Raw genomic sequence first — 57,671 nt, forward strand, 5'->3', positions numbered from 1 at the left:
TACAGGTGATCTTCTCCTATGGATATCTCTGGGAGAATATCCGTGTAAAGGGTGGGGCATATGGAGCTATGTGTTCATTTGCCAGATCAGGAATGGGATATTTTACATCCTACAGAGATCCGAACCTGATGGAGACATATGATATCTATAAGAAGGCAGCAGACTATGTAGCAGGCTTTGATGCAAGCGACAGAGATATGACCAAATATTTGATTGGTGCGATCGCGAAGTTAGATTCTCCAATGACACCATCAGCAGAAGGAGCATTTAGCCAGACCTGTTACTTTGCAGGTATTACAGATGAGCAGCTTCAGAAAGAACGTGATCAGGTGCTTACTGCAAATGTAGAAACGATTCGTTCACTGGCACCTGTGATCCGGGCGATCACAGATGGCGGGGTTATCTGTGCGATCGGTGGGGAAGATAAGATCGAACAGAATCGGGCAAAGTTTAAAGAAGTAAAAGATCTATAGTTTTTACAGAAGTAACGAAAGAAGATATAAGTATATAGATTTGTAAATAGTTCTCCGGCAGGTTACAGGATTCTGTGCCGAATGGAGAACATGAATACATACAGAGTATGGAAGGAGAAGTATGAACGATACATACAAATCAGGATTTGTTGCGATCATAGGAAGACCAAATGTAGGTAAATCCACACTGATGAATCAGTTGATCGGACAGAAGATCGCGATAACGAGCAGTAAGGCGCAGACAACAAGAAACCGTATTCAGACCGTGTATACCTCGGATGAAGGACAGATTGTTTTCCTCGATACACCTGGAATCAACAGGGCCAAGAACAAGCTTGGTGAATATATGTTAAAGGTGGCAGAGGGAACATTAAATGAAGTAGATGTCGTTATGTGGATTGTTGAAGCAACGACATTTATCGGAGCAGGAGAACGGTATATCATTGAACAGTTAGAACGTGTTAAGACTCCGATCATCATTGTGGTAAATAAGATCGATGCGGTAAGTGAAGAAGAAGTATTCAAGGCGATCTCGACCTATAAGGATGCCTGCAGTCATGCGGAGATCGTTCCGGTATCGGCATTAAAGGGAAAGAACAAAGATGAACTGATAAAGACGCTGTTCAAATACCTTCCATACGGACCACAGTTCTATGATGAAGACACGATCACCGATCAGCCGGAGCGACAGATCGTATCCGAACTGATCCGGGAGCAGGCTTTAAGACTTCTGGATAAAGAGATTCCACACGGAATCGCGGTTGTTATTGATTCGATGAAGGAACGTCCGAATGGACGGCTTATGGATATAGATGCAACAATCATCTGTGAGCGGGATTCCCATAAGGGTATTATTATCGGAAAACAGGGCGCAATGCTGAAAAAGATCGGCAGCAATGCAAGGTATGGCATTGAACAGCTATTAGATACACATGTGAATCTGAAGCTTTGGGTAAAGGTGAAGAAGGATTGGCGGGATACCGATACCCTTCTTCGAAATTATGGTTATAAGATGGATGAATCATGAAGGATGAGATAGTATTAAACGGAATCGTGCTTTCCTCCGGTCTTCAGGGAGAATATGACAGACGGCTTGTTATACTGACCAGAGAGCAGGGGAAGATCACAGCATTTGCAAAGGGAGTCCGACGACCAAGCAGCCAGTTGATCTCAAAGACGCAGCTGTTTGTCATGGGAGCATTTACTGTATATCCGGGAAGAAATGCATATACACTTATCAACGTAGATGCAAAGGAATATTTTCATGAACTGACCTTTGATATGAACAAATACTGTTACGGATCTTACTTTTGTGAGATGATGTCATATTTTACAAGAGAAGGTGACCGGTCGGCAGATTATCTGAATCTGCTGTTTGTCAGCCTGAATGCATTAAAAAAAGGACTGCTGCCGGTGAAACTGATCCGTTGTGTATATGAACTGAAGATCATGGATATCTTTGGACAGGGCCTGCAGAGCTTTCACTGCCCAATCTGTGGAAGCGACAGGCTGACACGGATATTTGATCCCTTATCCGGTGGAATCCTGTGTGAGAACTGCCGGAGCAAGGCTAAGAAAAGTATCCATATATCAGAGGACGCCAGATATGTGCTTCAGTATATTAATGGAGCAACGCTTGGAAATCTGTATAATTTCACGGTTTCAGACAGCGTGCTGGAAGAACTTATGATGATCACAAAGGAATTTCTGGCGGTATATGTAGACCGGAAATTCAATTCTGTAGAAATAATTGAATCCCTGTCTTGAAAAAAACAGGGAGAGAAGGTACAATAACGTACAAATATAAAGATGAAATATAAATGGAGGACATTATGGAAAAGACATTAGACAAGATCGTTGCTTTAGCAAAGAACAGAGGTTTTGTATATCCGGGTTCAGAGATTTATGGTGGACTTGCAAATACATGGGATTACGGTAACCTTGGTGTTGAGTTAAAGAACAATGTAAAAAAGGCTTGGTGGAAAAAGTTCATACAGGAGAATCCATATAATGTAGGTGTTGACTGTGCGATCCTGATGAACCCACAGACATGGGTAGCATCCGGACATCTTGGCGGTTTTGCAGATCCTTTGATGGACTGTAAAGAGTGCCATGAAAGATTCCGTGCAGACAAACTGATCGAAGACTACATGGCAGAGAATAACATGGAGATCGAAGGTTCCGTTGATGGCTGGTCAAATGAAGAAATGGAGAGCTTTATTGAAGAAAAGAATATCTGCTGTCCTTCATGCGGAAAACATAATTTTACAGGTATCAGACAGTTTAACCTGATGTTCAAGACATTCCAGGGTGTAACAGAGGATGCAAAGAACACAGTATATTTAAGACCTGAGACAGCACAGGGTATCTTTGTAAACTTCAAGAATGTACAGAGAACATCCAGAAAGAAGATCCCGTTTGGTATCGGACAGATCGGTAAGTCATTCCGTAACGAGATCACACCGGGTAACTTTACGTTCCGTACCAGAGAGTTTGAGCAGATGGAGCTGGAATTCTTCTGTGAACCGGGAACAGACCTTGAATGGTTTGATTACTGGAGAAGCTTCTGTATCAACTGGCTAAAAGACCTTGGTATCAAGGATGAAGAGATGCGTGCTCGTGATCATTCACCGGAAGAGCTTTGCTTCTACAGCAAGGGAACAACAGATATAGAGTTCTTATTCCCATTTGGATGGGGCGAGCTTTGGGGTATCGCAGACAGAACGGATTATGATCTGACCCAACATCAGACTGTATCCGGCGAACCAATGGATTATTTTGATGATGAGAAGAAAGAGAAATACATTCCATATGTTATCGAACCATCACTTGGTGCTGATCGTGTAACACTTGCATTCCTTTGTGCTGCATATGATGAAGAAAATATCGGAACAGAGGAGAAGCCGGATGTAAGAACTGTATTACATTTCCATCCTGCACTTGCACCTGTTAAGATCGGTGTCCTTCCACTGAGCAAGAAACTTGGCGAGGAAGCAGAAAAGGTATATGCTGAATTATGCAAATACTACAACTGTGAATACGACGACAGAGGAAATATCGGTAAGCGTTACAGAAGACAGGATGAGATCGGAACTCCGTTCTGTGTAACTTATGATTTTGATTCAGAAGAAGATGGTGCTGTAACTGTCCGTGACAGAGATACCATGGAGCAGGAAAGAGTAAAGATCGAAGATCTGAAGGCATATTTTGAGAAGAAATTCGAATATTAATCAGACGAAATGAATCAATATCTCAGATAGAGTATCTGGTTGATCGAATCTGTAAAATAAAAGGGACATTTGTCGGAAAAGAACATTATCCGGCGGATGTCTCTTTCTTTTTGAAAAAGATTCCGGAATATGCGGTTAAAAAGAGAAAAAAATTGAAAAAAGTGGTTTAATATTATTAGGTCATATGATATAATCACGTCAGAGTGGTGGGAAAATTCTGCCCTAAAGCAGGCTTTTTTCAGCATATATTTAATTAGATACGTAGGAGGTAATAAACAAATGGCAAACAAGTGGGTTTATATGTTTAGCGAAGGCGACATGACCATGCGTAATCTTCTCGGTGGTAAGGGTGCAAACCTTGCAGAGATGACAACAATTGGTCTTCCAGTTCCACAGGGTTTCACAATCACAACAGAGGCTTGTACTCAGTACTATGAAGATGGTCGTAAGATCAACGACGAGATCATGGCACAGGCTATGGAAGGTGTTAAGAAGATGGAGGAGATCAACGGCAAGAAGTTCGGAGATCTTGAGAATCCATTATTAGTATCAGTTCGTTCAGGTGCTAGAGCATCTATGCCGGGTATGATGGATACAATCCTTAACCTTGGTTTAAATGACGAAGTTGTTGCTGCAATGATCGCACACAACCCAGATCCAGCATTCGAGCGTTTCGTATATGATTCTTACAGACGTTTCATTCAGATGTTCTCAGACGTTGTTATGGAAGTTGGTAAGAAGTACTTTGAGCAGCTCATCGATAAGATGAAAGAAGAGAAGGGTGTTAAGTTCGACGTAGAACTTACAGCAGCTGATCTTAAGACTCTTGCAGAGCAGTTCAAGGCTGAATACAAGAACCAGTTAGGAACAGATTTCCCTTCAGACCCAGTTGAGCAGTTAAAGTTAGCTATCGAAGCTGTATTCCGTTCATGGGACAACCCACGTGCAAACGTATACAGAAGAGATAACGATATCCCTTATTCATGGGGTACAGCAGTTAACGTAATGCCTATGGTATTCGGTAACTTAAATAATGAATCTGGTACAGGTGTTGCATTTACTCGTGACCCTGCAACAGGTGAGAAGAAGCTTATGGGTGAGTTCCTTATCAATGCACAGGGCGAAGACGTAGTTGCCGGTGTTCGTACACCAATGCCAATCGCTCAGATGGAGCAGGAATTCCCAGAAGCATATGCAGAATTCCTTAAGGTATGTGAGACTCTTGAGAATCACTACCATGATATGCAGGATATGGAGTTCACAGTTGAGAACAAGAAGCTTTACATGCTTCAGTGTAGAAATGGTAAGAGAACAGCTCAGGCAGCTCTTCAGATCGCTTGTGACCTTGTTGATGAAGGACATAAGACAGAGGAAGAAGCAGTTGCAATGATCGATCCTCGTAACCTTGATACACTTCTTCACCCACAGTTTGATGCAGCAGCTCTTAAAGCAGCTACACCAATGGGCAAGGGCCTTGGTGCTTCACCGGGTGCTGCTTGTGGTAAGATCGTATTTACAGCTGACGATGCAGAAGCATGGGCAGCTAAGGGCGAGAAGGTTGTTCTTGTACGTCTTGAGACATCACCAGAAGATATCACAGGTATGAAGTCAGCACAGGGTATCTTAACAGTTCGTGGTGGTATGACATCACATGCTGCTGTAGTTGCTCGTGGTATGGGTACTTGTTGTGTATCAGGTTGTGGCGATATCATTATGGATGAAGAGAACAAGAAGTTCACACTTGCAGGCAAAGAGTTCCATGAGGGAGATTTCATCTCAATCGATGGTACAACAGGTAACATTTACGATGGAGTTATTAAGACAGTTGATGCTTCAATCGCAGGTACATTCGGTCGTGTTATGGCATGGGCTGATAAGTACAGAACACTTAAGGTTAGAACAAATGCTGATACACCAGCAGATGCTAAGAAGGCTCGTGAGCTTGGTGCAGAAGGTATCGGTCTTTGCCGTACAGAGCATATGTTCTTTGATCCAGAAAGAATCGCAGCATTCCGTGAGATGATCTGCTCAGATACAGTAGAAGAAAGAGAAGAAGCTCTTAATAAGATCCTTCCATATCAGCAGGGAGATTTCAAGGCTCTTTACGAAGCACTTGAAGGTAACCCAGTTACTATCAGATTCCTGGATCCACCTCTTCATGAGTTCGTTCCTACAGAGGAAGCAGATATTGAGAAGCTTGCAAAGGCTAAGAATAAGTCAGTAGAAGAGATCAAGGCACTCTGCAACTCACTTCATGAGTTCAACCCTATGATGGGTCACAGAGGATGTCGTCTTGCTGTAACATATCCAGAAATCGCTAAGATGCAGACAAAGGCTGTTATCCGTGCAGCTATCGAAGTTCAGAAAGAGCATCCAGATTGGAATGTTGAGCCAGAAATCATGATTCCACTTGTATGTGAAGTTAAAGAGCTTAAGTATGTTAAGAAGACAGTTGTTGAGACTGCTGATGCAGAGATCGCTGCTGCAGGCGTAGATCTGAAGTACGAAGTTGGTACAATGATCGAGATCCCTAGAGCGGCTCTTACAGCTGATGAGATCGCTAAGGAAGCTGACTTCTTCTGCTTCGGTACTAACGACCTTACACAGATGACATTTGGTTTCTCAAGAGATGATGCAGGTAAGTTCTTAAATGCTTACTATGATGCTAAGATCTTTGAGAATGATCCATTTGCTAAGCTTGACCAGACTGGTGTTGGTAAGCTCATGGATATGGCTGTTAAACTTGGCAAGCCGGTTAATCCAAAGCTTCATATCGGTATCTGTGGTGAGCACGGTGGAGATCCTTCATCCGTTGAATTCTGCCACAAGATCGGTCTTGATTATGTATCATGTTCACCATTCCGTGTACCTATCGCTAGACTTGCTGCTGCTCAGGCTGCAATCGCTAACAATGCAGGAAAGTAGATTACAACTATATGTACTTCACGGAATTTCTGATTACCAGAGCTGATGTTAATGATTTCATGACACATCGTCCGGAGTACACGAAAGCGAACCGTTTTAAGGATTTCGTTTGTAAAATCTATCTTTGATAATTAGGGGAAAATTCCAAATATTGGGTTTTCCCCTTTTTTATTGGGTTTTCTAAGGATTCTATCTCTTACTAAGAGGTAGAGTCCTTTTATTTTATACAAAATTCCTAAAGGAGGTTCGAGGTTATGAACAACACATGGTATTTGAATCAGTAGATCACAGGACATTTTACAGAGAAAAATTAGCGAGAGCGAGATACAGAGACAGTTATCACAAGTCACTCATTTATATCCTTGGCATATCTGAGGACACGAGACGGCATTGCGATGAAATCTACGTGAAGAAAGTACTGAATTTATGGTATGTTAGATTGTCATTTAACTTTTTATTATGGCTTATAAGGAAACAAAGAGCAATACCTTCTACTGCAAAGCATTTGATTTAGGATGGTATGGGTGATATAATCTGAAATGTAAATATTTTGTTTAGTTATAGGGGATTGATGGGAGTGCTTAGAGTAGGAATTTGTGATGATGGGTCGGCAATCTGTTCGGAAATTGAAAGGATCGTTAAAGAATATGGGAAGAAGCATGACTTGAGACTTGATACAGAGATATGGAGTACGGGAGAGGCACTGGTGGATTATCTTGAGGATGGAAATGCGATTGATTTATTATTCTTGGATATTGATTTGATTACGACCAGCGGTGTAGATATAGGACAGTATATTCGGCATAGACTGAATAATTATAGCATGAAGATTGTGTTTATATCTGCAAATACAACATATGCAATGAGCCTGTTTGATATAATGCCGATGAATTTTCTTGTGAAGCCGCTTGTAAAATCTAAGGTAGAGGAATGTCTTGATTTGGCTGTTATGTTTCTCGTAAAAGAAGAGAAGGTGTTTCAATGTAAAGTGGCTGGTAAAACTCATTATATACCATTTAGATCTATCCTTTATTTTGAAAGTGATGGCAGAAAAATCAGACTTGTCACGGAGAAAAAACAAAAAAATGGTGGCTTAGATACAAAAGTGGATGTGTATGAATATTACAGAAAGATAAAAGAGGTTGCTCAGGAAATTCTGTCGGACGAATCTTTCTTGCAAGTTCATAGGTCTTATATCGTCCAGATTGCTTACATACAAAAATATGAATATACACAGATACTAATGATGGACGGTACACAGATCCCTGTTAGTCAAAATTTTCGGAAAGAAGTACGGAGCAAGATGCTGGAGAGGGGATGAAGAAAAATGTACACGGCAGTATATTTAATGTGCAACATGTTCAGAATATATCTGATTAAGCATCTTACAGACATGTTTTTTCAGGGAGAGAATCCGGATAAGAAACATGTTGTAGGAGTATGTATTGTTTTTTATGCGGTAAACAGCGCGTTGTTTATCTGTCTTAATATATCATTGATTAATCTTATATGTAATGTTCTCGGCATAGGTGCGCTCGTGTGCGTGTATTCCAGAAACAGAAAATATGTGATTTTTATTATTGTAATACTTACTATTGTGTGCATGGGCTGTGATATGCTTGCTACAAGTCTGCTGACTCCGGCATACAAATCAGGAGATGCACTGGATATGCTGACATTCGTCATGGTCGATATGATTATGTTTGTGTTTATGTGTCTTCTGAGAAGGATAATGCAGAGCCGGAATGAGCAACAGATAGTGCCGAGCGTGGCTCTGATAATTGTGCCGATTATCAGTATATGTATACTTTTGTATATGGCTTACATGAAGCATTATATATCAGGCGACTTTATAGCAGTAGGATTGGGACTTTTATGTATAAATTTCTTGGTGCTGTATTTGTATAATATGCTTCTTGAATCCGCTCAGGAAAAATATGAGAACCAAATTCTCAGGCAGTATGTCAAGGAATATTCAAACCAGTTGGACATTATTCTTGAATCAGAACAAAAAGTAAGACGCATGCGCCATGATATCAGGAATCATTTGTCAGAGATACAGCTTCTGACCATGCAGAATAAGCGCGATGAGGTTTTAAAATACATAGAAAGCATGACGGACTATATGCAGAATTCAAGGGCAATTTCAGAATCTGGCAATATTGAGACAGACAGCCTTTTGAATTATATGCTTGGGTTGGCAAAGAAGGACGGAATTCATGTTGAAACGGACATATGTCTGCCGGAAGAATTGCGTAATTCGTTTGAGTTCAACATTGTTCTGGGCAATCTGCTTGACAATGCAGTCAGGGCGGCAAAGTCCAGTGAAGAAAAATACCTCTATGTTAGAATCAATATGGACAAAGGGACATTGAGGATTCTGGTAAAGAACAGCTACAGCGGTAAACTGCGTAAATCAGGGAGACATTTCCTTACCACCAAAGATGATTCGTATAATCATGGCATGGGTTTACAGAGTGTACAGGATGTTGTGAATCAAAATAATGGTGAGATACAGTTTGAAGCTACTGAAAATACTTTCATAGTCAGAGTTATATTGTTCAATTAACAATGATGTCTGCCAAGCTGCTTGGGGTTATGCCTGCAGCTTCTCTTAATTTCTTGATACGCTCAGGTATGTCAATGACTATTTTGTTTCTATAAAAGGTATGATTATGCTGTGTAAGGTTTCATGTCATTTCCTAGTATATTCTGTTAATTGTTTTCTTTTGAATTCTCCGCAGAAAAATAATGGACGAGACGGAGAATAATATCTACGCCTTCTGGACTTACTCCTGATATTTCAATTAGCTGCAATTCATTTCTTCCAAGTAAATAGTCTGTAGATACATGAAAAAAATCAGCCAAATCAACAAGAGTGTCTATAGAGGGTTTTGATGTACCCATTTTCCATGCGTTTACTGCTGAGCGAGATATGTTAAGTGCGCTTGCCAAATTACTCTGGGTTATACCGATGACTTCTCTCAATTCCCTGATACGTTCAGATATGTCCATTACCATTTTTATTCCTCACAAAAAATACGATTATGTCATGTTACATGTTTGTCCTTTCATTAGTATATTCAATTCAAAGTCAACTATAATTATCTTATTTGATAGTTACAAATGACAAAAAGAACCGGATTTTGGCAAAAAAACACGAGTTATGACAAAAAAGCTGTTAGTTATGACATATGGCGAATTTTAAGAAAAAAATGTGCTATGATTTAGACGGCTAATATCAAAATAGCAAAATATATCACAGGAGGGATGCAGTATGAACAAGGCAAAGAAGCTCGTAAACAAGATGGCAAAGAAATCGGCGGAGAAAGCAGCTAACTCAGCTTGCTGTTTCTGGGCATATCAGCCGAAAGAGCCAAAGGCAGTCAAGAAGCTGCGCAAATTCTAAGAGCCGATGAAGACATTGCAGGAATATGTAACCAACGAATATGACTCCGATGAGGAGAAGGAGATCATAGCCTATGGGCTTGAGCGTATCAGGGAGAACGTGCTTGCCTTTGGATTTACAGTTCTTGTCGGCTTCTGCTACGGTGATGTCCTCTCGGGCGTTCTGCTGTGGGTGTTTCTTTATCCCATAAGGAGCAGCGCGGGAGGATATCATGCGCAGACCAGATGGGGCTGCAGAGTTATGTCGGTTTCGCTTCTGCTTGCAGCTTATACTGCGGTATATGCCGTAAACAGGCTGGCATACGGACAGATGATACTGCTTGGGCTTCTGCTCTGCGCGGTGCTGACTCTATGGCTGCTTGCTCCGATTGGCACGGAGAATAAGCCTCTCGATGATATCGAGCATAGAATTTATCAAAAAAGGACAAGGATTATAGTTCTGGTTGAAACGATATTAGCCGTGTTTACACTGTATGAGGGAATATCGGTCATATATCTGCCGATAGTTATGGCATTTTTAATTTCATCAGCACTGCTTGTGATGGGATGTATTAAGCTGAGAAAAAATAAGGGAAAGTAAACATCAATTATATATTTTGCAACAAATGAAAGGAAAAAAATCATGTTAAAGGGGAAAATATCTTTATGGAATAGAAGTGGAATATTCTCTTCTATGTTGGCATTGCTTTTGTGTATTGCCATGTGTTTTGAATGTGTGCCATTTTATACTGTGGCGGCGGAAGAGACTGAGGAAACTGGTACATATAAAACAAAGGCGATAAGCTGGCTTGTCGGCGAGAAAGACGATGTGAGCGGCTGGGGTGATACAGACCTGATAAATGATACAGCCAACGCTCTGACTATACTCGGAAGAGAAGGAAAGCCGACAGACAGCACTTTCCTTGAGAAATGGAAAGGCAGCCATAAGGATATGAATACCGATGAGATGGTGCATATCGCGCGGGCAGAGTATATGTCCGCAGATTCAAAAGAGGTAGAATCACTGCTTTCTGATATCATGTCCCGCCAGAATCCTGACGGGGGTTTCGGTCTTACAGAAGAATATGAGAGCGATGTCTATGACACCGTGCTTGCACTTTCGGCGGTATGCGCTCAGGCTGTGGCTACACCGACGGATGCGACCGCAGATTACAGCAACGCGGCAGGAGACGCAGCATTCTACCTTGCGGGGAAACAGAAAAGCGACGGAGGGTATGCGTACACGGATGCATCTGACAGCTCACCGTATTTGACGGCGTATGCGGGAATGATTCTCTCCATGTGCGGGTGTGATGATTTACCGGCGTGGACTGCACTTGACGCATACTGTCAGGACAGATTCACAGGGGAACTTTCCGAGGATACATTTGCCGAACAGGCAGTACTTGCCATGTATATGTACAGAAGAGAACTGATACAGGATGCGGATGCTTTCGAGGAGAAGCTTCATTCCGTACAGGGAAGCGACGGAAGCGTGTACGGGGATATCACGGACACGATATGGTACATACTTCTGCTTGACGAGATAGACAGTTATCATACACTGCGCCTTAGCATTACGAACGTGGAGACTGAGACTGATACATATGTGCTGGAAGCCGGAGAGACACAGAGTCTGTCGCTTCATACTGACATATCATATGATACCAATCAGAATGTGACCATGAATGTGCGGTATACCATCACAGAGGACGGAGAAGCGACAGCATCTGTCACAAAGGAGATGGAACTGTCTGCCTCGAATACGAAAGCTTCGCTTGATTCGGCACTTGAGGCAACGGCTCAGGAGGGGAAAGAATATATCCTGAAAACAGAGATTGTGTCGGTGGATGACGAGGCAGAGGTGCTTGCATCAGATGAGATTAAGTTCTCCGTACATGTGACTGAGAGACAAAAGCTCACACTCACTGCTGATGTGACGACAGGAATCGGGTATTCAGTTAATCTGTCATGGAATGATATAAGCAATGATGACGATACTTACAGATATCGTGTATTCAGGAAGATGAATGGCGGCGAATGGGAGACGCGTTCCACGTGGGACGGCTCGGAGAAGGTGAGGGTTCTCAATATCTATCCGTGCTATGCCGCGCAGAATTATTTGAAGAACTGGATGGAGCAGACAGTGAGCGACACGGGTGAGCCTGCCGGCAAAGGGCTGTTTGTCATAGACACGGTATACATAGGGAGTTATAATTCGGACCCGGATAAATATTTGAAGGACGAAAACGGAGATTACAAGTACGACGTGCTGATGTTTGGAACATACGATTCAAATGCCGGACAGGATCTCTCGGAAAAAGGATATGAGGCGACAAAGGCTTTTATTGATACAGGACGCGGAGCCATGTTTGGTCATGATACACTGGCTCGTATATCAAGCTGTTATCATCCCAATTTTGCAAGATTCGCAGATGATCTCGGCATTAAAGTTGCAACATGGTGCAGTTATACGCCGAGCAGCACAGTGAGGGTTGTAAACTCGGGTATGCTCACAAGTTATCCGTGGAAACTGTCAGGAACATTACAGATACCGAGTGCACATACTCTCGGACAGTATTCGGGTGGAGCGCTTTCTTCAACAGTCTGGATGGAATTTGGAACGTGGTACAGCACAGATTCGGAGACAGGAGCAACCACAGCTGCCTATCTCGTGACAAACAACCAGCTTGCCATGATACAGACAGGACACAGCAACGGTCAGGCGACTGATGATGAGAGAAAAGTTTTTGCGAACACACTGTTTTATCTGAAGCAGCTTACAAGCGAAACATCGGCAAAGGACAACTCGTTCTATGATGAGGCGGCACCGACACAGCCGGATATAACTGAGAGTGAAACCGGAACATTTATATGCAAATCCGAGGATATGGGAACTGACTATCAGTACTATGTGGAGGCTGTAAGCTCAGGGCACGGAGAAAACGTGGAATCAAACATAGTGGATGCCACGGCACTGTCCGGCATGAGAGGATTTATTACCGGCATAAGTGATTCGACAGAACCTATGGACGAGCTGAGAAAAAAGACAGATGAAGGAAAGCCGGCGGCTGAGGTGTCGGAAGCTTCTGACGGCACACTGAAAATTGATTTAAGCGAATATGATTTAACCGCATATGAGCCGGGGCAGACGGTGTATCTGCACATATGCGCGGTGGACAATGCGGGCAACATAAGTGATGAGACAGTCATCAGCATAGAGATACCAAAGGGGAAGGAATATCTGAGTCTGGATCAGGCGCTTATCGCAACAGATGGAGAAGTGCAGCTCTATTGCTGCGAGGCGGATATTACAGGCGATATATATGGGGCAGAGACGTTCAGGTTTCAGGGAAGCACGATACATCTTAACGGGACGGCATCATCGGCAGGGAGCCTCTCCATAGCGGGCGGAGTGCTGGATATCGCGGGTATGCAGGAGAACGTACAGCCTCTGGATGTTCCGGATTATACACAGGACATAAAGGATGATATGGAACTTGAGGGAGCTCCTCTCACGGAGATTGCAGTGTACAACAGCACGGATATAATCGTTCCGACGATATGCCTGAAAACTACAGGCGCGTGGTGTAACAGCGTGACGCTTTCGGCAAGCTTGATGTCCGGCGGTGACATATCTTTCAATGCAAACACGATACATTGCGGCGCGGAGGATGAGCCTGTCGTGCTGTGCTCGGAAAAGGGAGACATAAAAATACAGGCTACGGCATTTGAGGGAGAGGGACTGATATACGCACCGGAGGGAACGGTCACGATAAATGTCTCGAAATTCGATTACATAGGAAGCGTTGTGGCAAAGAGGGTAATTATACAGGCGGGTTACTACAACCAGAACCGCATGGAGGGAGAATAAGATGATAGAGAGATGTAAAAAGGGAAAAATATGGTACCGCAGCGTATGCACGTTATTATCTGTTGCTCTGTGTGTATGTATGCTGTCGGGCTGCAGAAGCAGACAGGAGTCAGCCTCTGTCGGAACGAAGACCGCCCAGACATATGCGGATACCGAAAACGGAGAAATAACAACAGATGAAACAGAATCGCAGGATGATTCAGACAAAATTCAGACGGTATGGCAGACTGCAGAGAAAGCAGTCACAGACGAGGCTGATAAAGCAGACGATGTCATGACACAGCTTTCGGAGAGTGTAAGCAGCGGCGATGCGGACAGAGTGATTGAGCTTGCCGATACACTGTCCGGGCAGCTGGACTCATCTTATACTGCGGCGGAAGAATGGCAGACCGCCCTGCAGGAAGTGAGCGATAGTCTGGACGATGAGGCGCGCACTGTATATGAGGAAAGAGAGAAGGCGTTCAATGAATCAGTATCTGAGAGCCGTGATGAGGCATCAGCACTGCTTGCCGGAATAAAAGAGTCGGCGGGTCAGGGGGATATGGAGACAGCGGCAGAGCAGACGGATGAGCTTACAAAGCTTCTTGGCGCTGATGAAACGTATGAGACTTACGGCGAGGATATACCTGATACAGAGCCTGTACACGAGGCAGAAACGGCTGAGTACAATGTTGACGCGGACACACCTGAAGCTTCGTCAGTTATGTCCGAGGATGAAAGCGAGAAAACCGAGTATCTCGCACTTGCCAGTGAGACAGAACTGTTGGATACTGTAAAGGAGAAAGCTGACGAGCTGAAGACGCCGCTGGCAGTATACAACTACATAAAGAATAACATAGGCTATGAGACATACCACGGCAGCCGCAAGGGTGCAAACGGAACATACGACGCCATGAGCGGCAACGACTATGATCAGGCAAGCCTTCTCATAGCCATGCTGAGATATCTGGGATATCCGTCAGCGTATGTAAAGGGAACCATAGACCTCACACCTGAGCAGGCGGTGTCACTTACCGGAGCTGATACGGCAGAGCATGCGGCTGACGTGCTTGCGGCAGCGGGTACACCGGTAACAAAGCTTACGCTTGACGGCGAGCTTGTATATGTGCGCATGGAGCATGTGTGGGTGCGCTCCTACATACCTTATACGGACTACAGGGGAGCCGGAGACGCTTCCGGCAGCTCTGTATGGCTGGATCTGGACACAGAAATCAAGTCATATGAGAACGTGGACAACATCTATGACGCTCTCGATGATGCGGGTTTCAATGATGAGGTGGCGAAGCTTGCTGAGACCGGGGACGCCTCACAGATGGATACGCTTCTTGATACATGGGAAGAAAAGCTCGGTTCGATGGACACGGATTCCATGTATACGAGAAAACGTATTATCTCACAGAAAGAAGAGAGTTATCTTCCGGCTTCGCTGCAGTATGCGACATACGGAGAGACTGTCATATTTGCTGAGATACCGGATTCAGACAGGGACAAGGTAAGCTTTGGCATAGACGGTGATGTGTTCACAAGCTTCACAGCTTCCGAGTTGTATGGCAAGAGTGTACTGCTCGCATACGAGCCTGCCACGGATGCAGACAAAGCCATATATGACAGCTATGACAGTATATTCGACGTACCCGCCTATGCGGTGTACATGAAGCCTGTCATCTATGTGGACGGCGAGGTCACAGCGGAGGGCGACGAGTACCTCGAGATAACCCTCGGGACAAAGCAGACATTTACCATAGGACTGTCGTCGGCTCTAGGCAGCCATGACGTGACAAACGATGTGACAACTGGCTCGATGTACGCGGTCACTCTGGACATGCAGAGCATCACATCCTCAGAGCTTCAGGAAATATATGATGAGGCTTCTGCACTCTCAGACAGCGTAACCGAGACAAATGTCTACAGCACAGATTATCTCGGCAAGCTCCTGACACTTGCGGGCAGGCTTTACTTCGCACAGGTGGATATGGCTGACATAATGACGGCTGAGGCATATGGTGTGACAGCCGTAAGAGACTTGAGCGAGGGTATCACGGGCTACGAGTTGAGATGTGATAAGCTGTACGGACAGGTATCCGGACTCAGCGAGGGCAGCCTGTACATAGACGTGGACACAGACCGCCACAGCGTAATCAGCCTCACTGGTGATGAGGACGCTTCAAGAGAATACATGCTCAGCACGGGTATGATGGGGTCGCTTTACGAGAGTACGGTGTGGGAGGAGCTCACAGGATACGAGAGCGTATCAACCATCAGCATACTGGCTGCGGCACAGGAGAAGGGGATAGAACTTCTGCTCATCTCATCCGCTAACATGGCGGAAGAGATGGAAAAACTGAATACAACAGACACCACAAAACAGGCAGTGACGGAAGCCGTAAACGCAGGTAAGATAGTCACAATTCCGGCAGAGGACATGACGATAGGCAGCTGGTCGGGAACAGGGTATATGGTCATAGACCCTGAGACCGGAGCAGGGGCGTATATGATATCCGGAGGGCTGAATGGGGGTGCATTATCGGCGCTTTTGACACTTGGAGGATTATGTGCTACATTTTCTTCGGCTACTGCAACGTCAATGTTGGTTTGGGCTGCTGTTCAATTCTTCGCACTTACGCTAACACCGCTTTCATTGGTGGCATATGGCACTATGTTGGGTTTACTTGTTGTTGCGATGATAGAGTTGAATTATGAAATGTGGACTGATAACCTCGATTATTTGTTTACGGGAGATTTAAGTTCTGCAGAGCAGGCAGCAGACATGATGGGCAGATTAGGTAATCTGGCTTTGGTGGAATTAGGCTTATCAAAGAGTATCTCAAGCATAAGCGCAACATTAAACAATTCACAAATAAAATATTACGTTAAATTAGCAACAAAAAACAAAGAAAGCGATACATGTGTTTTAGGAACAACTGGTAAATATAATGTGTACGCTTCGGATAATAATTATACATATTTTATATTAGACGAGAGCAAATGGTCAGATTTGGTTAAAAGCTTAAATAACAATTATAACGAAATATGGAAAATAAATAAACAATATATAGATAATCAAATTAAACTTAATAAAACAATTATTTTGACAGATAACCCGGAATTACAATATTTGTTTGGAGATGGAAGCAAAAGATTTTATCAGAGGGAAATAGATTATTTATCAGAACTAGGTTATACATTTTCTCAGGTTGATGATGAATTGTGGAAAGCTATTCTCGAGTAAATGGTGAGGTGAGGAAAGTTTATGAATATTGTTGAAGCAGAAAAATTTTTTAAAGAATATGATGGAAATTCTTTCTATATGTATGATCAGGATTTATTAAAATATAATCAATACAGAAGTATGAAAATTTCTTCAAAACAAGAGAATATTTGGCGCATTCAAAAAGCAAAAATATATAGTTCTGAAATTGAGAAGTCTGATAAGCCGTGGCTCGTATACTTCAAGATGGATAGCTTGCTAGAACCATGTTTAATAATCCCTGACTCTATAGATATAATGCTGGATACGGGAAAGAAAGTTGAAAGTAAGTTAGATGCAAAAAACAGCATGAATATCGCAGAAACAATCATTGGCAGAAGTGATGTTAGTGCAGAAACTGGCTGGATTTTTCGCTCATATCATAAAAAGTGCAAAAAGCAAATGATTGAGTTTTGCCGTTTGGTAGAAAGATTACTTAATGAAGCGAATAAAAAACCTGAATTATATAAAATTTCAGAGATTTACAATTCAAAATATCAGTTAATAAAATATAAGCTAAAAATAATCACGTGATATGTACAAGCAACTATAATGAGGATTCTGCGATGCACAATTCTAATGTAGTAATCTATATAGATAGTATACGGTGTGACAGCCGTAAGAGACTTGAGCGAGGGTATCACGGGCTACGAGTTGAGATGTGATAAGCTGTACGGACAGGTATCCGGACTCAGCGAGGGCAGCCTGTACATAGACGTGGACACAGACCGCCACAGCGTAATCAGCCTCACTGGTGATGAGGACGCTTCAAGAGAATACATGCTCAGCACGGGTATGATGGGGTCGCTTTACGAGAGTACGGTGTGGGAGGAGCTCACAGGATACGAGAGCGTATCAACCATCAGCATACTGGCTGCGGCACAGGAGAAGGGGATAGAACTTCTGCTCATCTCATCCGCTAACATGGCGGAAGAGATGGAAAAACTGAATACAACAGACACCACAAAACAGGCAGTGACGGAAGCCGTAAACGCAGGTAAGATAGTCACAATTCCGGCAGAGGACATGACGATAGGCAGCTGGTCGGGAACAGGGTATATGGTCATAGACCCTGAGACCGGAGCAGGGGCGTATATGATATCCGGAGGGCTGAATGGGGGTGCATTATCGGCGCTTTTGACACTTGGAGGATTATGTGCTACATTTTCTTCGGCTACTGCAACGTCAATGTTGGTTTGGGCTGCTGTTCAATTCTTCGCACTTACGCTAACACCGCTTTCATTGGTGGCATATGGCACTATGTTGGGTTTACTTGTTGTTGCGATGATAGAGTTGAATTATGAAATGTGGACTGATAACCTCGATTATTTGTTTACGGGAGATTTAAGTTCTGCAGAGCAGGCAGCAGACGTGATGGGCAGATTAGGTAATCTGGCTTTGGCAGAAGTATTCGTGGCAAGTCAAATTAATGGTCGATTAAATAAAATCGATAATATGTATGTCAATGGTCAGGATGCTTCTGAATGTTTAGAACAACTGAATGGTTTTAGCGATAACAAAGTAAACCATATCATTAATGGTAGTAAAAGTTCTGAACATAATTGGGAATATTTGGTTTCTGATAAAAATTGGGAGGATATAAAAAGTATAATAGTAAATGTTATGAAAACAGGCAAAGAAGGTTCATATAAGTCTGCATATAAAAAAACAGCTGTATTAAATGGCTATGAGGTTACGGTAACTTATATGAAGTCTTATGATGGAAGAATATCTATATCAAATGCATGGGTTAATTGAATATACACTGGAGGGAAATGAGTGAAATGGAAAAAAAATTTGTTAAATATATATTAGACGGACAATTTGATTTTGCTAAAGGCTTGTGTAAGGATATGGATAGGAATTTGATTAGAGATACAATTATCATATGTGCAAATGATACAGAAAATGTAACCCTGCTGTTATTTGCACAGGATATGTTTAAAACTACACAGGATATGTTCTGGTTAGACGTCTTAATTGATTTGTTATTGGGACCGTTAGCATTTTATGAGGGAGCATATCATGCGGCATATTATTATTCAAGACTTGCACTTAAAATACAAAATAGCATTGGAAATTTAGAAAGAATCCTATTTTTTTATGGACTTCCTGAACGCATTATGGATTATAGTCATGCTAAGGAATATGCAGAACTGTTATTAACAATGGACAAAAATAATAAAACAGCGAAAATGATATTAGGTCTTAATGCAAGTAGATAATGTAATACATGCAGATATGTATAGGTTGGATTAAGTTGAGGAGAAATAAGGGAAAAAGTAAGCAATATTTACGAGAGTACGGTGTGGGAGGAGCTCACAGGATACGAGAGCGTATCAACCATCAGCATACTGGCTGCGGCACAGGAGAAGGGGATAGAACTTCTGCTCATCTCATCCGCTAACATGGCGGAAGAGATGGAAAAACTGAATACAACAGACACCACAAAACAGGCAGTGACGGAAGCCGTAAACGCAGGTAAGATAGTCACAATTCCGGCAGAGGACATGACGATAGGCAGCTGGTCGGGAACAGGGTATATGGTCATAGACCCTGAGACCGGAGCAGGGGCGTATATGATATCCGGAGGGCTGAATGGGGGTGCATTATCGGCGCTTTTGACGCTTGGAGGATTATGCGCTACATTTTCTTCGGCTGCTGCAACGTCAATGTTGGTTTGGGCTGCTGTTCAATTCTTCGCACTTACGCTAACACCGTTTTCATTGGTGGCATATGGCACTATGTTGGGTTTACTTGTTGTTGCGATGATAGCGTTGAATTATGAAATGTGGACTGATAACCTCGATTATTTGTTTACGGGAGATTTAAGTTCTGCAGAGCAGGCAGCAGACATGATGGGCAGATTAGGTAATCTGGCTTTGGCAGAAGTGACACTTACAGGGTACATTAATATTCAGTATTTTTATGCTCGGTTGGCAAAAGGTGCAACACACAATAGTACCGCAACAACAGTTGTTTTGGGGAAATATAACAAAGATGGAGTATCATACATTAATGTTGCGAAGGAAAAAAATGCAACATATTTTCAATTGGATAACTGGGCAGAAATTGAAGAAATAGTTGGGAATGATAATATGTGGTATATAAATGAAAGGTTTTTAGAGCAACAGCTTTCGCAGGGAAAAAATTTTATTTTATCTCATAATCCAGCAGAAGCAGATGGGTATTTTTCAAGTGAGGTAAAATTTTTAGTAGAACATGGATATTCATTTATAAAAAATGGGGATATATGGGAAGCAATAATCAATTAGGAGCTAGAATAGTTATGAGTAATAAGAATTTTGAAGATGCCAAGGCTGTTTTTGATAAATATGATGGCAGCTATTATCAGATGGTTCGTGATGGACAATATGAAAAATATAAAAGATATTGTGTACCGAAATCTTTAGAAAAGGAATGGCTCAAAAGCAAGCAAAATGCTGAATACAAAGAATTATTAAGAAGTAAAAATATGTATAAAACAGCACATGCTTTTGATATGTATTGCCATTTTACTTCGTTACTAGGCGATAAGAATGGTATAAGAATTGCTGAAGAATATATTAGCGATAACATGACTATACAAGATACTTGGACGCTGATTAGAGAGATTAGTACCTACACAGATTTGTTGCGAGCATTTAAGGCTTTTGATCATAAGAAAAAAGCAAAGATTATTAAATTTTTAAAAGAATTGCTTGAAAGGAACATTACAATATCAGATGATTATAAGAAGGATGGTGTATTTCCAGATTATTTAACTGAGGAAAAGGTACGAGAGGACATTGTTAGACAGATAAAATACTGGAAAGTTAATTAGTGTTTGCTCGTAGCATACAAATATGAGTAGTGTTATAAAGGTATTGGATTTATAGAGGATTCGTAGTATGACCGGGCAAGTCTTCTCATAGCTGGGCTGAGATACCGGATTCAGACAGGGACAAGGTAAGCTTCGGTATAGACGGTGATGTGCTCACAAGCTTCACGGCTTCCGAGCTGTATGGGAAAAGAGTGTACTGCTCGCATACGAGCCTGCCACGGATGCAGACAAAGCTATATATGACAGCTATGACAGCATATTTGACGTACCCGCTTATGCGGTGTATATAGACACAGCAAAGACAGAGATAAAAGTGGGAGAGGAACTTCTGATAGACGGATATGCGCTGGATGATTACGGCGTGGATTCGTATGCAAAGTATACCTACGGTCAGGGCAAGGCAGGGGAGCGTCTTACTGTGACTGACATCACAGGCTGCAATCGCTAACAAATAATAGACTGCACGAAAACGTGAATTATAATAGTCAATAATAAAAAGTCTCTGTTACTGTTATATTGCAGTAACAGGGGCTTTTTGTTAGTTAATAATTAAAATTATATGTTTGCATATAATTGTGAACGATACAAAGAATCTCATTTGGTGTATGCCGGGCGGGATTTTTGTGTTATAGTGGTAGTTGTGAGATTGAAGAATAGAAAAAGATGAAGGTAGAAAGAAAAAACAGATGAAGACAGATAATAGTACGAAGAAAAAGGACAGTGTAAAGAAAGAACGTAGGGAAAAGAAAGAGAAACTGACGATTGAAAAGAGAATATTACAACTATCATTTCTTGGAAGCGTATTGTTTATAGTAGCGGAAGGTGTGATGGCATGGTTTACTCATTCGCATTCCTTGTGGACTGATTGTTTGTTTGATGCAGCAGATTTAGTGATGATCGGACCGTTTCTGGTGCTTGTGCCCCTGCTTTATAAACCGGTGACAGAGAAGCATCCATATGGATATGCGCAGGTAGAATCATTGTTCTTACTGGTAAAGTACAGTGTATTATTAGCACTTACCTGCAATCTGATGGTTGAAAATATAAAGCTGTTATTACATGGTGGACATGAAGTTGATGCCGGCAGTATTGCTATATTTGAATTGCTTGTATGTCTTGGGTGTGCAGGCATGTATCTGTTGCTTGGTCATTACAGTAAAAAGTATGAGTCTACGACGATCAAAGCTGAGCTTTATATGTGGAAGCTTGATGTTATAAGTAGTATGGGAGTAGCCGTAGCATTTGCAGTTCAGATGATATTGCTTACAACGAGATTCCGTTTTTTGACGCCATATATTGATCCTGCAGTAGCTGTAATTATGGCACTGCTTCTTATAAAAGAACCGGTAAAGGAGATCTTCCAGAGCATTAAAAATCTGATTTTATTTGCGCCGGAGAAAGATGTCTTAAATCAGATACGTGGAATCGTGGATAAACATATGAATGATTATCCCTATGAGGTTACATTCTTAGATGTTATCCAGACTGGACGGAAGCTTTGGGTTGAAGTATATATTGGAAATAAAACAGATGTCATACATATCAGTATTCTGCATCGTGTCCGGGATGAGATCAAGCAAGAACTGAAATACAAATACGATCAGGTATATATAGAGATTATACCGGATTAGGATAATGCAAAAGATTCCAAGTTATTATATAAAACAGAGGTGGTCGATATGAAGAAATGGAAGGCTGCCGGACTGATCACAGTAGCCGGGGCATGTGTTATTGCAATCGTCTGGGGATTGCATGGCCGTACAAAGAATAATGTAAAATTGTTGCAGTTAAATGAGCAGGTATCGGATGATTCTGTTATATATGTAGCATTGGGAGATTCGATTACATATGGATATTCATTAGAACATGCAGAGAATGAACGATTTTCTGCAAGGATCGCTGCTTATATGAAACAGCAGGGCATGCAGGTTGTCGAATGTAATCAAGGTGTAAATGGTCAGCTCAGTGACGACATGTGGCAAAATATCAAGAAAGGCAAGGTAGATCTGTTAGACCATGCTGATTATGTGACATTTTGCATTGGTACGAATGATGCACTTCTTCCGTTTGAATTCTTTGTTATGCAGTATGAAGATTATTTTTATGGATATTCCGGTGCAGGAGATGATTCTCCACTTTGGAAAAAAATTAATAAAAAGACATTTATCCGGGACTTTGAGGAGGCAGACCGGTCTGCAGAAGATAATCTGAATCAGTTTTATAATAATCTTTCAGATAGTATAGATCTGATCCGTAAGGATTCGCCGGATTGCCGGATTGCGATCATGACCTTATACAATCCATACCGGAATATGGATTATGCGATTACCGCAGATGGAAAAACGATCAACATCGGACAATATGCAGAAGAAAAGATCAATCAGGCAAATACGATTATTCAGACAATATGCAGGGAAAAGGATATTGTACTGGCAGATTGTTACGATGCATTTGCATTGTCAAATGATATTGTGCTGAATAATCAGAAGGCAGAAGATTACATAGATCCGGATGATCATCCGACAGCGATAGGACAGCAGTTAATCGCAGATGTGTTTATAGAAGCATTGTTTACAAAGTAAGATAGGATCAGGTATAGCATTTACTTATAAAGTAAGATGTGATCAGAAGGCAGCATTTATTTACCAGGTAAAATGGAAATAGAATAGCATTCATTCATAATAGAACAGCAGTTTAATGAATAAAAAATAGAATAGTTGGAGCACATAATAAGACATTTTCGTATGATGTTACAGTTTAAGATATGTCCGAAATTTGGGATATATTTTTATAAGGATATCATATGAAAATGTCTTTTTTTGAAGCAAGAGGGGTATAATTTATGATTTGATCCGACAATATTTGCATAACATTATGCGTTTTAAATTGTATCCGCTTCTAATCAACTAACGCAAATTGTCAGAACAAATACACATATTGTGTTTACAAGATGGATATATTTATAAAATATATCTATTTTTCTTTCTTTTTAGAAAATATTTCGATATAATTATTATGTAACTGGAGGTTTGGATGCAGAGACAGCATTCAGAAACAAGAATAACGTTTATGTAAGAAAGGGATGATGAGAACATGAACAGAAAATGGGGAAAGAAATGGATGGCAGCAATGCTTTCGATTTCGATGGTGATCGGTATGTTTCCTAGGGTTGGAAATCCGGTCAGAGTTCTTGCGGATGAGCCGCCGGGGCAGGCGGTCACGCAGGCAGATATTTCAAATGCAGATAACAGCGGAAAGGATAAATATGGATTTAATCTGACGACACCAAGTTCATTTAATGCAAATGACGGTGAAAATCCATACGGTTCCGGCTATTCTGCATTTAATGAAAAGATGGAAGCATTTTTATGGTATCGATCCAGTGGAAAGAACCGAAATGCTGAGACGTATAACTATACGAAAAGCTCGGATATCAAGGGCTATTATGTTGGACCGGATTCGAAACGGAACAACAATGGATTTATGCAGAGCCGTACAGCATCCGGCGCAGCTGATGTCAAGTATGTAAATGTAGACGGTTATGATCCGTATGGAACCGGCCGTGATAATATGGTTGCACTTGTTGGCGCATCACTGGGAAAAGATCCGCAGCTTGTTGTAGCAAGATACAGTGCATCCGGTAAAGGTCAGGAATTAAGAAAGACCTTCAGCCTTGGATCGGGTGATGATAATGACTGGCTTCGGGATAATCAGTTGGAAAAATACAGTGCCTATAAGAATTATTTTACATTAAAGGCAGGAGATTTTGACGGTGACGGAGATGAAGATATCGCAGTCTATGTTCCAAAACGTGGAGATCCGTATATTATGATCCTGGACGGAATCACCTTATCGCCGATCAGTGATAATATTCCGGTTCGTAGTTTTATGGGAAATACCGGAGCGGATATGGCAGGTAAATTTACCAATAATGGTAAGACAGCAAGAGCAACAATCAACATGTCGATAGAAACTTCGGATATCAATCGGGATGGTAAAGATGAGATCCTTCTGGTTGGTTCCTATTCGAATATCCACGATGACAGTGATGGAAAGAAGCTGCAGCAGAGAAGCTCTGTATTTGCCTGTTATAAGGTAGAGAACAAGAAACCACAGCAGATGAATAAGTATGTAATGGATAAGGATACATGCAGTGTATATATGCGTTACGCATCTGTAGCAGCAGGTGATATTGATTTTGATGGCTTCCCGGAAGTTGTAGTTGCCGGTGTATACAGTGATAATGATGGCCCGGATGGAGATAAATCCGGTTCAAATAAAAAGTATATGCTGGTAACATTGAAATACGATCCAAATGAAGAGGTGGAGACATTAATTCCATCCGGCGGAAACGTAATGGATATGTGTAATTTTGTAAATGCAGGCTTTGATAAAGATGATAATGTGCATCCGCTTCCTGCATTGACCTGTGCGGCAGTAAACGGAAGAAATGATGCGGAGCAGGTTTTCTTAGATGGTGTTTTCTGGAAGTTTGAAAATGAATCATGGAAAAAGGACTATACAGCCAAGGTATGTCAGAGCAGTGATAAAGGAATCGGCGGTTATATCATATCCGATACCTGGGTAGACGGATGTGTGGCAGGAAACTTTGATGAAAATGATCTGGGAATTGAGCAGGTCTTATATACGACCGGATATAAGCAACAGAGCTTTAACCGGTACTTTTACCGGGTGAACATGTCCGGTAAGGAACAGAACAAGGATTCATCGACCGGTATCTGTACACCGGGCAGTTATTTTGATTCGACTTCAAACGAGCTGGTGCGGCATGTCGGCATGAGTGATTTCCCATGTCTGGCGATCGCAGCAGTTGATGCGGATAAAGATACAGATGTATTTACCTTTAAGAGCAAGAAATATACATACAGTAATGTAGATATTCTGGCTATATTACAGGCTGCTCCATATTTTGGAGAGCTTCAGGATAATTATTATAATGGTAATATCGGAGAAACCTTATATGGTAAGCTATCAGGACAAGGAACGGTAACCAGTAAGACGAAAATGGCATCCATCGGAGCATATGCATCATTTTCCATCGGTTCTTCAGCATTGCAGTTCCATACGGAGGCGTCCTATACCCATGACTGGGAGTGGTCGTATGAGGATGAGCTTTCCCATGAGTATTCGATCAGTTTTGAAAATGATGGTACGAAGAATCAGGTAGTACTTTATCGAACGCCGGTTATATTGTATGAATATGTCATCACACCGGCGAATGGAAGTGCATCGTATACCATGGAAGTCGGAGTGCAGCAGCAGCCGGTCTATTCGACCATGGATGTAGATACCTTTAACCGATTTGCAGAAAGTGATGAAACTCTGCAGAATAAGGTGATCACGAAGGATATTCTGTCCAGTACGCCGGGATGTCCGGATACCTATGCGACCAGCTCGCTTGGAATGAAAGGTTTCGTTGGCTATCCGAACTGGATAGAGATCAATAATAAGGTCAATGACCAGACAACGGTAGCTATGAATATTACGGACAATACACAGAGCAGTAAAACAATGACCCAGACGAACAGCTTCGAACTGACACTTGGTGTAGAAGGTGAAATTGATGCCATGGTAGTGAAGATGAATTATGGCGGTGGTGTCAAGCTTGGCGGTGGCTGGGGCTCCGGTAAGACAACATTTGATTATTCATCAGTATCAAAGGAAGGTGTGGTAGCTTACCCGCCGGCGACGGATTCTCAGTACAGCTTCAGTACAAAATTTGGTATCTGGCAGGCAAAGCTTGGCGATAGCAATGTTCCGATTCTTGGCTTTGTTGTAAAGAATGTCGAACAGCCGCCATCTCCACCGGAAGATATCAGTGTGGATACAGTGACCGCGGATTCCGTAACGCTTGCATGGGAAAGTGGTTATAAGAAGGCAGAGAAATATGAGATCTATCAGGTATTTAATGATGGTATTACAACCAATAAATACAGCCTGTTAGATACGATCAGCGGTGACAGTTTTTCTTACAGCTATGATGGACTGAAACCATCGACGGAATATGAATTTGCACTTCGTTCAGTTGGAACAAATAGCGGAGGCGAGACTGTATACTCCGAATACACACCGGAGGTATCCGTTCATACACTGGCTGACAGTGAGAAACCAGATATCTTAAGCATGACAAGTGTACAGAGAGTTGTTGTCGGCGGTAATGCGAGCTTTGTGATCGATGCACTCCCATCTGCAAATGCGAAAGGCGGTCTGTCCTATGCATGGCAGGTTCGAAAAGCAGGTTCGGTCAACTGGGTAAACCTGACGGACAAAGAAGCTTCCGGTATAAATGGAAGTACATTGAAGTTAAATGGTATCACAGAGGATATGGATGGCAATTCTTATCGATGCGTTCTTTCTGAGCTGATAAAGGGTGTGCGGTTATATGCATATGGAGCTCCGGGTATCCTGCATGTCGGAAGGGCTGACAGTATGATGACAGCAACGATTAGCAATACACAGTCCGACAGTGCGAATAAGGGAACCAATACAGCGTTTGGACAGTATACACAGACACGGACGGTTACGAATGAACGTACGGTATCGAAGACTGTAGCGGTTACGATCGGAACACAGAAGGAGACATTTGTCCAGTATAAGAATGGTGCAGTGGTATCCGCTGTATATCCGGATGCAGTAATACCGGAATTTATCTATTTTGACAGCCAGACAAATGAATGGTATGTACTGGAAGAATATAATGAGACAGCAGGAACAGCAACTGCAAAGGTGAAATTAAATGAAGTAATACCAAATGTATTCCAGAGTGGAACAACCGGTGATGCAGCCGCTCTCTGGAATGGAGTTGATGCAGATACAATAAAGCCTGTGACAGAACAGGTGACAGAGACGGCAGCGGGCAAGACTTATTATGCATATATAGCAGTAACAGCCGATGGTGAGATATTGTTGTACAGCACAGATGCTATGTCAGAAGCAGTTACACAGTGGTATCAGTTGGAACAGGGTACAGATGGAGCAATTACAGCAAAAGCGTATGCCGGTACTGTTCAGTCCTATGTGCCTGCTTATGCCGGATATAAAGAAGAATCTGCTGGCACTACAAATCAGCAGTATATCGAGGTTGATGGAACAACCTGGTATCTGTACTGGCCGGAGGCATACGAAGGAAATAATGCTTATATCATGTATGCAAAATCCGCCGAAGCAGATCGGACTGCGGATGAGACCTATTATTACAAGACTGAGCAGACGGTAACAGATGAGAACCAGCAGGAGCAGATCATTACAACATTTAATGAATTAAAGATCGCTACGGATGATGCCTTTTCTCTTATGGGAAGTTGTGCATCTAAGCAGTATGGTGTTACCCCTGGTGAGGTTGTTACCGTAAATGAAACATATGATACACAGGTTGAAGATATCATAAAGGGAGATCAGACAACGGTTCAGATCCATGTTGCAGAGGCAGTTACATCTTCTGTCAATATCGATAAAACAGGAATTGTAAATGTAAACTTCTTCAATAACCGAACCGGTTCCATTCGTGATATATCAACCATTGTAGATAAGAATGGTAATGCGTCTGTTGTATGGAATCCGGAAGAAGCCGGAGATTATACGGTAACTGTATCCTATGGAGGAAATACATCATTATATCCTACAGATACACAGACCGTTTATTATGTAATAGATCGTACCGATGATACGGTATACGTTCTTTCAGGCAACAATGCGGAATATGGCAATACCATTAAGTTAGAAGTCAGACAGGGAAAACGGGAAAATAATACATCCGGTAATATAACGACAGAACCGCTAGCAGCGGATGCTTCTGTATCCTATCAGGTATCCTATGTAGATGGAGATGATAAGGTTGTAACAGAAAATATAACCGGTAATACATTTACACCGAAATGGCCGGGACAGCATACATTTGCTGCGACGATAACCAGACAGAGCGGTACCAGTCAGACCAAATCATATGCGATGAAGATGCTTACTGTAAGCAAACGGCCGATCGTTATTACTGCTCCATCAAAGGATGATATATCAGAGGATGACACGGCAGATAAAGTATTAAGCCTGTCAGATGTTGATGTAAAATATGCGGGTGATGACACAGAATCCGGTATTCTGGATTCAGATGCAGCTAAATATAAGCTATCGGATCTGATAACAATAGAGGCTGAGCCGAAGTTAGATGAAAATTCGTCAGCAGGTGTTTACCAGACCGGAATCGCATGGCTTACAGTTGGAACCGAAGAAGACAGTGAGTATATAGATCTGGTAAAAGAATTCCTGAAGAAATATAACGTCACTCTGAACAGAGGAAAATATCAGATCGTATCGAACCAGTATACAGTCCGATATGAGTCTGATGGCAAGGGAACGATAAAAGGATATTGTGGAGACTCCAAAGAGCCATTTGCATCCGGAGCCGGATTAGCAGATCAGAGCAAGGTATCCTTTAAAGCAATTCCAAAGGATAATTATAAGATCAAAGCATGGAAGGTAACAGGAAGTGATGGAAATGATCTGGTTCTCGGAACTGATTATGTGGTAAATGGAGATACATTGATTATTTCAGCATTGAGCAGCAGCGTTCATGTCAGTGTATCCTTTGCAGCAAAGACCTACCAGTTGAATTACGATCAGCCGGAAAACGGAAGTCTTCAGGCATATTATGTAAAGGCCGGAAGCTATGGAAGCAAGATCGATACAGGTGAGACCGTCCTTACGGGAAAGAGTATCCTGCTTCAGGCAGTTCCGGATGAGAATTATGTCGTAAAACAGTGGACGGTTTCTCATGGTGGTTCAGCAAAGATCCAGAAAAATACTGACGGAAGTATCTTTGCCGGAACAGAGATCACACTCGATAATGTGGAGACAGATACTGTTGTGGCCGTTGAATTTGAACCGGTAGAGACATATTTATTTGAGACCGAAGTGATTGCAGAAGATCCGGATACATCGGTTGCAGGCTGTAAGATCAATGTCTCAGAACAGGTTCAGGATGGTAAGGCGGCAAAGGGATCAACAGTAACCCTTACGGCAGATCTTCCGGAATCAGTTACGGTATCAGAGTGGAGAATCTATACCGATGATACACATTATACTGTAGCAGCAACGGGTGGAGACCGGTATGTAGTATCCAATGTGCAGAAAGACATGAAAATCAAGTTGGTTGTCAATATGTTCCAGATGGAAACACTTCATTTTGAAGCGGTAAATGAACAGGGACAGCAGGTAGATGATGTTGTTACGGCATGGAGCGATTCAGTGCAGATCAGCAATGATACAAAGATCGTAAAGAATCTGCCGGTTGTTATGAAAGCAGATGTACCGGAGCAGTATCAGATCTCTGCGTGGAAGCTGTTTATCGGTTCAGAAGAACAGACGATCGCAACCGGAAAGGATGCGAAGAAAAGTTCATTTAACAGTGTAAACAAATCCATGCGTGTTGTACTGGTTCTGCTTGATCGGCCAACTGTCACATATAGCTGTGACAGCAAGGGAACAGTGGGATGTAATGATGTTGTATCCGGCGGTTATATCGACAGATACCGTATAGAAGATATTGTTATGACAGCAGTACCGAAGACCGGATATGAAGTGGATCAGATCACAGTAATGATGGATGGTGCAGCTTACAGTGATATGACGGTTTCTGATATAGAAAATACAGACAATAAGCAGATCAGGATTCAGGCACCAGATACAGGCTTTGAGAAGAATGTAGAGGTGACAGTTACTTATAAGGAGATTCCAAAAGCTGAGTTTCAGTATGAGCTGGTATCGGCAGATGGAGTAGATGCAGGAACAGTAGCTGTTCATGTGGATCGTAAAAAACAGAATGATCTTGTGCAGAATGTATCCTCCGGATCAGGCAGCCTTGAAGTATACCGGGACAGCACGGTTACAATGACAGCATCGGTGATCGCTGGCTACGAGATCAATGCATGGAGTATGAATGGTACAGATATCACAGCTGATGTCCGGACGAACAATACAGATCTGAGCAAACTGGTATGTACCGTTGATGAGAAGCTGTTGCAGAATGTACCGATTAAGATCACTGTAACGGTTGTTAAGACACCGGAGCCTCCGTTAGAACCGGAAAAACCGGTTGTAGAGGAACTGACCAGGAAGCAGATCGAGAAGAATTCACAGACACTTTCCAGCAAACAGAAGGTTGCATGGACACAGAAGGGAATTCAACTGACCTGGAAAGCTGTTAAGGGGGCACAGGGATATGATGTCTATGCAGCCCCATGTAATAGAAAGAAGCTGACATTTGTTAAGATGATTTCAGGTGCAAAGAAGAATGCAACCGTACTGAGTAAGTATAAAGGCAAGAAGCTGAACCGGAAGCAGTCTTACAGAGTCTGCGTCAAGGCATATCGTATTGTAAATGGAAAGAAGCAGTATATTGCTACAGGACTGACACTTCATATCGCAGGGCCGAAGAATAAGACCTATACAAATGTAAAGAAGATTCAGTGCAAGAAGACAAAGTATACCTTAAAGAAAGGTAAAACAGCAAAGATAGCAACTAAGCTTATCTTACAGGATGACAAGAAGAAACTGTTATCCAAAGGGCATGGTGCTAAGCTTCGCTACAGCAGTACCAATAAAGCAGTTGCTACTGTAACGGCAAAGGGTACGATCCGTGCTAAGAAAAAAGGAACCTGTTATATCTATGTTACTGCATTAAATGGAGTAAATAAACGGGTGAAGGTAACAGTAAAATAAAACTGCAAATTTAAGTTAAAAAAATTCCATGGTGGGGTAACACAGGAGCTTTCCGGCTCCCTGTTATCCCATTCATGGAATTTTATTTTTGTTCAAAATATTTATATAAAAATCTATTTCTTTCTGGGCAGATAGGTAACAAAGATCATACGTTTATCAATGATCTGTCCGGCGATGGCAATGCCTTTTCCCATTGTAAAGGCGGCAAGGATGGTTCCGATCCCAAGACCTTTGATGTGACCGAGGAAGAAGCCTGTCATACAGGCAGTTGTAAGCAGACAGATAACATCAAAAGAGATCTTAACAACCGAATATTTCTTCTTTATAATCTGTGACGCGACTGCTTATAAGCCTCCCTGTGTACAGAGTTTTTATGATTATGTGTCGGGAAAAAATGAAATGCAGGAAGATAAATTTATATGGAATATATAGAAAATCGGAATTTGCATAAAAGTTTCGCGTATACGACAGGTTTGTGGTATAATTTTACATGAGTGATATGTATGGCTTTTTGCAATATGTATACAAAAAATGATAAAAGGAGATAAAGACTATGGCATGGTATGACAGCGCAGTATTTTATCATATTTACCCACTTGGATTGTGTGGATGTCCACATGATAACAATGGAGAGACAGGAGAGCATTTTGACAAGTTAAATGAATGGGCGGAGCATGCGAAGCGGATCGGATGCAATGCGATTTATATAGGACCGTTATTTGAATCCGGTTCTCATGGATATGATACAACCGATTATCGGCTGGTAGACAGACGACTTGGAACAAATGATGACTTCAAGCAGTTCGTAAAGAACTGTCATGCAAATGATGTAAAGGTCATCGTAGATGGTGTATTTAATCATACAGGCAGAGATTTCTTTGCATTTCAGGATATAAAGCAGAACCGGGAGAATTCCAGATACAAGGATTGGTACTGCAATGTGAATTTCTGGGGTAACAACGAATATAACGATGGATTTTCCTATGATAACTGGGGCGGATATAATCTGCTTGCGAAATTAAACCTCTGGAATCCGGAAGTGAAGAATTATCATCTTGAAACCGTAAAGTTCTGGGTCGATGAATTTGATATTGATGGAATCCGTCTGGATGCTGCGGACGTACTTGATTTTGGCTTTATGAAAGAATTACGTTCCTTCTGCAATGGATTAAAGCCGGATTTCTGGCTGATGGGCGAGGTTATTCATGGAGATTATTCAAGATGGGCAAATAACGATATGCTCCATTCCGTAACAAATTATGAACTGCATAAGGGCTTGTATTCCGGACATAACGACCATAACTATTTTGAGATTGCACATACGATCAAGCGTTTAAATGGCATTGTAGGTGACAAGAAGTTATATACTTTCTGTGATAACCACGATGTAGCAAGAATTTACAGTAAATTAAATAACAAGGCGCATATGTACAATGTAGCGATCCTCGTATATACCGTACCGGGAATTCCGTCAATCTATTACGGTTCTGAATTCGGTATACCGGGCAATAAGGAGAATGGTTCAGACTGGAATCTGCGTCCGGATCTGAATCTGGCTGATTTTAATGAAAAAGATGAGCTCCCTGCATTGTATACAACACTTGGGCATCTGAAACAGAGATTTCCGGAACTGACCTATGGAGACTACCGGGAATTGTATCTGACGACCGGACAGTTTGCATTTGCAAGATGTCTGGATGGACGTGCAGTTGTAACAGCATTGAATAATGCAGATGACGGTGCACACATGGAGATCAATCTGCCGATTGGTGCAAATAAAGCAGTCAACCTCCTGACGATCGATCAGTCAACAGAAGTACAGGAGGATACCTGTACAGATGATGCAACAGCAAAGGCATGGGAAAATGCACGAAATGAGCTGCTTGATAAAGCCGGTCAGTTGGTTGGAGCCTCTGGTGAGATCCGCTATAAGGCAGAAGATATCCGTAAGGCATTAGAAGCACTGGAAACAGGCGCAGACTTCGGACAGGCAGTATGGAATCTGTTTGGAAATCTGAATGATACCATGAACAACATGCATCGTGTGATCGGCGAATTCGAACAGACTATGCATAAGCAGGAGAGAAACTCTGTAGCCGCAGGCGGTGACTGTACAGGTGGAGAAAGCCTTGAGATCCGCGATGGTAAGCTGATTGTAGACCTCCCGGCAAACAAGGGTATTGTCGTATATTTAACCAATGAATAATATATAATTTGCCTACGTTTTACTTATAGTAATGAAAATTACTATGAGAAGATGGTATTAAGTATTTTGTATAATATTTTATTAGAGAAATTTATAGACAGAAAAAGTCCATCAGACTTGTTTCCTTCAGAGGACTGGCTCTGTTATAAAATGACATCAGCGAGAATTTCGTAGTGAGATGCACATTGCCAGTAAATACGGGTGCTTGTTTGAGTCGAAGGCGAGTTAGCACAGGAGTATTTACGAATCAGGCATGTGCAGCGAATAGAAATCGCAGCGAGTCATTTATAGCAGAGTCAGTTTTCTGAATGAGCAAGTCTGATGGACTTTTTTGTCGCAAAAATTTATGCATAAAGAATAAGAGTTATGTGTAGAATGTTAAGATTGTATAGGAAAAAGAATACAAAACTTCTAAAAAATATGTAGCTTTTTGTTGAAAATCACATAAAATAGTGTTAGCATAAAATATATATGTTAGTATATTTGTGACGGAGCTGCGCAGAATTGGCTGAACCCGCTTCTGTGCCGGGGGAATGGTTATAATTAAGGAGATTGTATATGATACTTATTGATACGCAAAAAGAAGAATTTAGCAAACTGAGAGACATCCGCGTATTTGGAAGGATCAGTCATGATGACCGGTTTAATGGGAATTTGCTTGTAATTGGTTTAGGTGGAATCGGAAGCAGAACAGTTTGTAATTTAAAAGGAATGATGGTCGATGATATCACACCGGAGGATAATATTCATTTTCTGATGGTTGATTCAGATATTCCCGAGATGGAACAGACAATTGAGGACAGTAAAGAACATATTGGTTTTAATGCACTTGAAGTATTAAGTATCTACAGACCTAATATTGAAAATATACTTGCGGATGGAATCAAGAAGAATCCGGTACATCCGAATCTAGCAAACTGGATGGATGCAGATTTTCCGGATGTAACAGTGACAAAGGATGGTGCGCATGGCAATCGTCAGATCGGACGACTGATGTTTTCAAATGCTTATGAAGATATCCGTATGCTGTTATTTGACAGACTGGAAGAGATCCATGATAAAGCGAATGGTAACTGGATGGATGTGATCATCGTATCAAGTCTTTCCGGCGGAACCGGAAGCGGTATCTTATCCGATCTTGCATATAATATTCGTGCATACGGAAAGGCAAAAAAGTGGGCGAATCTTCGGATCGGAGGCTGTTTGTTAATGCCGGATGTTATATTTGGCAACAAGAGCGTAACCCAAGATCCGGAATTAATGTTCCGAATGATGGCAAATGGCTGTGCTGCGTTAAAAGAAGTTGATTATTATATGAAGCTTTCAGAAAAGGATGATGCATATATATTTGAAAGCACCACTCACAAGATGGTGATCCGGGAGAATCTGTTCGATGCATGTATGCTTGTATCCGGTAAAAAGGACAGTCAGGGATATCTGCCGGAGGGAACAATTCTTATGGATACAGCAAGCTTCTTATATAAGCTTGCATGTAATAAATATATCGGTAACAATGATGTAAATGATGACAGGAAGCTGCTTCGTGATGTGTTCTTTGATAACGAGAAATATTCTGTGACAAACTGGAAGATGGAGCATTCGGATTCTGAGATTGCGACAGCAAACTGTTATTATAAGGTTGTCAGTGAAGCAGATTATAAGATACCAATCCGTGAGATTGAGAATATCTGTGAGAGTGATCTGTTCAATAAGGCGTATAAGCGATTATTTGTATCTCCGTTCGACAATCCGCAGATTGAAACGGATATTAAGGATGCTTTAAAGGAACTGGATGCTTTTCTTCATGCAGAGCCGGGGGATGAGATCAACCTCAGTGTGAACGGGTTGATCCAGTTTGGACAGTTTACGAAGCCAACCTATAAGATGATCAAGAAGCATACAGACGGACTCAGAGAACATATGGGTGAGAAGCTTGATAATATGGATAAGGAGCTTCCGGTTATGATCAAGTCCATTAAGAATAAATTATGGAATTCCTTAGATGCGGTAATTGCCAGATATATCGAGAAATGCGGTCCGTATGCAGCAATTGATATTATCGGAGCACCGACAGCCGGTGTGGCAGATTCTACCAGAGGTATGATGGCAGAGGTTAAGAAGCTGCAGGAGCTTCACAGCAAATATACACCATCCGGTGAATATTCCAGAATTATAGAATCTATATGTGAGATTGTAGCAAAACGTTTCTTCACTTTTCCGTCTGCAAAGCGTGAGACAGAGAATGGATATTATGATGCCTGTATCAAAGAGACACTTGCTGCAGAACGAAATCGGATCATGGATGAGATTGATGCACAGGATCTGTTTGGTGATACACTTCGTTGGTTGCAGCAGCGAGCAGAGCGTTTGGATGAGATCTATTCCCAGTTCGGAGAAGACCTGAAGAATTCAATCGAGGATCTTGCAAATGAAGGTAAGGTAACAACCAAGAATATATTAAAGAATGCAGCCAGACATGAATTCCTTCCGACTGATTATGTAAATGACAGTCGTATCAATGAGGTAAAGGATGGATTGATCCGGTTGATGTTAGATAATGAAGCAAATATTGATAACGGAAGAGTTGTTCCTGTCAAGGATGCGATGGAGAAGATTTATCGTCGTTTATTCAGCGGTATCGGAGCATATGGTCCGGAGAAGATGTTATCCGTTGCATTCTCTGATAAGAAGCTTGCGGAGAATGATATCAATGTTATGTTTGGTTCACCGACAAATGACCGACGGGATGAAGTTATGCAGAAGGTAGCTGCTGCATTTGTAAATGATATTCAGGAAGAAAAGCAGTTATGTGTGCTCAAGGATGGCTACAAAGAACTTTTGTTAAATAAGAAATATATATCAGTGCCAAATGTAATGCCGTATTTCAGTAGGGCAGTAAAAGGAATCCTGATGGATAAACCATATAATGAGAAGGAGGATTCCATTACATTGAATCCTGGGGAGATCGAGATTTCGATCAATGATATGTATGTCGGCGTGCCTGCATCTATGATGGCATGTACAGCAGAGATGCAGAAAGCCTATAATGCAGTAGATAGTTCTTACAAAGGACTGCATATTGACGAAGTGAATAGGGATATGAGAGATTTCCCGAATCTTTGCACGTTATAATAAATAGTATGAAAGAATCCTGCATGTGGAGGTGTATGAAACCGTTAGTGTTTTTCAAACTTTCGTATGTGGGTTTTTTTATTTTATAGGAAAGAAGCTTGTCCGGATAACAGATTTTATTCAGCAAATATATGCGTTAGCGGCAGATTTTGTTTCGTAAATATATGCTTTGATGCTATATAAAATTTGATTTTTACCGGAATATGGTTATACTAGAAAAAGATTTACATGAATAGATAGAAAGGAAAATTTCCATGCTGATTTGGTATGCGGATGTGTCGGATATGACAGAGGAGCAGATGAAAAAGTATCTGGAAGAGCTGTCTGAGTATCGTTTGGAAAAAGTGAATAGGCTTCGATATGAGAAGGATAAGAAATTGTCGGTTGCTGCGGGAATTTTGCTTGACCGGGCGTTAAAAGAGTGTCATTTGTCTGAGAAAGACTGTCGCTATCAGATCATGGAGCATGGCAAGGTTTATCTGGCAGATCATCCTGAGATAGCATTTAATATCAGTCACAGCGGATGCGTTGCAGTTCTGATCTTTCATAAAGAAACGAAACACGATCTGTCCTGTGGCATTGATATCGAGCTGATACAGGGTGGACGGGAGAAGATCGTGAACCGGTTATTTTCAGAAGCGGACAAAGAACAATATAAGAAGTTGGATCCGGATGCGGCTGCGTTATATTTTGCGCGGGTCTGGACCCGGATGGAATCATTTGGTAAGATGACAGGAAAAGGACTTGATTTTTCAGATCCGACTCAGAAAAAAATTATGGATCGTTCAGAGATGAAAAAGAAAAATGTCTATTTCCGAGAATTCAGAATAACAGATAAAACAGGTCGGGAATATAATCTCTGTGCCTGTGCAGATAAGGAAGGTTTGTTAGAAGAAACTGTATTTTCTGATAAGTCGGTTCTTTTTTCTTCTCAGAATGTAGATTGTGTGGTAATATGATGATGAAAATTTATGTACTGCTACATAAGTGAAGTTTTGGAGGAACATGATATGAGTAAAAAAGCTACGAAAGCACTGAATAATCCGTATTATATCGCAAGATATAATGCATCAAAGAATAATCCAAATCTTACCAGCCGGGAAAAGACGGCTGAGATTTTAAATATTGACCGGACGCGGTTATCACGGATCGAGCTTGGCATGTCAGTTCCTTATCCGGAAGAAGTTCTGGCGATGGCGGATGTATATGAGATACCGGAGCTTTGTAATATGTATTGCTCAGGGGAGTGTGCAATCGGTCGTGAGACAGTGAAACCGATCAATGCAGATAGCTTGGATCGACTGATCCTTCAGTTCCTTGGATCTTCTCAGAAGATGGAGAATATTACGGAGCAACTGATCAATATCACCTCCGATGGAATTGTAGATGAAGGAGAACTGGAGCAGTTTGATTCGGTTCTGTCTGAATTGGAAAAAATGTCGGTCAACATTCAATCGTTGATGATGTGGGCTAAAAAAAATAAAGATTCAATTATGAGTAAAAGAGGAAATTAGAAATGGCAGACAAGAATATCGAAAACGAGATTAAGAAAAGAAGAACATTTGCGATCATATCCCACCCGGATGCCGGTAAGACGACTTTAACAGAGAAGTTTCTCCTGTTTGGTGGTGCAATCAATACGGCAGGATCGGTAAAAGGAAAAGCAAATTCCAAATATGCGGTATCCGATTGGATGGATATTGAGAAGGAGAGAGGTATATCAGTTACCTCATCCGTTCTTCAGTTTAATTATGAAGGCTACTGTATCAATATTCTTGATACACCGGGACATCAGGATTTCTCAGAAGACACATATCGAACCCTGATGGCTGCGGATTCTGCTGTTATGGTTATTGATGCCTCAAAGGGTGTAGAGGCACAGACGATCAAGCTTTTTAAGGTCTGTGTAATGCGTCATATCCCGATTTTTACATTTATTAATAAGATGGATCGTGATGCAAGAGATACATTTGAATTGTTAGATGAGATTGAAAATGTCCTTGGAATACGTACCTGTCCGATGAACTGGCCAATCGGTTCCGGTAAGGAATTTAAGGGTGTCTATGACAGAGAGACCAAGATGGTCGATACCTTTGAAGCAATCTCAACCGGTGGTGCGAAGAAGGCTGCGGAGACGCAATATCATATCGAGGATCAGGAGCTTAAGGATCTGATCGGACCGTACCTGTATGACCAGTTTAAGGAAGAAATTGAATTGGTTGACGGTGCAACCGATGAAGTCGATCTCGAGAAGGTTCAGAAGGGAGAGCTTTCACCCGTATTCTTTGGTTCTGCACTGAATACATTCGGTATCGATATGTTCCTGAATTATTTCCTGAAAATGACGACACCTCCTCTTGGAAGAATGTCGGATCAGGGTGTGATCGATCCGGTTACAGAACCATTTTCAGCTTTCGTATTTAAGATACAGGCAAATATGAATAAAGCGCATCGTGACAGAATCGCATTTATGCGTATCTGTTCAGGTAAATTTGAAGCCGGTATGGAGGTTTACCATGCAGCCAGTAAGCGTAAATTAAAATTATCCCAGCCGCAGCAGCTTATGGCGCAGGATCGTAAGATCGTAGAAGAAGCATATGCGGGTGATGTAATCGGTGTATTTGATCCGGGATTATTTTCAATCGGTGATACTCTTACATTTCCGGGTAAGAAATTCCAGTACGAAGGAATTCCGACATTTGCGCCGGAGCATTTCTGTCGTGTTGTTCAGATGAATACGATGAAGCGTAAGCAGTTTGTACAGGGTGTTACTCAGATCGCACAGGAGGGTGCAATTCAGATCTTTCAGGAGTTTACAGCAGGATTGTCTGAGATTATCGTAGGTGTTGTAGGTGTTCTTCAGTTTGATGTATTAAAATACAGACTGGAGAATGAATATGGATGTGAGATCCGTTTAGAGCCGATCCCTTATAACTATATCCGTTGGGTAAAAGATCCATCTACAGATCTTACAAAGCTGAAACGTGTCAGCGATGTTAAGAAGGTGAAGGATATGAAGGGTAATCCATTATTGTTATTTGCAAATGAATGGGTTATCAATCAGGTGCTTGAGCATAATGAAGGACTGGAACTGTTAGAGTTCAGAAAGAATTAAATAAATGAATAATCTACCTTGAAAATGTAAATCCTTTTCTTATGAGGCCTAAGAAAAAATCCGTTTGACAGACAGGCAGACATAAGCAGGAGGAACATGATATGGCACTGAACAGGGTAGTGATATGTGGTGTGAATACAGCCAGACTTCCGTTACTGACAGACAAGGAAAAGGATGAATTGTTTGACAGGATCGAGCAGGGAGATATGGCTGCCAGAGAGACCTTTATCAAGGGCAATCTGCGACTGGTTCTGAGTGTGATCCAGAGATTTTCGAATTCAAATGAGAACCCTGACGATCTGTTTCAGGTTGGATGCATAGGATTGATAAAAGCAATTGATAATTTTGACCGGAGTCTGAATGTGAAGTTTTCGACATATGCAGTTCCGATGATACTTGGAGAATGTCGGAGGTATCTGCGGGATAATAACAGTATCAGGGTATCCAGGTCGTTAAGAGATATTGCATATAAGGCAATCTACACAAAGGATGCTTTGTTAAAGAAGTTGGATCGGGAACCGACCGTGGATGAAATTGCAAAGGAGATCGATGTAGCACCGGAAGATATCACGACAGCACTGGATGCCATATCGACACCGGTTTCATTATATGAGCCTGTTTATCAGGAAGGCGGAGATACGTTATATATCGTAGATCAGTTAAGTGATAAGAAGAATAAAGAAGAAAATTGGGTAGAGAATATTTCATTGAAAGAGGCAATGAAGAAATTAAACGAGAGAGAATATAATATATTAAGGCTCCGTTTCTTTGAAGGAAAGACACAGACCGAGGTCGCATCGGAGATCGCAATTTCACAGGCGCAGGTCAGCCGTATCGAAAAGAGTGCGATCAAATCTCTAAAGGGCTACCTCAGATAATATATGGACGATTAAGAGGTATCTATATATTTATTCTACAGAGCATTTTCATTCTATTTTTACGCTGTATAACTTTGAACTAACCTCGGCTAAATAGCCTTGGTAAGGGCTCAGTTATCACGTAGCGGTACTAAACTCACCGCCTTGCGGTTCGTTAAGGACCGACATGAAAAAGGTCTGTAGAACAAAATATAGATACCTCTTTATTTGTTTATAGGTAAATCTGTGTTATTGTGATTTCCCATATTTTATTTTAGTTTTTACATTTATTGTGCTTTTTTTGCTCTATTTATTCTTGTTTTGAGCTTCTAGCTGTGATTTGGCTTCGGTGGCAAGCTCTGCCATATAGTCCTGAACGGTTGTGCCGCCGGTGTCGCTGTTTTTCATGAGATTTGCTTTCAGCTTTTCTACTTCCTCGAGTGGAAGATCGCTCATTATGGCAACCTCGGCCGGTTCGATGTGAACATTTAACATTCGTTCAGCCAGATCATATTTTGCTTTTGTTGTTCGATTCATTTCTGATTCATCTCCTTACTTATTCAGATCCTTCAGATAAGCTTCGTTGATCTCGATGATCTTATTCATAGCTTCCGGTCCCGGAGCACCGATTGTATTACGTTTATTGACACATTCTTCCATGCTGATCGCCAGATAGATGTCGTCTTCAAATACCGGGCAGATTGCCTTGTAATCGTCTAGTGGAAGCTCATCCAGCGAGATGTTCCGTTCGATACAGGTGAGAACCAGTTCACCTACGATGCCGTGAGCATCACGGAATGGAACACCGTGGTTTACCAGATAATCGGCAGCATCCGTAGCATTTGTGAATCCGTTCTTTGCAGATGCTTCCATACGGTCTTTATTTACAGTCATAGTTTTTATCATACCGTTAAATAATGCGATACATCCCTTTACGGTATCGATCGCATCAAAGGTAAATTCCTTATCCTCTTGCATATCCTTATTATAAGCAAGCGGAATTCCCTTCATTGTGGTAAGGAGAGAAGTCAGTGCGCCATAGACACGTCCGGTCTTACCACGAACCAGCTCTGCGATATCAGGGTTTTTTTTCTGTGGCATGATCGAGCTTCCTGTGCTGTATGCGTCATCCAGTTCGACAAACTGATATTCATTTGTATTCCAGATAATGATCTCCTCTGAGAAACGGCTCAGATGCATCATGATCGTTGAAAGAGCGGATAATAATTCGATGCAGTAATCACGGTCTGCGACAGAATCCATACTGTTAAGAGTAGGACCTGCAAAATCAAGCAGGGAAGCAGTTAGCTCACGATCCAGAGGGTAAGTTGTGCCGGCTAAAGCACCGGAGCCCAGTGGACAGTAATTCATTCTTGCATAGATATCACACAGACGGCCGTAATCACGCTTGAACATCTCCATGTATGCACCAAAGTGATGGGCGAGAGTGATCGGCTGCGCCTTCTGTAAATGTGTAAATCCGGGCATATATGTGTGGATATGTTCCTTCATCAGGGAATGTAAGGTGTTCATTAATTCCAGTACAAGAGCTTTAATTTCAACGATCTCATCTCTTACATAGAGCTTCATATCAAGAGCTACCTGATCATTACGGCTTCTTCCGGTATGTAATTTCTTACCGGTATCACCGATACGGTCAATCAGATTTGCTTCTACAAAGCTGTGAATATCTTCATATTTGGATGTGATTTCAAGTGTACCATTTTCCACATCGGTAAGTATGCTGTTTAAGCCGTCGATGATCTGATCTCGTTCTGCTTCTGTAAGGATGCCGGATGCTGCAAGCATGGTAACATGCGCAATGCTTCCGCGGATATCCTGTTTATAGAACTTCTGATCAAAAGAGATCGAAGCATTAAAGTTATATACTAATTGGTCTGTTTCTTTTGTAAAACGACCACCCCAGAGCTGTGCCATAATGTAGTTCCTCTTTTCTCTAAAATTATTTTAACTGTTTCATTTTACAACAGGATGAGAGCTTAATCAACAAAAACAGGGATTAGCAGAAGAATTTTGCATGGTAAATATCAAATTTTTATGAAAAAGATATTTACAGGTTTACAGCAGTTGTGGACAGATGATAAAATAACCTAAATTGTCAGAATGGATGGATTGGATGAAGAAACGACATTTTATTTTGAAAGGAATCATTACGGCACTTGTGCTGATCGTTCTTTTCTATACAGGAAGATGGGCATTTTTTAATATATTTCATCGTCAGGATGTTGTGAACGGACTGGTAGCATTACGAACAAATGTAATGCATTCGATGGAGGATGGAAATGATTCTGATATCTTTTATGTAAAGAATGTAAAGATAAAGGATATCAGTGATATTAATAAATATGTGGATTCGGCATTCGGAAGTGTAGATACCTATCGGGTATTGGTATCTTCCGGTGATTATCTTGCAATTCAGCTTTCTTTTGATCGTAGCGAGAATTACTATGTGATCCGGAAAGCGCTTTTTGATGAAGAGATACCATCGGATAAAAAGAAAGCGATTGCTATGTATGATGCATATATAGAATTTTATCAGACCTGCATCAAAGAACCGATGAGTGATTTTGACAAAGAGGTGGCGGTACATGACTATCTGATAAAAAACTGTGTATATGGTTTTCCGGAGGAACAGCAGGATGCATATGATGCCTATGGTGTCCTTGTATCTCATAAAGCAGTATGTGATGGTTATGCGGAAGCGTTTTTTATGTTGATGACCTGTCTTGATATTCCATGTGATATTGTAGTCGGAACGGCAGATGGTGACCTGCATGCGTGGAATCAGGTTGAACTTAATGGCAAATGGTATAATATCGATCTGACTTGGGATGATGCGGTTCCGGACATGGGATCGTATATAAAACACACATATTTTAATCTGACAGATGAGGCACTTGCCGAAAATCATACATGGGAACGGGAGTTTTACCGTACCTGCACAGATACAGATATGAATTATTATGTGAAGACATTTGCAGTATTTGATGATTTTGAAGCATATAAGAAAGGGATCACGAAGCAGATCGGACGCTCGGATGTGCTCGAAGCAATTGTTTATTATATGGATACGGACAGACCGGATCTGTCATTTCTCTATGACAGTTCGGCTATAAAAAAACTTAAGTATCTGGTTGAAGATATGGGAGAATATTATGTGATCATTGTATATGTAAATATATGATTTTATTATTGTAAAACAAAATGCCCGTGACAGTACGGGAGAAAGGAAAACTCAATGCCTGATGAACAGGGGAGAGTGAAGTGTGATAAAAATGAGTAAGAAGGAATTTATGGATCAGCTCAGAGAAGGCTTGGATGGGAATGTATCATATGAGAAATATCGTGAAACAATAGAATATTATGAGTCTTATTTCCGGAGAAAAATAGCAGAAGGTAAGACTGAGGAGGAAATTGTTGCGGAACTTGGCTCCGGGCGACTGATCGCAAAGACGATCGTTGATACCGCAGGAGCTGACCGGACAGAACAGAGCTATACCTATACAGAGACAACGAACGGCAGACGCGGAAGTGTGAGCCGAGATGGAGGAGACACACCAAAGGGCTGGCATATCAAAATGGATGAAAATGGAAATACCAGTGTCTGCTTTGGAAAACTTGATTTTTCTACGACGCTTGGTAAGGTTGTGATCGGAATCGGACTTGTTTTATTACTTGCCCTGATCGTATTACTGGTTGTGATCGGAGTTAAGATTCTTGTATATGTGATCATTCCGGTTGCTGCAATTTTGTTTATCGTGAACCTGATCATCAGTCTGATCGACAATCATCGAATGTAGTCGGAAGCAGATTTTTTAACAAATAAAAAAGTTTTAAAAAAGTTGAAAAAAGTTCTTGACAATTATCGGTATATCCCTTATACTAGCAAAGGTGTTCGACAGAGAACACAAACGAAATGGGATCTTAGCTCAGCTGGGAGAGCATCTGCCTTACAAGCAGAGGGTCACAGGTTCGAGCCCTGTAGGTCCCATTTAAAATAAAATATGGCGGGATAGCTCAGTTGGCTAGAGCATGCGGTTCATACCCGCAGTGTCGAGGGTTCAAATCCCCCTCCCGCTACTAACCTTTAATCGTCATGATATCATGGCGATTTTTTTTGTAGCAGTGTGATGGTATTTGAATAAACCGGCATATTGATGCCGGTTCATGTGGTCATCATAACGATAGAAAAATATGAGTGAATGAAATAATAAGGAGAAATCAAATATGCGAGTTGGAATGGGCTATGATGTTCATAAATTAGTAGAAGACAGAAAGTTGATCCTTGGCGGAGTGGAGATTCCATACGAGAAAGGACTGCTTGGGCATTCAGATGCAGATGTTCTGCTTCATGCGATCATGGATGCGCTTCTCGGTGCTGCGGCATTGGGAGATATCGGCAGGCATTTTCCGGATACAGATGACCGTTATAAGGGGGCAGACAGCATGGTGCTGTTAAAGAAAGTGAAGAAGCTTCTGGATGAGAAATTTTTCTTTATAGAGAATATAGATGCGACAGTGATCGCACAGCAGCCGAAGCTTGCCCCATATATAGAAGATATGAGAAAGAATATTGCAGAATGTCTGGAACTTCCGGTGAACAGGGTGAATGTGAAGGCTACGACAGAGGAAAAGCTGGGATTTACCGGAGTGGGTCTTGGAATCAGTTCACAGGCTGTCTGTCTGTTAGAGACTGTCGGGAACTATGATTATGATGTTATGGGAATGAACCAGGGAGGCTGCGCCGGCTGTCAGGGCTGTCCGGTCAGACAGTAGGTAGTTTAGGGTATGAATGAAGAAAGATGCGATCAGATGGATTGCAAAACGTTTGATTCGATCAGGATAGAAACTGCCGGAGCGGAAGATATGAACGAGATCCGTAAGCTCTGGAAACAGTCATTTGACGATCAGGATGCATATATGGATTATTATTTTTCAAATGTGGCAACAAGGAATCATATCTTTGTGGCAAAGACTGACTCCAAGATTATTTCTATGGTGCATTTGAATTCATATACTCTTGCTGAGACGACAGCAGGAGCAACCACATATAAAAAGGGTGGATATATCGTTGGCGTTGCGACCGAGCCTGAGTTCCGAAGACATGGAATCATGTCGATATTAATGAAGCATGTGCTTGCATATGCGGCTGAGAATGATTACGATTATATTTATCTGATGCCGGAGAAAGAGATCTATTATAAAGGTCTGGGATTTGCTCCGGTAGTAGAAAGCGGCTTTTATAATATAACCGATCTGAAACCTGAGAAGAATGATTATGAGCTTTGTGGGTTGGAAGATATAACAGATGAACAGTTGCAGAGTTTTTCTGAAAAACTGGCACAACGCTATGATCTCTTTGTACCACGAACCAGAGCCTACCTGGAAGATCTTGGAATGGAATGTCAGTCCCTGTTCGGTGATGTATATATTATAAAGGATGAGAATGAGATAGCGGCGGTGTATGGAACCATGTATGATGGGGATCGCGCAGAGATCGTTCAGTATTGTACAGTTACCGGATCACTTGATCCGTTGTTATATGGAATTTGTGAGAGTGATATTCCTGTATTTTCTAAGGTTGAATTGTTTGGAACATATACAGATCATAAGATGATAAAGAAAGGCCGTGGGATCATGTTTTATGAGCCATATACGGAGTACACAGAATTATATAGAAAATCAGATCGTATTTTCATAAATGAAGTGGTTTAAAAAAATATGGATACCATGTATAATAGTTGTAGAGTGTATATACAAAAAGGAGAAATAAAATGACAACAGACGGATATGTAGAACATATAGTGAAAACAAAGACTTCTGCCGGAATCATGGCATTGATCGTACTTGGAGCAATTATCACCGTGGTGGGAGCATTTTTTATGTTCTTTGTACCGGGAGGCACAATCTTTGGACTTCCGCTTGCGGTTGTTGGTGTAATTATATTTTCATTTGCGATTAATCGAAAAGAGTGTGAGTTTGAATATTTGTTCGTAAATGATGATGTTGAGGTTGCAAGGATCACCGCAAAGAGCAGCAGAAAACAGGTGTATCATTTTGAAGGCGGAGAAGTAAAACAGATCACGACTGTAGATTCAATCTATAGGGATAATGAGCATCAGGCAAATTCCGGTATTAAAACGATGAATTTCACTTCAAAGGATAAGAACACAGAGAATCCTGTTTATTCTTTCATCCTGAATAAGAATAACCGCACAGAGGAAGTCCTGTTAGAGCTTGATGCAAAGACGATTGAACATGTAAAACAATTTTTCAAAGGAAAAATCCGGGAATAGAGAAAGTCAGGAACGGACACATATTTATAAGCAGAAAGACAGATACTATAAAAGAGGTGCTTGCGATGAAAATTACTTTTTTTAAATATCTGTCTTTGTTTTTGACCGGAGGAATGGTATATTATTTTCTTGAAATATTTACCAGAGATTATTCTCATTATTCCATGATAATCTGTGGGGGGCTGTGTATGATTGCCTGCGGAGGTTTGAATCAGATGTTCCCGAGAATGCCGATCTCGTTACAGATGTTTTTATCGGCAGAGATCATAACATTGTTGGAATTTATTACCGGAGTTATAGTAAATCTGATCTTTCATGTCGGAGTATGGGATTATTCATATCTGCCATATAATGTGATGGGGCAGATATGTCTGCCATATTCTGTGTTGTGGATGTTCCTTTCATTGATCATAATATTTGTGGATGATGGAATCAGGCATTTTCTGTTTGGAGAAGAATTGCCGGAGTACAGATTGTTTTAAATATAAATACAAAGCGAGTTTTTTTGTTGTTGAAGCAGCTGCGACGTTTAGAGTAATAAAAAAAGCTTATAACAGATTCGGTCTGAAATCCGGACTTCTGATGATAAGCTTCTTTTATGTGGTGTGAAATTAAATACGAAACTATGGCTGAAGAGGAGTCATCTTAAGTCCTTTATACAATTTGGTATAAAGACTTCTTTCATCGGAGTAAAGCATGATTCCCCGTGCACCATCTTTAACAATGTAGGCGTATTTATTCTTCTGTACATTCATGTACAAAACTTCCTCCACATTCAGTTCTTTGGCTTTCACTTTTGCAACGCTGACACTTACCGGCTGTAATTTGTATTTTTTGATTGCCTGTTCAACTGTCATGATAAACACCTCCATCATATAGTATGTCTATGTTTGTTTGAATATAGTATATTGTATAGATAGCACAAAGTCAACTGTAAATAATGCACAAAAAGGCAAAAAAAGGGAAAAACTTCCGTTATTTTTGATAAAAAAGGAGAGATAAATAGTGAAAAATGCAAACTATTATACTATGATGGAAGAAGAATTGAAGAAAATATCGGATTCCGGCAGTAAAAAGAAGATATTGCTTCATTGCTGCTGTGCCCCGTGTTCCAGTCATTGCCTTGAAGTTCTGACCGATTATTTTGATATTACTGCTTATTTTTATAATCCGAATATCACAAGTGATGAAGAATACGAGAAACGCTGGAATGAATTAAAACGCTTTGTTCATGAAGTATATCAGGAGAATGGGGTGGAGTCATATCTGGAAGAGCATGAGAGCGAACGGTTTCTTGAAATGGCAAAAGGAATGGAAGAGGAACCGGAACGTGGAATCCGGTGCTATGCCTGTTATAAGCTTCGTCTGGATAAAAGTGCAGCATTTGCAAAGAAGCATGGATTTGATTATTTTACTACGACACTGTCGATCAGCCCGCATAAAAATGCAGACTGGCTCAATGAGATCGGAGAAGAACTGGGTGAGCAGTATGGTATAACATTTTTGCATAGTGATTTTAAGAAGAAAAACGGATATAAACATTCGATCGAGCTTTCAAAGGAATATAATTTATATAGACAGAACTTCTGCGGCTGTGAATTCAGCAGAAGAGTGTATGAAGCAGCAGAAAAAATGAAGCAGGAAGCTGCTCAGAAATAAGTTGACGAATTTCGATGAAAAAGTGTTGTCTAACAATAACAAATGTGTTAGAATTGACAAAACTAGAAAAAAGAGGCAGATGAGGATCTTTGTATGTGTGCACAGATTCTCTGTTCACTCTTTTTTTTTGAGCAAAAATAGAAAAAAGAAGAAAGGAATTGTATTATGAAAGCTTTTTTGATACTTGAAGATGGACATGTATTTGAAGGCACCAGTATTGGAGCAACCGATGAGATCATAAGCGAAATTGTTTTCAATACGTCTATGACAGGTTACTTAGAGGTGTTGACAGACCCATCCTATGCCGGGCAGGCAGTTTGTATGACATATCCGTTGATTGGTAATTATGGTGTATGTCTGGAAGATATGGAGGCTGATAAACCATGGCAGTCAGGATTTATTGTAAGAGAGATTGCGAAGAAGCCAAGTAACTTTAGAAGTGAACAGAGTATTAACCAGTTCCTTATTAATAACAATATAACAGGTATCGAGGGAGTTGATACCAGAGCCTTGACCAAGATCCTCAGAAATCAGGGTACAATGAAGGGCATGATCACAACAAATGCTTCTTATGACCTTGAAGATTGTCTGAAGCGGATCAAAGCATGGGAGATGGGACATGTTGTTCTTGATGTTACATGCAAAGAAAAGAAAGTTTATCCGGGAGATGGCTACAAGGTAGCTGTGATCGATCTCGGCGTTAAGAGAAATATTATCAAATCTTTATTAAAGAGAGGTTGTCAGGTTACTGTATATCCTGCTGAGACACCTGCGGAGGAGATCATCGCAGATGCACCGGACGGCATCATGTTAACAAACGGACCTGGAGATCCAAAGGATTGTAAGGTTACGATCAAAGAAGTGAAAAAACTTTTCGATACAGATATTCCTATTTTTGCAATATGTCTTGGACATCAGCTGCTTGCACTTGCAAATGGCGGCGATACCGTAAAGATGAAATACGGTCACAGAGGTGCGAACCATCCTGTAAAAGATTTAAAGACCGGAAAGGTTTATATTTCAACTCAGAATCATGGATATATGGTAAAAGAAGAGAGCCTTGACAGAAAGGTTGCCGAGGTCAGCTTTATCAATGTAAATGATGGTACAGTAGAAGGTGTTCATTACCTTGGTAAGAATGCACAGACCGTACAGTTCCATCCGGAAGCATGTGCCGGTCCTCTTGATACAGACTTCTTGTTTGATGTATTTATGAATATGATGGAGGTGTCTAAGTAATGCCAAAGAATCCGAATATTAAAAAAGTTGTTGTAATTGGCTCCGGTCCTATCGTAATCGGACAGGCTGCAGAATTTGACTATGCCGGTACACAGGCTTGTCGTTCATTAAAAGAAGAAGGCCTTTGCGTTGTCCTGATCAACTCCAATCCGGCTACGATCATGACAGATAAGGATATCGCAGATAAGGTATACATTGAGCCATTAACAGCCGATGTAGTAAAAGCAGTGATCGAGAAGGAAAAACCGGACAGCCTTCTGCCAACACTGGGTGGTCAGGCAGCTTTAAATATCGCAATGGAACTGGAAGAGTCCGGTTTCTTAAGAGAACATGATGTTATGTTGATCGGTACATCTTCTTCAACAATCAAAAAAGCAGAGGATAGACTGGAATTCAAGAAAACCATGGAGAAGATCCATGAGCCTGTAGCACCATCTGAGGTTGTTACAACGGTAAAAGCCGGTCTGGAATTTGTTAAGAAGATAGGATATCCGGTTGTACTCCGTCCGGCATATACCCTCGGCGGAAGCGGCGGTGGTATCGCTGAAAATGAAGAAGAGTTTGTCGAGATTCTGATGAATGGTCTGAGACTTAGTCGTGTCGGTCAGGTTCTGGTAGAGCGTTGTATCGCAGGCTGGAAAGAGATCGAATACGAAGTAATGCGTGATGCAAATGGTACCTGTATTACAGTTTGTAATATGGAGAATCTGGATCCGGTCGGTGTCCATACCGGTGACTCTATCGTAGTAGCACCATCCCAGACATTGGGTGATAAAGAGTATCAGATGCTTCGTACATCTGCATTAAATATTATTTCTGAATTAAATATCCGTGGTGGCTGTAACGTACAGTTTGCATTACATCCAACTACATTTGAATATTGTGTAATCGAAGTAAATCCTCGTGTAAGCCGTTCGTCAGCACTTGCATCCAAGGCAACCGGTTATCCGATCGCCAAGGTTTCTGCAAAGATCGCACTTGGTTATAATCTGGATGAGATCCAGAATGCAATTACCAAGAAGACGTTTGCAAGTTTTGAGCCTGCACTGGACTATGTTGTTGTTAAGATTCCTAGACTTCCGTTTGATAAGTTCATCAAGGCAGATCATGATCTGACAACACAGATGAAGGCAACCGGTGAGGTTATGAGTATCTGCACAAACTTTGAGGGCGCATTGATGAAAGCAATCCGTTCTCTGGAACAGCATGTAGATGGTCTTCATTCCAGCAGATATAAGAATATGTCTGACAGTGATATCTTAAAGCTTCTGCATCATGTAGATGACAGACGTATCTTTGTTATCGCTGAGGCACTTCGCCGTGGCATTACACAGGAAGCAATTCACGATATCACAAAGATTGATCTTTGGTTCATTGATAAGATCAACAATCTGGTTGACTATGAACAGGAGATCCGTGATTCCAAGGGAGATATCTCCAAGGAACTGATGAAGGAGATCAAGCGTGTAGAATTCCCGGATAAGGTAATCGCACAGCTTACAGGAAAGACAACAAAAGAGATCAAAGAGCTGCGGTATGGCTATGGTATCCGTGCATCTTTCAAGATGGTTGATACCTGTGCTGCAGAGTTTGAAGCATCTACACCATACTATTATTCCTGCTTTGACGGTGAGAATGAAGTAGAGGAAGATCATTCCGTAAAGAAGGTTATGGTTCTTGGTTCCGGTCCTATTCGTATCGGACAGGGTATCGAATTCGATTACTGCTCCGTACACAGTACATGGGCATTTGAGAGAAAGGGATACCAGACCATTATCGTAAATAATAATCCTGAGACAGTCAGTACAGATTTTGATATTGCAAATAAGCTGTATTTCGAGCCACTGACAGCAGAGGATGTAGAAGCAATTGTAGATCTGGAAAGACCGGATGGTGCGGTTGTTCAGTTCGGCGGACAGACAGCGATCAAGCTGACGGAAGCACTGATGGAGATGGGTGTTCCGATCCTTGGTACAAGTGCAGAGAATGTAGATGCCGCTGAGGATAGAGAATTATTTGATGAGATCCTTGAGAAGTGCTGTATCCCAAGACCTGCCGGAAAAACGGTATTTACCAGAGATGAAGCCTTAGAGGCAGCCAATGAACTCGGTTATCCGGTTCTGGTAAGACCTTCTTATGTATTAGGCGGACAGGGAATGCAGATCGCGATCTCTGATAAAGATATTATTGAATTTATGGATATCATCAACAGACATGTTCAGGAGCATCCTGTTCTGGTTGATAAATATATCATGGGTAAGGAAGTAGAAGTAGATGCCGTATGTGATGGAGAAGATATCCTGATCCCTGGTATCATGGAGCATGTAGAGAGAGCCGGTATCCATTCCGGTGATAGTATCTCTGTATATCCTGCACAGACGCTTTCACCAAAGATCAAACGTGTAATTGAAGATTATACAAGAAAGCTTGCAAACAGCCTTCATGTAATCGGTCTGATCAATATACAGTTTATCGCATACAATGATGAAGTATATGTAATTGAGGTAAATCCTCGTTCCAGCCGTACTGTTCCATATATCAGCAAGGTTACTGGTATTCCAATCGTAGATCTTGCAACCCGTGTTATCACAGGCGAGAAGATCAAGGATATGGGATATAAGCCGGGACTTCAGCCGGAAGCAGAATACTTTGCGATCAAGATGCCGGTATTCTCATTTGAGAAGATCCGTGGAGCCGAGATCAGTCTGGGACCGGAAATGAAATCAACAGGTGAATGTCTTGGTATCTCCAAGGACTACAACGAAGCCCTTTACAAAGCGTTCCTTGGCGCAGGTGTAAATCTTCCAAAGACAAAGAAGATGATTCTTACAGTTAAGGATGCAGATAAGATGGATGCAGTAGAAATCGGCAGACGTTTTGCGGCTCTTGGTTATGAGATCTTCTCTACAAAGAGCACATGCAGAATCCTGAATGAGAATGGAGTGCCTGCTGAACTGATCAACAAAGTAGAGGAACCATCACCAAACCTGTTGGATCTGATCTTAAGTCATGAGATCGATCTGATCATCGATACTCCGTCACAGGGTGTTGAACGAAGCAAGGATGGTTTCGTGATCAGACGTCATGCAGTTGAAACCGGTGTTACCTGTCTTACAAGTCTTGATACAGCGAATGCACTGCTTACAAGTTTGGAGTCATCCGCAAATAGACGATTATCACTGGTTGACATCAGCGAATTATAAGTATAATATGATACAACCTGACAAAACAGGCTGCTGCATTTTGCAGCAGGCTGTTTTGTGTTCTTAATAGGAGGTGGAATATGCATAACATTCCAAGAGATGAGGTGTTTGTGATCGGACATAAGAATCCGGATACGGATTCGATTTGTTCAGCGATCGCGTATGCAGATCTTAAGAATCAGTCAGAAAATAAATACATTCCCAAAAGAGCGGGTAATATCAATAAAGAAACAGAATTTGTATTAAATTATTTTGATGTGGAAGTACCGGAGTTGATCAAAAACGTGGACACCCAGTTGAGTGATATTTCTTACCGGCTCGTTTCCGGTGTACCGGGTGATACAACAATGAAGAAGGCATTTGAGATCATGCAGAAGAATGATGCAACGACGTTGCCGGTTGTGGAGAACGGAAAGATTCGTGGAATATTAACTGTTGGAGATATTGCAGAAGCTTATATGTTGAATTCGGAAGACGATATTTTGTATAAAGCGAGAACCAGGTGCCGACATATCATGGAGACGATCGATGGTGAGATGGTCTGTGGAAATCCGCATAGTTATATTACGAAAGGAAAAGTTATCATAGGCGCGGCACATGTGGAGCTTATGGAGCATTTTGTAAAGCCGGACGACATTGTTATCTTAAGTGACCGGAAGGAATCTCAGCTAATGGCTATCGAAAAGGGAGCAGGTATGCTGATCCTTTGTCTGGTGGATAAGGTGGATGACGATGTTGTGAAGCTTGCGGCATTTAAGGGCTGTTCGATCATCACATCTCAGAATGATACTTATAAGGTGGCCAGACTGATCGGTCAGAGTATACCGGTAAGGTTCTTTATGGTTCGTGATAATATAATGACGTTTAACGAGGATGATTCGGTTGAAACGATAAAAAGTGTTATGTCGAAGACGAGAGTTCGTTATTTCCCTGTTGTAGATAAGAGTGGAAATTATCTGGGACTGGTTTCCAGACGTAACTATATCAATGCCAGAAAAAAACAGGTGATCCTGGTCGATCATAATGAACGTACACAGTCGGTTGATAATATCGACAAGGCAGAGATCCGGGAGATCATCGATCATCATAGAATTGCAAATGTAGAAACGCTTGCACCGGTTTATTTCAGAAATCAGCCGGTTGGCTGTACATCTACGATCATATATCAGATGTACAGAGAGCAGAACATTATACCGGATAAGAAGATTGCAGGATTGATGTGTGCGGCTATTTTATCAGATACGCTGCTGTTTAAATCACCGACCTGTACCTGTGAGGATAAGAATGCAGCATATGCACTGGCGCAACTTGCCGAGATTAATGTAAATGATTTCGCAATGGAGATGTTTGATGCCGGAAGTAATCTGAAGGGAAAGACAATCGATGAGATTCTGCATCAGGATTATAAGAAATTTGAGATCGACGGACGTACCTTTGCGATCGGACAGATCACATCGATCAATACCAGAGAGATTGAGCAGATACAGAAGAGTATGTATGAGTATCTGACCGATTATACAGAAAATGGATGTGATGTATTTTTGTTTGTAATGACAAGTATCTTAGACGATAGTTCCGGAATGTTGGCATTTGGAGATGAGGCAGAGGAGATCTGTTCCCGTGCATTCCAGACGGAATTTGTCGATCATTATGCATATCTGGAAGGCGTGGTTTCCAGAAAGAAGCAGATCGTTCCGGCACTTGTCCGTGCCGTACAGGAACTCGATCAGCCGGAATAGAACAAAGGCAGAAAGGCAGATGTACAATGAAGAAATATCAGGCAGTTATATTTGATTTGGATGGAACACTTTTAAATACATTAGAGGATCTGGCAGACAGTACAAATTACGCACTTCGTCAGATGAATTATCCGGAACGGACAATCGATGAGGTCCGCCGCTTTGTAGGGAATGGCGTAGAGAAGCTGATGGAGCGTGCAGTTCCGACGGGAACTTCAGAGGACGATACATTAAAAGCACTCGCGATATTCAAGGAACATTATTCAAAGAATATGTTGAATAAGACAGGCCCTTACGAGGGAGTTGTCGATGTGCTTAAGGCGTTAAAAGAAAAAGAAATACCGGTAGGTATCGTATCGAACAAATTTGATGCTGCAGTGAAGGGACTGAGGGATCAGTTCTTTGGTGCATATATAAGTACAGCGATCGGAGAGTCTGCAAATGTAGCAAAGAAACCGGCACCGGACACTTGCATAGAAGCAATGAAGGAAATGCAGATTGGACGGGAAGGCACAGTCTATGTTGGAGATTCAGATGTGGATATCATGACCGCAAAGAACAGCGGACTGGAATGTATCTCTGTTACCTGGGGCTTTCGTGATGAAGAATTCCTGTTAGAACATGGTGCTACCCAGATCATCCATAAGCCGGAGAAGCTGCTCGAATTTTTTTAAACAGTAAAGCTGCTGTCTGATCGATATGGAAGTTGTATATGGAAGATATATAATATGGAGATGGACATGAACATGGCAGTTCAATGTATAAGGAATATGTAAGATGAATATATATACAGCAAATCAATATATAAAGGATACCTTCGGGGAGAAATTATACAAGCTGTCATTAAATGCTGGAACCACCTGCCCGAACCGGGATGGAACGGCAGGAATTGGCGGTTGTATCTTTTGCAGTAGTCTAGGATCGGGTGATTTCAGTCCAAAAGCGGATATGGACATAGATCAACAGATCGAACAGGCAAAACAGCTGGTTGCTTCGAAGTTCAAAGGTAAACATTATATTGCATATTTTCAGTCATTTACGAATACTTATGGTGATATCGACCGTTTGCGGGATATTTATAGAAATGCAGCGATGCGGTCAGACATTGCAGTTATTTCAATTGCAACCAGACCGGATTGCCTGGGAAATCAGGTGATCGATATGCTGCGTGATATACAGAGAATCAAGCCGGTGTGGGTAGAACTCGGACTTCAGACGATCCATGAGGAAACGGCAAAGCTTATTAATCGCGGATATCCGCTTTCGGTATATGACGAGGCAGTAAAAAAACTCTGTGATCTTGGTGTACATGTGATCGTACATATGATATTGGGACTTCCGGGAGAGACACAGAGAGATATGATCGAAACAGCAGAGTATATAGGAAAGAGCGGTGCACAGGGCATAAAGCTACAACTACTTCATGTCCTTAAAGGAACCAACCTTGCTGAATTGTATCAGAATGGAGAATGTTCTGTTTTGTCGCTGGAAGATTATACAGAATGTGTTGTTTCGTGTCTGAAGGTACTGCCGCCGGATATGGTGATCCATCGCCTGACCGGAGACGGACCGAAGAAACTATTGATCGCACCGCTTTGGAGCGCAGATAAGAAAAAAGTAATGAATACGATAAATGCAGCAGTCAGACAGCTATAAAACAGATCTGACTGCTGTTTTTTTAGTTGTTGTTTTTTCTGGATTCATTCTGATTACAGATATTTGCGGCATGAAGAAAACGGGTGACGGCATCCTTGTAATTTTTAGACAGACGATCATACTCTTTAAATACATGAAAAAAATCCCAGTCAAATATATTGTCAAAGGTAAATAACTGAAAAAGGTTCTCATTTTTAATGTTTTCCAGAGATGCAAGATCAATACAGATTAGAAATACAAGAAACTGAATATTGATATGATAGTAATTTGATGCATAAAAAATTGTTTTTATATCGGGTATAGAACTGCCACGTTCGTATTGGGAATAGGCAGATTGGGATATTTTTAATTCTTCGGCTGCTTCACGCATGGATAAGGTTTTGCTTTTTCGAAGGGATAACAGTGCACTGCCTATATTGGTTCGGATAACGGATGTCATATATTCTTTTTCTCCTTTTCGTTTTTCTCATTACAGTATAATTGTACATAGGTTTTTAGTAGCTCCAACTCCCATGTTGGGACTTCCTTCAACTGATTGATAAGATCAGTAATTGTTTCTTTGCGAACAGGAACAGCCTGATATGCAGATGGATCACTGACTGCTTCAATCAGATTGTAATTGTCCTGTTCTGCGTTTTTTAATGACATGGAATAGGCGAACAGGAAGTCGTGGTCGAGAATCTTCGATAATTTGGCTATATGTTCGATACCGGGAAGTATCCGCCCTGATTCATAATTAGCATATCCGGATCGCGAGATTGAGAGCTGCTCGGCGACCTCTGCCTGCGTCATTTGTTTTTTCTCACGGAAGTAACGTAGAAGCTTAGGTAATGGATAATTTTCATTTGGCATTTG

The 57,671-nt window shown here is 41.5% G+C and carries 44 protein-coding genes, 2 tRNA genes and 1 pseudogene (1 of these 47 running past the window's edge); 40 read left to right on the forward strand and 7 right to left on the reverse strand.

Translation table 11 applies throughout. From position 1 onward, the window contains the following. The 8 genes from LK416_04155 to LK416_04190 all read left to right on the forward strand — a co-directional run. Nucleotides 1–473, forward strand: the end of a protein-coding gene (locus LK416_04155; protein ID UEA75381.1) for an insulinase family protein. It extends 2,458 nt beyond the left edge of the window; the window shows 473 of its 2,931 coding nt (coding positions 2,459–2,931); its start codon lies beyond the left edge, outside the window; the stop codon is at nt 471–473. 121 nt (nt 474–594) lie between these two features. Next, nucleotides 595–1,500, forward strand: coding sequence for a GTPase Era (era, locus tag LK416_04160; protein ID UEA75382.1), 906 nt, complete (start codon nt 595–597; stop codon nt 1,498–1,500). Then, the gene (recO, locus tag LK416_04165; protein ID UEA75383.1) at nt 1,497–2,240 is read left to right on the forward strand and encodes a DNA repair protein RecO; all 744 of its coding nucleotides are present in this window, start codon (nt 1,497–1,499) and stop codon (nt 2,238–2,240) included. The genes era and recO overlap by 4 nt, the downstream gene beginning before the upstream one ends. Nucleotides 2,241–2,305: 65 nt before the next feature. Then, nucleotides 2,306–3,703, forward strand: a complete 1,398-nt coding sequence (locus LK416_04170; GenBank protein UEA75384.1) for a glycine--tRNA ligase — start codon at nt 2,306–2,308, stop codon at nt 3,701–3,703. Nucleotides 3,704–3,982: 279 nt separating this feature from the next. Beyond that, nucleotides 3,983–6,628, forward strand: coding sequence for a pyruvate, phosphate dikinase (gene ppdK / locus LK416_04175; GenBank protein UEA75385.1), 2,646 nt, complete (start codon nt 3,983–3,985; stop codon nt 6,626–6,628). A gap of 265 nt (nt 6,629–6,893) precedes the next feature. After that, nucleotides 6,894–7,142, forward strand: a complete 249-nt coding sequence (locus tag LK416_04180) for a DUF6075 family protein (protein ID UEA75386.1) — start codon at nt 6,894–6,896, stop codon at nt 7,140–7,142. A 63-nt stretch (nt 7,143–7,205) separates the two neighbouring features. Further along, complete coding sequence (locus LK416_04185; GenBank protein UEA75387.1) at nt 7,206–7,949, forward strand: LytTR family DNA-binding domain-containing protein; 744 nt, start codon at nt 7,206–7,208, stop codon at nt 7,947–7,949. Nucleotides 7,950–8,195: 246 nt separating this feature from the next. Beyond that, a complete protein-coding gene (locus LK416_04190) occupies nt 8,196–9,197 on the forward strand; it encodes a GHKL domain-containing protein (protein ID UEA75388.1) in 1,002 nt (333 codons plus the stop codon). 146 nt (nt 9,198–9,343) lie between these two features. On the opposite strand, the gene LK416_04195 is transcribed toward LK416_04190, so the two are convergent. Then, nucleotides 9,344–9,649 (reverse strand): helix-turn-helix domain-containing protein, encoded by a 306-nt coding sequence (locus LK416_04195; GenBank protein UEA75389.1) that lies wholly within the window; start codon nt 9,647–9,649, stop codon nt 9,344–9,346. 256 nt (nt 9,650–9,905) lie between these two features. Here LK416_04195 and LK416_04200 point away from each other — a divergent pair, with 256 nt between their 5' ends. From LK416_04200 to LK416_04255, 12 genes are all read left to right on the forward strand, one after another. Continuing rightward, a complete protein-coding gene (locus LK416_04200; protein ID UEA75390.1) occupies nt 9,906–10,037 on the forward strand; it encodes a cyclic lactone autoinducer peptide in 132 nt (43 codons plus the stop codon). A 6-nt stretch (nt 10,038–10,043) separates the two neighbouring features. Beyond that, the gene (locus LK416_04205; protein UEA75391.1) at nt 10,044–10,616 is read left to right on the forward strand and encodes an accessory gene regulator B family protein; all 573 of its coding nucleotides are present in this window, start codon (nt 10,044–10,046) and stop codon (nt 10,614–10,616) included. Nucleotides 10,617–10,658: 42 nt separating this feature from the next. Beyond that, on the forward strand, nt 10,659–13,889 hold the full coding sequence (locus LK416_04210; protein ID UEA75392.1) for a hypothetical protein: 3,231 nt from the start codon (nt 10,659–10,661) through the stop codon (nt 13,887–13,889). Nucleotide 13,890: 1 nt separating this feature from the next. After that, the gene (locus LK416_04215; GenBank protein ID UEA75393.1) at nt 13,891–17,118 is read left to right on the forward strand and encodes a hypothetical protein; all 3,228 of its coding nucleotides are present in this window, start codon (nt 13,891–13,893) and stop codon (nt 17,116–17,118) included. Between the two features lie 21 nt (nt 17,119–17,139). Next, on the forward strand, nt 17,140–17,670 hold the full coding sequence (locus LK416_04220; protein UEA75394.1) for a hypothetical protein: 531 nt from the start codon (nt 17,140–17,142) through the stop codon (nt 17,668–17,670). Between the two features lie 75 nt (nt 17,671–17,745). Then, nucleotides 17,746–18,894, forward strand: coding sequence for a polymorphic toxin type 35 domain-containing protein (locus tag LK416_04225; GenBank protein ID UEA75395.1), 1,149 nt, complete (start codon nt 17,746–17,748; stop codon nt 18,892–18,894). A 26-nt stretch (nt 18,895–18,920) separates the two neighbouring features. Then, complete coding sequence (locus LK416_04230) at nt 18,921–19,361, forward strand: hypothetical protein (GenBank protein ID UEA75396.1); 441 nt, start codon at nt 18,921–18,923, stop codon at nt 19,359–19,361. A gap of 81 nt (nt 19,362–19,442) precedes the next feature. After that, nucleotides 19,443–20,411 carry a hypothetical protein gene (locus tag LK416_04235; GenBank protein ID UEA75397.1) on the forward strand — a complete coding sequence of 323 codons (969 nt, stop codon included), beginning with the start codon at nt 19,443–19,445 and terminating at the stop codon, nt 20,409–20,411. 14 nt (nt 20,412–20,425) lie between these two features. Next, complete coding sequence (locus tag LK416_04240) at nt 20,426–20,959, forward strand: hypothetical protein (GenBank protein UEA75398.1); 534 nt, start codon at nt 20,426–20,428, stop codon at nt 20,957–20,959. Between the two features lie 686 nt (nt 20,960–21,645). Further along, nucleotides 21,646–22,590 (forward strand): cation diffusion facilitator family transporter, encoded by a 945-nt coding sequence (locus tag LK416_04245; protein ID UEA75399.1) that lies wholly within the window; start codon nt 21,646–21,648, stop codon nt 22,588–22,590. A gap of 48 nt (nt 22,591–22,638) precedes the next feature. Beyond that, nucleotides 22,639–23,541, forward strand: a complete 903-nt coding sequence (locus tag LK416_04250; protein ID UEA75400.1) for an SGNH/GDSL hydrolase family protein — start codon at nt 22,639–22,641, stop codon at nt 23,539–23,541. A 511-nt stretch (nt 23,542–24,052) separates the two neighbouring features. Beyond that, nucleotides 24,053–31,693 (forward strand): fibronectin type III domain-containing protein, encoded by a 7,641-nt coding sequence (locus LK416_04255; GenBank protein UEA75401.1) that lies wholly within the window; start codon nt 24,053–24,055, stop codon nt 31,691–31,693. A gap of 113 nt (nt 31,694–31,806) precedes the next feature. On the opposite strand, the pseudogene LK416_04260 reads toward LK416_04255, so the two are convergent. Next, nucleotides 31,807–32,028: pseudogene (locus tag LK416_04260) on the reverse strand (DUF6198 family protein). 218 nt (nt 32,029–32,246) lie between these two features. On the opposite strand from LK416_04260, the gene LK416_04265 reads away from it, so the two are divergent. From LK416_04265 to sigG, 6 genes are all read left to right on the forward strand, one after another. Beyond that, the gene (locus LK416_04265; GenBank protein ID UEA75402.1) at nt 32,247–33,899 is read left to right on the forward strand and encodes a glycosidase; all 1,653 of its coding nucleotides are present in this window, start codon (nt 32,247–32,249) and stop codon (nt 33,897–33,899) included. Nucleotides 33,900–34,457: 558 nt separating this feature from the next. Further along, nucleotides 34,458–37,031, forward strand: coding sequence for a tubulin-like doman-containing protein (locus tag LK416_04270; protein UEA75403.1), 2,574 nt, complete (start codon nt 34,458–34,460; stop codon nt 37,029–37,031). A 254-nt stretch (nt 37,032–37,285) separates the two neighbouring features. Further along, complete coding sequence (locus tag LK416_04275; protein ID UEA75404.1) at nt 37,286–37,990, forward strand: 4'-phosphopantetheinyl transferase superfamily protein; 705 nt, start codon at nt 37,286–37,288, stop codon at nt 37,988–37,990. Nucleotides 37,991–38,041: 51 nt separating this feature from the next. Continuing rightward, on the forward strand, nt 38,042–38,545 hold the full coding sequence (locus LK416_04280) for a helix-turn-helix transcriptional regulator (GenBank protein ID UEA75405.1): 504 nt from the start codon (nt 38,042–38,044) through the stop codon (nt 38,543–38,545). A gap of 2 nt (nt 38,546–38,547) precedes the next feature. Beyond that, a complete protein-coding gene (locus LK416_04285) occupies nt 38,548–40,146 on the forward strand; it encodes a peptide chain release factor 3 (protein ID UEA75406.1) in 1,599 nt (532 codons plus the stop codon). Between the two features lie 101 nt (nt 40,147–40,247). Then, nucleotides 40,248–41,024 carry an RNA polymerase sporulation sigma factor SigG gene (gene sigG / locus LK416_04290; GenBank protein ID UEA75407.1) on the forward strand — a complete coding sequence of 259 codons (777 nt, stop codon included), beginning with the start codon at nt 40,248–40,250 and terminating at the stop codon, nt 41,022–41,024. A gap of 285 nt (nt 41,025–41,309) precedes the next feature. Here the strand turns inward: sigG and LK416_04295 are convergent, their stop codons facing one another. Continuing rightward, nucleotides 41,310–41,540 carry a hypothetical protein gene (locus LK416_04295; protein ID UEA75408.1) on the reverse strand — a complete coding sequence of 77 codons (231 nt, stop codon included), beginning with the start codon at nt 41,538–41,540 and terminating at the stop codon, nt 41,310–41,312. A 15-nt stretch (nt 41,541–41,555) separates the two neighbouring features. Further along, nucleotides 41,556–42,941, reverse strand: a complete 1,386-nt coding sequence (argH, locus tag LK416_04300; protein UEA75409.1) for an argininosuccinate lyase — start codon at nt 42,939–42,941, stop codon at nt 41,556–41,558. Nucleotides 42,942–43,140: 199 nt separating this feature from the next. On the opposite strand from argH, the gene LK416_04305 reads away from it, so the two are divergent. The 8 genes from LK416_04305 to LK416_04340 all read left to right on the forward strand — a co-directional run bounded on the left by LK416_04305 (nt 43,141) and on the right by LK416_04340 (nt 47,802). Beyond that, on the forward strand, nt 43,141–44,208 hold the full coding sequence (locus LK416_04305) for a hypothetical protein (GenBank protein UEA75410.1): 1,068 nt from the start codon (nt 43,141–43,143) through the stop codon (nt 44,206–44,208). Nucleotides 44,209–44,299: 91 nt separating this feature from the next. Beyond that, nucleotides 44,300–44,824, forward strand: coding sequence for a DUF1700 domain-containing protein (locus LK416_04310; protein UEA75863.1), 525 nt, complete (start codon nt 44,300–44,302; stop codon nt 44,822–44,824). A gap of 118 nt (nt 44,825–44,942) precedes the next feature. Beyond that, nucleotides 44,943–45,015 (forward strand) — tRNA-Val (locus tag LK416_04315). A 15-nt stretch (nt 45,016–45,030) separates the two neighbouring features. Next, nucleotides 45,031–45,104: transfer RNA gene (locus tag LK416_04320), tRNA-Met, on the forward strand. A gap of 147 nt (nt 45,105–45,251) precedes the next feature. Continuing rightward, nucleotides 45,252–45,800 (forward strand): 2-C-methyl-D-erythritol 2,4-cyclodiphosphate synthase, encoded by a 549-nt coding sequence (ispF, locus tag LK416_04325; GenBank protein UEA75411.1) that lies wholly within the window; start codon nt 45,252–45,254, stop codon nt 45,798–45,800. Nucleotides 45,801–45,812: 12 nt separating this feature from the next. Continuing rightward, nucleotides 45,813–46,739, forward strand: coding sequence for a GNAT family N-acetyltransferase (locus LK416_04330; GenBank protein ID UEA75412.1), 927 nt, complete (start codon nt 45,813–45,815; stop codon nt 46,737–46,739). A 59-nt stretch (nt 46,740–46,798) separates the two neighbouring features. Next, nucleotides 46,799–47,320: a DUF6106 family protein gene (locus tag LK416_04335; GenBank protein UEA75413.1), complete on the forward strand. Its 522-nt coding sequence runs from the start codon at nt 46,799–46,801 to the stop codon at nt 47,318–47,320. 65 nt (nt 47,321–47,385) lie between these two features. Next, nucleotides 47,386–47,802: a hypothetical protein gene (locus LK416_04340; protein UEA75414.1), complete on the forward strand. Its 417-nt coding sequence runs from the start codon at nt 47,386–47,388 to the stop codon at nt 47,800–47,802. A 141-nt stretch (nt 47,803–47,943) separates the two neighbouring features. On the opposite strand, the gene LK416_04345 is transcribed toward LK416_04340, so the two are convergent. After that, nucleotides 47,944–48,177, reverse strand: coding sequence for a hypothetical protein (locus LK416_04345; GenBank protein UEA75415.1), 234 nt, complete (start codon nt 48,175–48,177; stop codon nt 47,944–47,946). A 148-nt stretch (nt 48,178–48,325) separates the two neighbouring features. On the opposite strand from LK416_04345, the gene LK416_04350 reads away from it, so the two are divergent. From LK416_04350 to LK416_04375, 6 genes are all read left to right on the forward strand, one after another. Beyond that, nucleotides 48,326–48,979, forward strand: coding sequence for an epoxyqueuosine reductase QueH (locus LK416_04350; protein ID UEA75416.1), 654 nt, complete (start codon nt 48,326–48,328; stop codon nt 48,977–48,979). 165 nt (nt 48,980–49,144) lie between these two features. Then, nucleotides 49,145–50,218 (forward strand): carbamoyl phosphate synthase small subunit, encoded by a 1,074-nt coding sequence (locus LK416_04355; GenBank protein UEA75417.1) that lies wholly within the window; start codon nt 49,145–49,147, stop codon nt 50,216–50,218. Next, complete coding sequence (gene carB / locus LK416_04360; protein UEA75418.1) at nt 50,218–53,421, forward strand: carbamoyl-phosphate synthase large subunit; 3,204 nt, start codon at nt 50,218–50,220, stop codon at nt 53,419–53,421. Before LK416_04355 ends, carB begins: the two co-directional genes overlap by 1 nt. Before the next feature lie 80 nt (nt 53,422–53,501). Then, nucleotides 53,502–55,160, forward strand: a complete 1,659-nt coding sequence (locus LK416_04365) for a putative manganese-dependent inorganic diphosphatase (protein ID UEA75419.1) — start codon at nt 53,502–53,504, stop codon at nt 55,158–55,160. A 26-nt stretch (nt 55,161–55,186) separates the two neighbouring features. Next, nucleotides 55,187–55,834: an HAD-IIIA family hydrolase gene (locus tag LK416_04370; GenBank protein ID UEA75420.1), complete on the forward strand. Its 648-nt coding sequence runs from the start codon at nt 55,187–55,189 to the stop codon at nt 55,832–55,834. A 103-nt stretch (nt 55,835–55,937) separates the two neighbouring features. Next, nucleotides 55,938–56,816: a TIGR01212 family radical SAM protein gene (locus LK416_04375; GenBank protein UEA75421.1), complete on the forward strand. Its 879-nt coding sequence runs from the start codon at nt 55,938–55,940 to the stop codon at nt 56,814–56,816. 22 nt (nt 56,817–56,838) lie between these two features. Here LK416_04375 and LK416_04380 read toward each other — a convergent pair whose 3' ends face one another. Continuing rightward, the gene (locus tag LK416_04380; protein UEA75422.1) at nt 56,839–57,255 is read right to left on the reverse strand and encodes a helix-turn-helix domain-containing protein; all 417 of its coding nucleotides are present in this window, start codon (nt 57,253–57,255) and stop codon (nt 56,839–56,841) included. After that, nucleotides 57,252–57,668 (reverse strand): helix-turn-helix transcriptional regulator, encoded by a 417-nt coding sequence (locus LK416_04385; GenBank protein ID UEA75423.1) that lies wholly within the window; start codon nt 57,666–57,668, stop codon nt 57,252–57,254. Before LK416_04385 ends, LK416_04380 begins: the two co-directional genes overlap by 4 nt. Between the last annotated feature and the right edge of the window lie 3 nt (nt 57,669–57,671).

This window comes from Lachnospiraceae bacterium GAM79 (genome assembly GCA_020735665.1).
Lineage (GTDB): Bacteria > Bacillota > Clostridia > Lachnospirales > Lachnospiraceae > Coprococcus.

Excerpts from the sequence above, each read along its gene's own strand:
- ppdK (UEA75385.1), top strand. The coding sequence starts at position 3,983 with ATGGCAAACAAGTGGGTTTATATGTTTAGCGAAGGCGACATGACCATG.
- ispF (UEA75411.1), top strand. The coding sequence starts at position 45,252 with ATGCGAGTTGGAATGGGCTATGATGTTCATAAATTAGTAGAAGACAGA.
- recO (UEA75383.1), top strand. The coding sequence starts at position 1,497 with ATGAAGGATGAGATAGTATTAAACGGAATCGTGCTTTCCTCCGGTCTT.
- LK416_04295 (UEA75408.1), bottom strand. The coding sequence starts at position 41,540 with ATGAATCGAACAACAAAAGCAAAATATGATCTGGCTGAACGAATGTTA.
- LK416_04370 (UEA75420.1), top strand. The coding sequence starts at position 55,187 with ATGAAGAAATATCAGGCAGTTATATTTGATTTGGATGGAACACTTTTA.
- LK416_04380 (UEA75422.1), bottom strand. The coding sequence starts at position 57,255 with ATGACATCCGTTATCCGAACCAATATAGGCAGTGCACTGTTATCCCTT.
- LK416_04215 (UEA75393.1), top strand. The coding sequence starts at position 13,891 with ATGATAGAGAGATGTAAAAAGGGAAAAATATGGTACCGCAGCGTATGC.
- LK416_04170 (UEA75384.1), top strand. The coding sequence starts at position 2,306 with ATGGAAAAGACATTAGACAAGATCGTTGCTTTAGCAAAGAACAGAGGT.
- LK416_04255 (UEA75401.1), top strand. The coding sequence starts at position 24,053 with ATGAACAGAAAATGGGGAAAGAAATGGATGGCAGCAATGCTTTCGATT.
- LK416_04265 (UEA75402.1), top strand. The coding sequence starts at position 32,247 with ATGGCATGGTATGACAGCGCAGTATTTTATCATATTTACCCACTTGGA.
- LK416_04280 (UEA75405.1), top strand. The coding sequence starts at position 38,042 with ATGAGTAAAAAAGCTACGAAAGCACTGAATAATCCGTATTATATCGCA.
- LK416_04310 (UEA75863.1), top strand. The coding sequence starts at position 44,300 with ATGAGTAAGAAGGAATTTATGGATCAGCTCAGAGAAGGCTTGGATGGG.
- LK416_04365 (UEA75419.1), top strand. The coding sequence starts at position 53,502 with ATGCATAACATTCCAAGAGATGAGGTGTTTGTGATCGGACATAAGAAT.
- LK416_04355 (UEA75417.1), top strand. The coding sequence starts at position 49,145 with ATGAAAGCTTTTTTGATACTTGAAGATGGACATGTATTTGAAGGCACC.
- LK416_04205 (UEA75391.1), top strand. The coding sequence starts at position 10,044 with ATGAAGACATTGCAGGAATATGTAACCAACGAATATGACTCCGATGAG.
- LK416_04245 (UEA75399.1), top strand. The coding sequence starts at position 21,646 with ATGAAGACAGATAATAGTACGAAGAAAAAGGACAGTGTAAAGAAAGAA.
- LK416_04270 (UEA75403.1), top strand. The coding sequence starts at position 34,458 with ATGATACTTATTGATACGCAAAAAGAAGAATTTAGCAAACTGAGAGAC.
- LK416_04230 (UEA75396.1), top strand. The coding sequence starts at position 18,921 with ATGGAAAAAAAATTTGTTAAATATATATTAGACGGACAATTTGATTTT.
- LK416_04250 (UEA75400.1), top strand. The coding sequence starts at position 22,639 with ATGAAGAAATGGAAGGCTGCCGGACTGATCACAGTAGCCGGGGCATGT.
- era (UEA75382.1), top strand. The coding sequence starts at position 595 with ATGAACGATACATACAAATCAGGATTTGTTGCGATCATAGGAAGACCA.
- LK416_04340 (UEA75414.1), top strand. The coding sequence starts at position 47,386 with ATGAAAATTACTTTTTTTAAATATCTGTCTTTGTTTTTGACCGGAGGA.
- LK416_04180 (UEA75386.1), top strand. The coding sequence starts at position 6,894 with ATGGTATTTGAATCAGTAGATCACAGGACATTTTACAGAGAAAAATTA.
- LK416_04375 (UEA75421.1), top strand. The coding sequence starts at position 55,938 with ATGAATATATATACAGCAAATCAATATATAAAGGATACCTTCGGGGAG.
- LK416_04220 (UEA75394.1), top strand. The coding sequence starts at position 17,140 with ATGAATATTGTTGAAGCAGAAAAATTTTTTAAAGAATATGATGGAAAT.
- LK416_04330 (UEA75412.1), top strand. The coding sequence starts at position 45,813 with ATGAATGAAGAAAGATGCGATCAGATGGATTGCAAAACGTTTGATTCG.
- LK416_04195 (UEA75389.1), bottom strand. The coding sequence starts at position 9,649 with ATGGTAATGGACATATCTGAACGTATCAGGGAATTGAGAGAAGTCATC.
- LK416_04345 (UEA75415.1), bottom strand. The coding sequence starts at position 48,177 with ATGACAGTTGAACAGGCAATCAAAAAATACAAATTACAGCCGGTAAGT.
- LK416_04200 (UEA75390.1), top strand. The coding sequence starts at position 9,906 with ATGAACAAGGCAAAGAAGCTCGTAAACAAGATGGCAAAGAAATCGGCG.
- LK416_04385 (UEA75423.1), bottom strand. The coding sequence starts at position 57,668 with ATGCCAAATGAAAATTATCCATTACCTAAGCTTCTACGTTACTTCCGT.
- argH (UEA75409.1), bottom strand. The coding sequence starts at position 42,941 with ATGGCACAGCTCTGGGGTGGTCGTTTTACAAAAGAAACAGACCAATTA.
- LK416_04210 (UEA75392.1), top strand. The coding sequence starts at position 10,659 with ATGTTAAAGGGGAAAATATCTTTATGGAATAGAAGTGGAATATTCTCT.
- LK416_04275 (UEA75404.1), top strand. The coding sequence starts at position 37,286 with ATGCTGATTTGGTATGCGGATGTGTCGGATATGACAGAGGAGCAGATG.
- LK416_04305 (UEA75410.1), top strand. The coding sequence starts at position 43,141 with ATGAAGAAACGACATTTTATTTTGAAAGGAATCATTACGGCACTTGTG.
- LK416_04335 (UEA75413.1), top strand. The coding sequence starts at position 46,799 with ATGACAACAGACGGATATGTAGAACATATAGTGAAAACAAAGACTTCT.
- sigG (UEA75407.1), top strand. The coding sequence starts at position 40,248 with ATGGCACTGAACAGGGTAGTGATATGTGGTGTGAATACAGCCAGACTT.
- carB (UEA75418.1), top strand. The coding sequence starts at position 50,218 with ATGCCAAAGAATCCGAATATTAAAAAAGTTGTTGTAATTGGCTCCGGT.
- LK416_04240 (UEA75398.1), top strand. The coding sequence starts at position 20,426 with ATGAGTAATAAGAATTTTGAAGATGCCAAGGCTGTTTTTGATAAATAT.
- LK416_04285 (UEA75406.1), top strand. The coding sequence starts at position 38,548 with ATGGCAGACAAGAATATCGAAAACGAGATTAAGAAAAGAAGAACATTT.